General features: G+C 59.8%; 50 protein-coding genes. 27 read left to right on the forward strand and 23 right to left on the reverse strand.

Annotation, left to right across the window (positions count from 1 at the left end; genetic code table 11):
* From KDL09_RS01655 to KDL09_RS01685, 7 genes are all read right to left on the reverse strand, one after another.
* Positions 1-1297, reverse strand: a 1297-nt coding sequence (locus tag KDL09_RS01655) for a helix-hairpin-helix domain-containing protein (RefSeq protein WP_294380675.1), incomplete at its 3' end; no start/stop codon positions are given.
* A gap of 45 nt (positions 1298-1342) precedes the next feature.
* On the reverse strand, positions 1343-2362 hold the full coding sequence (gene lpxD, locus KDL09_RS01660) for a UDP-3-O-(3-hydroxymyristoyl)glucosamine N-acyltransferase (protein ID WP_294380677.1): 1020 nt from the start codon (positions 2360-2362) through the stop codon (positions 1343-1345).
* 25 nt (positions 2363-2387) lie between these two features.
* A complete protein-coding gene (locus KDL09_RS01665) occupies positions 2388-3416 on the reverse strand; it encodes a fatty acid desaturase (RefSeq protein ID WP_294380678.1) in 1029 nt (342 codons plus the stop codon).
* Between the two features lie 84 nt (positions 3417-3500).
* Complete coding sequence (locus KDL09_RS01670; RefSeq protein ID WP_294380680.1) at positions 3501-4280, reverse strand: YdcF family protein; 780 nt, start codon at positions 4278-4280, stop codon at positions 3501-3503.
* Complete coding sequence (locus tag KDL09_RS01675; RefSeq protein ID WP_294380683.1) at positions 4277-5047, reverse strand: ABC transporter permease subunit; 771 nt, start codon at positions 5045-5047, stop codon at positions 4277-4279. Before KDL09_RS01675 ends, KDL09_RS01670 begins: the two co-directional genes overlap by 4 nt.
* Positions 5044-5901 carry an ABC transporter permease gene (locus KDL09_RS01680; RefSeq protein WP_294380685.1) on the reverse strand — a complete coding sequence of 286 codons (858 nt, stop codon included), beginning with the start codon at positions 5899-5901 and terminating at the stop codon, positions 5044-5046. The genes KDL09_RS01675 and KDL09_RS01680 overlap by 4 nt, the downstream gene beginning before the upstream one ends.
* A complete protein-coding gene (locus tag KDL09_RS01685; RefSeq protein ID WP_294380687.1) occupies positions 5898-7004 on the reverse strand; it encodes an ABC transporter ATP-binding protein in 1107 nt (368 codons plus the stop codon). Before KDL09_RS01685 ends, KDL09_RS01680 begins: the two co-directional genes overlap by 4 nt.
* Positions 7005-7092: 88 nt before the next feature.
* On the opposite strand from KDL09_RS01685, the gene KDL09_RS01690 reads away from it, so the two are divergent.
* Positions 7093-8286, forward strand: coding sequence for a protein kinase (locus tag KDL09_RS01690; RefSeq protein WP_294380688.1), 1194 nt, complete (start codon positions 7093-7095; stop codon positions 8284-8286).
* A gap of 89 nt (positions 8287-8375) precedes the next feature.
* Here KDL09_RS01690 and KDL09_RS01695 read toward each other — a convergent pair whose 3' ends face one another.
* Entirely contained in the window at positions 8376-9707 is a 1332-nt protein-coding gene (locus tag KDL09_RS01695) for a di-heme oxidoredictase family protein (protein WP_294380689.1), read from the reverse strand.
* Positions 9708-9809: 102 nt separating this feature from the next.
* On the opposite strand from KDL09_RS01695, the gene KDL09_RS01700 reads away from it, so the two are divergent.
* On the forward strand, positions 9810-10169 hold the full coding sequence (locus KDL09_RS01700) for a DUF3147 family protein (RefSeq protein ID WP_294380690.1): 360 nt from the start codon (positions 9810-9812) through the stop codon (positions 10167-10169).
* Between the two features lie 56 nt (positions 10170-10225).
* On the forward strand, positions 10226-11329 hold the full coding sequence (locus tag KDL09_RS01705) for a Gfo/Idh/MocA family oxidoreductase (RefSeq protein WP_294380691.1): 1104 nt from the start codon (positions 10226-10228) through the stop codon (positions 11327-11329).
* On the opposite strand, the gene KDL09_RS01710 is transcribed toward KDL09_RS01705, so the two are convergent.
* The 5 genes from KDL09_RS01710 to KDL09_RS01730 all read right to left on the reverse strand — a co-directional run bounded on the left by KDL09_RS01710 (position 11330) and on the right by KDL09_RS01730 (position 18394).
* Positions 11330-12184, reverse strand: a complete 855-nt coding sequence (locus KDL09_RS01710) for a sugar phosphate isomerase/epimerase family protein (RefSeq protein WP_294380692.1) — start codon at positions 12182-12184, stop codon at positions 11330-11332.
* Positions 12185-12231: 47 nt separating this feature from the next.
* Complete coding sequence (locus tag KDL09_RS01715) at positions 12232-13173, reverse strand: metallophosphoesterase (protein ID WP_294380693.1); 942 nt, start codon at positions 13171-13173, stop codon at positions 12232-12234.
* A gap of 33 nt (positions 13174-13206) precedes the next feature.
* Positions 13207-13767: a hypothetical protein gene (locus KDL09_RS01720; RefSeq protein WP_294380694.1), complete on the reverse strand. Its 561-nt coding sequence runs from the start codon at positions 13765-13767 to the stop codon at positions 13207-13209.
* Positions 13764-16019 (reverse strand): hypothetical protein, encoded by a 2256-nt coding sequence (locus KDL09_RS01725; RefSeq protein ID WP_294380695.1) that lies wholly within the window; start codon positions 16017-16019, stop codon positions 13764-13766. Before KDL09_RS01725 ends, KDL09_RS01720 begins: the two co-directional genes overlap by 4 nt.
* 92 nt (positions 16020-16111) lie before the next feature.
* Positions 16112-18394, reverse strand: a complete 2283-nt coding sequence (locus tag KDL09_RS01730; protein ID WP_294380696.1) for a M48 family metallopeptidase — start codon at positions 18392-18394, stop codon at positions 16112-16114.
* A gap of 144 nt (positions 18395-18538) precedes the next feature.
* On the opposite strand from KDL09_RS01730, the gene KDL09_RS01735 reads away from it, so the two are divergent.
* Positions 18539-19951 carry a sulfatase-like hydrolase/transferase gene (locus KDL09_RS01735; protein WP_294380697.1) on the forward strand — a complete coding sequence of 471 codons (1413 nt, stop codon included), beginning with the start codon at positions 18539-18541 and terminating at the stop codon, positions 19949-19951.
* Between the two features lie 779 nt (positions 19952-20730).
* Here the strand turns inward: KDL09_RS01735 and KDL09_RS01740 are convergent.
* The 3 genes from KDL09_RS01740 to KDL09_RS01750 form a co-directional block, all read right to left on the reverse strand.
* Positions 20731-21171 (reverse strand): hypothetical protein, encoded by a 441-nt coding sequence (locus tag KDL09_RS01740; RefSeq protein WP_294380698.1) that lies wholly within the window; start codon positions 21169-21171, stop codon positions 20731-20733.
* A 98-nt stretch (positions 21172-21269) separates the two neighbouring features.
* Complete coding sequence (locus KDL09_RS01745) at positions 21270-21872, reverse strand: hypothetical protein (RefSeq protein WP_294380699.1); 603 nt, start codon at positions 21870-21872, stop codon at positions 21270-21272.
* Between the two features lie 83 nt (positions 21873-21955).
* Complete coding sequence (locus tag KDL09_RS01750; RefSeq protein WP_294380700.1) at positions 21956-22432, reverse strand: hypothetical protein; 477 nt, start codon at positions 22430-22432, stop codon at positions 21956-21958.
* A gap of 216 nt (positions 22433-22648) precedes the next feature.
* On the opposite strand from KDL09_RS01750, the gene KDL09_RS01755 reads away from it, so the two are divergent.
* Both KDL09_RS01755 and KDL09_RS01760 read left to right on the forward strand, forming a co-directional pair.
* Positions 22649-24742 (forward strand): DUF1549 domain-containing protein, encoded by a 2094-nt coding sequence (locus tag KDL09_RS01755; RefSeq protein ID WP_294380701.1) that lies wholly within the window; start codon positions 22649-22651, stop codon positions 24740-24742.
* A gap of 24 nt (positions 24743-24766) precedes the next feature.
* Positions 24767-26056 carry a DUF1501 domain-containing protein gene (locus KDL09_RS01760; RefSeq protein ID WP_294380702.1) on the forward strand — a complete coding sequence of 430 codons (1290 nt, stop codon included), beginning with the start codon at positions 24767-24769 and terminating at the stop codon, positions 26054-26056.
* Positions 26057-26091: 35 nt separating this feature from the next.
* Here KDL09_RS01760 and KDL09_RS01765 read toward each other — a convergent pair whose 3' ends face one another.
* Positions 26092-27282, reverse strand: a complete 1191-nt coding sequence (locus KDL09_RS01765) for an acyltransferase family protein (RefSeq protein ID WP_294380703.1) — start codon at positions 27280-27282, stop codon at positions 26092-26094.
* A 188-nt stretch (positions 27283-27470) separates the two neighbouring features.
* Between KDL09_RS01765 and KDL09_RS01770 the strand changes: the two genes are divergently transcribed.
* The 5 genes from KDL09_RS01770 to KDL09_RS01790 all read left to right on the forward strand — a co-directional run bounded on the left by KDL09_RS01770 (position 27471) and on the right by KDL09_RS01790 (position 32660).
* Complete coding sequence (locus KDL09_RS01770) at positions 27471-28781, forward strand: Gfo/Idh/MocA family oxidoreductase (protein WP_294380704.1); 1311 nt, start codon at positions 27471-27473, stop codon at positions 28779-28781.
* Positions 28782-28918: 137 nt separating this feature from the next.
* A complete protein-coding gene (locus tag KDL09_RS01775) occupies positions 28919-30940 on the forward strand; it encodes an ATP-dependent helicase (protein WP_294380705.1) in 2022 nt (673 codons plus the stop codon).
* A gap of 10 nt (positions 30941-30950) precedes the next feature.
* Complete coding sequence (locus KDL09_RS01780) at positions 30951-31457, forward strand: hypothetical protein (protein ID WP_294380707.1); 507 nt, start codon at positions 30951-30953, stop codon at positions 31455-31457.
* Positions 31450-31962, forward strand: coding sequence for a DUF6714 family protein (locus KDL09_RS01785; RefSeq protein WP_294380709.1), 513 nt, complete (start codon positions 31450-31452; stop codon positions 31960-31962). The genes KDL09_RS01780 and KDL09_RS01785 overlap by 8 nt, the downstream gene beginning before the upstream one ends.
* Positions 31962-32660 carry an alpha/beta hydrolase-fold protein gene (locus KDL09_RS01790; RefSeq protein WP_294380711.1) on the forward strand — a complete coding sequence of 233 codons (699 nt, stop codon included), beginning with the start codon at positions 31962-31964 and terminating at the stop codon, positions 32658-32660. The genes KDL09_RS01785 and KDL09_RS01790 overlap by 1 nt, the downstream gene beginning before the upstream one ends.
* Before the next feature lie 1249 nt (positions 32661-33909).
* On the opposite strand, the gene KDL09_RS01795 is transcribed toward KDL09_RS01790, so the two are convergent.
* Both KDL09_RS01795 and KDL09_RS01800 read right to left on the reverse strand, forming a co-directional pair.
* The gene (locus KDL09_RS01795; RefSeq protein WP_294380713.1) at positions 33910-34743 is read right to left on the reverse strand and encodes a class I SAM-dependent methyltransferase; all 834 of its coding nucleotides are present in this window, start codon (positions 34741-34743) and stop codon (positions 33910-33912) included.
* Complete coding sequence (locus tag KDL09_RS01800; protein ID WP_294380715.1) at positions 34736-35878, reverse strand: glycosyltransferase family 4 protein; 1143 nt, start codon at positions 35876-35878, stop codon at positions 34736-34738. Before KDL09_RS01800 ends, KDL09_RS01795 begins: the two co-directional genes overlap by 8 nt.
* Positions 35879-36049: 171 nt before the next feature.
* On the opposite strand from KDL09_RS01800, the gene cysC reads away from it, so the two are divergent.
* The 4 genes from cysC to KDL09_RS01820 are packed head-to-tail and all read left to right on the forward strand — an operon-like array spanning position 36050 to position 39509.
* Positions 36050-36673 (forward strand): adenylyl-sulfate kinase, encoded by a 624-nt coding sequence (gene cysC / locus KDL09_RS01805; RefSeq protein ID WP_294380717.1) that lies wholly within the window; start codon positions 36050-36052, stop codon positions 36671-36673.
* A gap of 33 nt (positions 36674-36706) precedes the next feature.
* Positions 36707-37861, forward strand: coding sequence for a UDP-N-acetylglucosamine 2-epimerase (gene neuC, locus KDL09_RS01810; RefSeq protein ID WP_294380719.1), 1155 nt, complete (start codon positions 36707-36709; stop codon positions 37859-37861).
* A 9-nt stretch (positions 37862-37870) separates the two neighbouring features.
* Positions 37871-38806, forward strand: coding sequence for a class I SAM-dependent methyltransferase (locus KDL09_RS01815; RefSeq protein WP_294380721.1), 936 nt, complete (start codon positions 37871-37873; stop codon positions 38804-38806).
* Positions 38799-39509 (forward strand): acylneuraminate cytidylyltransferase family protein, encoded by a 711-nt coding sequence (locus tag KDL09_RS01820; protein ID WP_294380723.1) that lies wholly within the window; start codon positions 38799-38801, stop codon positions 39507-39509. The genes KDL09_RS01815 and KDL09_RS01820 overlap by 8 nt, the downstream gene beginning before the upstream one ends.
* Here KDL09_RS01820 and asnB read toward each other — a convergent pair whose 3' ends face one another.
* Positions 39510-41339, reverse strand: a complete 1830-nt coding sequence (gene asnB, locus KDL09_RS01825; RefSeq protein WP_294380725.1) for an asparagine synthase (glutamine-hydrolyzing) — start codon at positions 41337-41339, stop codon at positions 39510-39512.
* A 164-nt stretch (positions 41340-41503) separates the two neighbouring features.
* On the reverse strand, positions 41504-43465 hold the full coding sequence (locus tag KDL09_RS01830) for an acyltransferase family protein (protein ID WP_294380729.1): 1962 nt from the start codon (positions 43463-43465) through the stop codon (positions 41504-41506).
* Positions 43466-43730: 265 nt separating this feature from the next.
* On the opposite strand from KDL09_RS01830, the gene KDL09_RS01835 reads away from it, so the two are divergent.
* The 11 genes from KDL09_RS01835 to KDL09_RS01885 all read left to right on the forward strand — a co-directional run bounded on the left by KDL09_RS01835 (position 43731) and on the right by KDL09_RS01885 (position 55496).
* Positions 43731-45197, forward strand: coding sequence for a surface carbohydrate biosynthesis protein (locus KDL09_RS01835; protein ID WP_294380731.1), 1467 nt, complete (start codon positions 43731-43733; stop codon positions 45195-45197).
* Positions 45198-45217: 20 nt separating this feature from the next.
* The gene (locus KDL09_RS01840; RefSeq protein ID WP_294380733.1) at positions 45218-46321 is read left to right on the forward strand and encodes a Gfo/Idh/MocA family oxidoreductase; all 1104 of its coding nucleotides are present in this window, start codon (positions 45218-45220) and stop codon (positions 46319-46321) included.
* 20 nt (positions 46322-46341) lie between these two features.
* Positions 46342-47868: an N-acetylneuraminate synthase family protein gene (locus KDL09_RS01845; RefSeq protein ID WP_294380735.1), complete on the forward strand. Its 1527-nt coding sequence runs from the start codon at positions 46342-46344 to the stop codon at positions 47866-47868.
* A 2-nt stretch (positions 47869-47870) separates the two neighbouring features.
* Positions 47871-48524 carry an HAD hydrolase-like protein gene (locus KDL09_RS01850; RefSeq protein WP_294380737.1) on the forward strand — a complete coding sequence of 218 codons (654 nt, stop codon included), beginning with the start codon at positions 47871-47873 and terminating at the stop codon, positions 48522-48524.
* A 34-nt stretch (positions 48525-48558) separates the two neighbouring features.
* Positions 48559-49230: a hypothetical protein gene (locus tag KDL09_RS01855; RefSeq protein ID WP_294380738.1), complete on the forward strand. Its 672-nt coding sequence runs from the start codon at positions 48559-48561 to the stop codon at positions 49228-49230.
* A gap of 9 nt (positions 49231-49239) precedes the next feature.
* The gene (locus KDL09_RS01860) at positions 49240-50865 is read left to right on the forward strand and encodes a class I adenylate-forming enzyme family protein (protein ID WP_294380740.1); all 1626 of its coding nucleotides are present in this window, start codon (positions 49240-49242) and stop codon (positions 50863-50865) included.
* Positions 50865-51077, forward strand: a complete 213-nt coding sequence (locus KDL09_RS01865; protein ID WP_294380741.1) for an acyl carrier protein — start codon at positions 50865-50867, stop codon at positions 51075-51077. Before KDL09_RS01860 ends, KDL09_RS01865 begins: the two co-directional genes overlap by 1 nt.
* Positions 51064-52131, forward strand: coding sequence for a hypothetical protein (locus tag KDL09_RS01870; RefSeq protein ID WP_294380743.1), 1068 nt, complete (start codon positions 51064-51066; stop codon positions 52129-52131). Before KDL09_RS01865 ends, KDL09_RS01870 begins: the two co-directional genes overlap by 14 nt.
* A 23-nt stretch (positions 52132-52154) precedes the next feature.
* Complete coding sequence (locus tag KDL09_RS01875) at positions 52155-52979, forward strand: sulfotransferase domain-containing protein (protein WP_294380746.1); 825 nt, start codon at positions 52155-52157, stop codon at positions 52977-52979.
* Between the two features lie 160 nt (positions 52980-53139).
* The gene (locus tag KDL09_RS01880) at positions 53140-54540 is read left to right on the forward strand and encodes a hypothetical protein (RefSeq protein WP_294380748.1); all 1401 of its coding nucleotides are present in this window, start codon (positions 53140-53142) and stop codon (positions 54538-54540) included.
* Between the two features lie 2 nt (positions 54541-54542).
* Positions 54543-55496 carry a polysaccharide deacetylase family protein gene (locus KDL09_RS01885; RefSeq protein ID WP_294380751.1) on the forward strand — a complete coding sequence of 318 codons (954 nt, stop codon included), beginning with the start codon at positions 54543-54545 and terminating at the stop codon, positions 55494-55496.
* Between the two features lie 35 nt (positions 55497-55531).
* On the opposite strand, the gene KDL09_RS01890 is transcribed toward KDL09_RS01885, so the two are convergent.
* A complete protein-coding gene (locus tag KDL09_RS01890) occupies positions 55532-55927 on the reverse strand; it encodes a hypothetical protein (protein WP_294380753.1) in 396 nt (131 codons plus the stop codon).
* Between the two features lie 8 nt (positions 55928-55935).
* Between KDL09_RS01890 and KDL09_RS01895 the strand changes: the two genes are divergently transcribed.
* A complete protein-coding gene (locus tag KDL09_RS01895) occupies positions 55936-56853 on the forward strand; it encodes a hypothetical protein (RefSeq protein ID WP_294380755.1) in 918 nt (305 codons plus the stop codon).
* Between the two features lie 19 nt (positions 56854-56872).
* Here the strand turns inward: KDL09_RS01895 and KDL09_RS01900 are convergent, their stop codons facing one another.
* A complete protein-coding gene (locus KDL09_RS01900) occupies positions 56873-57547 on the reverse strand; it encodes a TylF/MycF/NovP-related O-methyltransferase (protein ID WP_294380758.1) in 675 nt (224 codons plus the stop codon).
* Positions 57548-57671: the final 124 nt, after the last annotated feature.

Genomic DNA, 57671 nt, shown 5'->3' on the forward strand with positions numbered 1-57671 from the left:
CGTCGCTGAAGTCGAGGCTGCCATCCTTGAGGATGTCCACCTCGCTGCCGGCAAAGAGGCGGAAGCCTTCCTCGGCGAGCTCTTCGTTCAGTTCTTTGATCTCCTTGATCTGCGCCAGCAGTCGTTTCTCATCGAGACCGTTGGCCTGGAAGGAGGACTTGCTGTGATCGGCGATGCCGAGGTACTGAAAGCCCAGATCATGCGCAGTGTCCGCCATCTCGCGCAGCGTGGCGCCGCCGTCACTCGCCGTGGTGTGGTTGTGGAAGACTCCGCGCAGGTTTTCGAGCTGAACCAGCCGGGGAAGTCCGCCGTGCTCCGCCGCGTCGATCTCGCCCAGGTTCTCGCGCAGTTCCGGATCGATGAAGTCGAGATCCAGTGCGCGATACAAATCGGCTTCGTCATGGACCGGAGGAATGACGGCCGCATCGGCATGATCCGGCACCTGGGTGAAGGCATACTCATTCAGCGACCAGCCGCGGGCGAGCGCCCGCTGGCGAATGGCGACGTTGTGCTCCTTGCTGCCGGTGAAATACATCAGCGCAAAGGGAAACTCCTTGCTGGAAACAGCGCGCAGATCGCACTGCACTCCATGGGTGACATGCACGCTGGCCTTCGTCGGCCCCTTGGCGATCACATCGACGACGATGGGCAGTTGCACGAAGGTCTCGATGACCTTCTCCGGCTGCCGGGTGGAGACGAGGAAGTCGAGATCATGCACGGTCTCCTTGCCGCGACGGAAACTGCCACAGACCTCGGCATGCGACACGTTCGGATGCCCGCGCAAGGCCTCGAGAATTTCCTGCACAAGTGCATAGACCTGGTCCTGACGAAACTCGGACGCGTGCTGTTCGCGAAAGGCGATGCTTTCGAGGATCTTCTCGACCGTCTTGCCACCAAAGCCGGAGAGCTTGGCCGCCTCGCCGCTCTCGCAGGCGCGTTTGAGCTCGGCAATCGACGACACGCCTAGCTCGGCATGCAGCGCGGCCACTTTCTTCGGTCCGAGTCCCTGAACATCGAACAGCTCGAACAGAGTTTCCGGAAACTCGGCCTTCAGCTTCTCGTAGAACTCGAGTTTCCCGGTAGTGGCCATCTCATGCAGCTTGTCACGCAGCGCTTCGCCGAGCCCCTTGATGCCGGTGAGCTGGTTCTCGGCGGCGAGCTTCATGATGTCACCGCTGAAGCTCTCGACGATCTCCGCTCCGGTGCGGTAGGCGCGGACCTTGAAGGTGTTCTCCCCCTTCAATTCCAGCAGGATGGCGATGCGTTCAAAGATGGTGGCGGCGTCTTCGCGGGTCATGCGCGAATCATGGCGTGAGATCGCGGCAGGTGAAGCGCGAATTGATCAATCTGCTGTCGTCCCGTTCATCCGCTTCTCCAGCGCCTTCAATCGACGCAGGGCATCGGGAAGCTGTGACATGGCGATCCACTGGCGCTTTGCCTGCTTGTCAGGAGCGGCAGGATAGCCGAGCACGGTTTCTCCCGCGGGAATGTCGCGCATGACGCCGGACTTGGCGCCGATGGTGGCCTGCGTTCCCAGCTTGAGATGACCGGCAATGCCGGACTGCGAGGCAATGACGACGTAATCCGACAGCACGGTGCTGCCCGCAAATCCGACCTGCCCCATGATGAGGCAATGGCGGCCCATGACGACGTTGTGTGCGACGTGAACGAGATTGTCGATCTTGGTCCCCTGCCCAATCACGGTGGAACCGAGCGCACCACGGTCGATGGACGCATTGGAACCGATTTCGACATCGTCGTGAATGACGACATTGCCGACTTGGAGCATCTTGCGGTGGTGGCCTTGATCAAAGACGTAACCGTAACCATCGGAGCCGATGGTGGTGCCTGCATGAATGATGACGCGGTTTCCGAGCTGCGTTTTCGGATACAACACCACGTTTGGGTACAGGCAGACATCGTCGCCGATGTGGCTGTCACGCCCGATGTGGTTGCTGCCCATCAAGACAGAACGTGCGCCCACGCGAACTCCGGCAGCGATGATGCAATGCGGCCCGACCGTTGCAGTGGGGTCAATTTGCGCAGCCGGATCGACCACAGCACCGGGATGAATGCCTGCTGCATGCGATTCAGGCGGGAAGAAGAGCGGCAGAACCTTCGCCATGGCAACACGTGGGTCTTTGACACGGATGAGCACTTTCGCGGCAGATTCGAAACCGGCGGGAACCAGCACAGCGGTGGCCTGGCTGGCTTCGGCGGCGGCCAGATAGCTCTCCTTCTCCGCAAAAGTCAGATCGCCCTCGCGCGCGCTGTCAGCGGGCGCGATGCCGGTGATTGCGACATTTCCATCACCGATGACTTCGCCACCGATCTGCTTTGCAAGGTATGAGACGGTGAACATAAGAATAGCTGTTGAAAACGGACCCTTAGCTTGAGGCGACGGGAAGCGGAACCATGCGCTGCAGTTCCACATCCCAGACCTTCAGTCGAAGACAGCGCAGGATGTCCCGCGGATGCAGGCTTGTGATCTTGGGCTTTTGCAATTCGGGCATCGCCTTGAGCACCTCGGGCAGCCGATAGAACGGAATGCGTGCGTTCAGATGATGGATGTGGTGATAGCCGATGTTCGCGGAAAACCAGGCCATGATCGGGCTGGTTTTCATGTAGCTGGATGACTCAAGCGCGGCGCGCTCATAGGTCCAGCCCGCCTTGTCATAGAACGACACATCCGGAAAATTGTGCTGCGCATAGAACAGATAGGAACCGATCGCGTAGGTGATGAAGTGCGGAATGACCTGGACGAACAACCAGGCCTGCCAGCCGAAGAAATGGATCAGCGCACCGGCGATGCCCGCATGAACGAGCAGGGCAAGGAGGCAGTCCCAATGCTGCCGCGGCTTCATCACAAACGGGCGCAGGCACATGCCATGCAGGAAGACAAAGAGATAACCAAAGAGAATGGTCAGCGGATGACGCATGAAGAGGTAGATCCATCGCGCCGACTTGGACGCCTTGAGAAAGTGGTCCTTCGTCATGATCGGGAAGGAACCGATGTGGGATCCTTTGATCTTCGAATTGTGGTTGTGATGATGGTTGTGCGAACTGCGCCAGATGCTGCTCGGACTCAGAGCGATGATTCCAAAGACACGCATGAACCACTCGGCCAATCGTGAGGTGGGAAGGATGGCATTGTGCTGCTGGTCATGATAAATGACGAACAAACGCAGCAGCAGCAGACCGGAGAGGATGCTGAAAACCAGCATGAACACCGGATGAGAAACATACAGTGTACCTGCGATCACTCCGAGCCAGAGTGCTAAGGTGGAAAGGATGCACCACCAGCTTTTGGCCGTGCGGTCGACGGCATAACGTTTCGTCGCCAGGATAAGCTCCGGGCCCGTCCTGCTTTCTCCGCCAAGAATGATGGAATCGGCTAAAGCCAGGCCACTAGTCATGTAAGGGCACCCAACCCTCGCAGGAGTTAAAGCGCAAGCTCTGTTTACCCGGTTGTTGCACCGCCCCCATTTGACAGAAACACCTCAAATCCAGCCGCGCAACTTGTAGACCCACCAGCCGATGACCTCGTGCATCCATGTTTCAAAGAGAGTGAGGTGCGAAGCGTTCGGAACATTGATCCATTTCAGAGAACGGCCGCGCATGAGAGCGCTTTCGTAATTGCACGGCACCGGGACGACAGGCACGCCCGCCTTGGCGAACACGGCCTGCGTGCGACGCATGTGGTAGGCAGATGTCACGAGCGCAATGCGCTTCCAATCGTTCTCCCTCGCCAGAGCCGCCACTTTGACCGCCTCGTCATGCGTGTCCAGACAGCCACCGAGACTCTGTATCGGGATCGAGGTCAACTGCCAGGACCGGATCCAGTCTCTCGCGCTGTCACCCTCAGAAACAAAGCGGCCGTCGGTGGTCTTGAACGCCCCTCCTCCAATGATGAGTTTTTTGCCCTTCCCCATCCTTGCGAGAGTCACCGCAGTGAACAGACGGTCGGATCCGCCAAAAAAGTGAATCCCTGCAGGTTCCTTCACGGATGGCTCGACCGTGCCACCGAGAACCATGATCGCATCACATTCCGGCAGGCTGGCAAGATCCACCGGCGGCCATTCTTTTTCCAACGAGGCCACGAGCAACTGCGACACCGGCAGCGCCGCGGTGACCGTGAGCAGCAGCCAGGCCGAGCCTGTGAGCCAGAGCGAACGCCAGCGACGGCGGCGAATGTGAAGAACACACATGATGGACAGTGCCAGCCAGATCAGGCCCGGCGGTTCCATGAAATCGACACAGGATTTGAGGAAGGACGTCATGCGCGACGTTGGAGGCGGGAGCTGAGAACGGCGAGCACGAAGGTGCTGGCGATGAGCAGCGTGCTGAGCGCGTTGATCATGGGCAGGCTGCGGCTGGTTCTCATCATGCTGGCGACGCGGAGCGGCAGCGTCGTGGTGCCAGGACCTGAAACAAAGAAGGTGATGACGTAATCGTCGATCGACAGCGTGAAGGCCAGTAGTCCTCCGGCGAGGACACCGGGAAGCAGGAGCGGCAACAGTACCTTTTTCACCGCCATCGCCCGCGTGGCGCCAAGATCGCGCGCGGCATCGATCAAGGTGAAGTCAAAGTCCTGCAAACGCCCGAGCACAACCATCGTGACGAAACTCAGGCAGAACGTGACATGGGCGATCCAGATTGTCAGCAGTCCGGTCTCGATGCCGGTGAGAACAAACAGAGCCAGCAGCGAAATGCCCATGAGAATGTCCGGCATGACCAGAGGCAGCGTGATGAGCGTGTGGTGCACGTTCTGCAGCCACGACCGAAAGCGATGCAGTGCATATGCGGCCAGCGTTCCCAGAACCATCGCGGCCAGCGAAGCAGAAACGGCGATCTTCAGCGTGATCCAGAGCGATTCCCAAACCTCGCCTGCCGCCCAGAGTTTCTCATACCAGTTCAAAGTAAAACCCTCCCACTCACCGCCAAAGCGCGAGGCATTGAAGGAATTGGCAACCAGAACGACCAACGGCGCAAACAGAAAGAGCACCACGCCGAGAGTGATCAGTGAAGGGATCCACGAACGCTTCATGACGCCTCCTTTCGGCCAAATCGCTGCCAGATGGAAACCACCAGCATCGGAACCAGCACGGCCAGCATCAGTCCGCCCGCGAGTGCGCTGGCATGGGGCAGGTTGCGATCAGAAAATACTCGCTGGGCGATCTTGTTACCGAGCATTTCATCCGACGCTCCTCCCACCATCTGCGGAATCACATACTGCCCGACCGAGCAGACGAAGACCATGACCGCCGCGGAAACAAGCCCGCGACGCACCCCAGGCACAAACACCTTGGAGAACGAACGCCACGGCCCCGCGCCGAGATCACGCGCGGCATCGAGCAGAGCAAAATCAAACTTCTCGGCGGCGGCGTAGAGCGGCAGGATGGCAAAAGGCAACTGCGTGTAGATGAGCACCAGAAGCACGGCGCCGACGTTGTTAAGCAGCATGGCATCTTCGGAAATGAAGTGCAGCCACACCAGCAGGCGTGTCAGCGGTCCCTCGGGATGCAGCAGGGATTTCCAGGCAAAGATCCGAATCAGGAAATTGGAGAGAAACGGAATAATCACGAGCAACAGCAGCCACTGCCGCATGCGTGGTCCGACACGCGCCATTTGAAAGGTCATGGGAACCGCCAGCACCAGACAGACCAATGTGGTCACTCCGCTGAGCCACACCGTGCGCCAGAGGATGGGCAGGTAGGCCGGATCACGAAGCTCATGAATCGTGGCCATCGTCCACCCCGCACCGACACCTCCATGCAGATCCGCCGGTCGAAAGGCGGTAAGGACCACCAGAATGGACGGAATCACAAAGAACACCCCGAGCCAGGCCAGCGAAGGCAGGGTGAGAAGCCACTGCTTGGAGCCTCGAGAACCTGAAATCACGCGGCGTCCTCCAGCCGTACGATGCGGCCCTCATCCGGATGGAAGCTCATCCACACCGACGTGCCATGCGCCGGAGATATTTCCCCGCCGCTGAAGCGGCTGCGCTGCAGCTGGGCGGTGATCAGATGTTCTCCGGCACGGATGCGATAACGAGTGTGCGAGCCGAAGTAGGAGGAGTCTTCCACAACGCCGGGAAAGGCATTCACCCGTTCGCCGCTGAGAGGACGCTTGAGCGTGAGACTGATCTTTTCCGGCCGCACCATGAGCCGCAGCATTTGATTCGACGAAACCACGCCGTTGCTGAGCACGAGCGGACTGCCCAGCCCTTCAATCATGACGCGCACATAGCCCTCATGCTGCATTTCGACAGCCTTGCCGGTGAAGAAATTGGCATCACCGATGAAGGTGGCGACGAAGCTGCTGCGTGGTGTCTCATACAGATGTTCTGGGGAGTCGATCTGCTCCACCTTGCCTGCGTTCATCACGGCGATGCGATTGCTAAGGCTCATGGCCTCGCCCTGATCATGCGTGACATAGATGAATGTGGTGCCGACCTGCTCGTGTATGGTGTTCAGTTCCATGAGCATGTGCTGACGCAGCTTCAAATCGAGCGCGGCGAGCGGTTCATCGAGCAGGAGCACCTGCGGACGATTGACCAGTGCGCGGGCGATGGCCACACGCTGACGCTGGCCGCCGCTGAGCTGGGCGGGACGTTTGCGGGCATGTTCGGCCAGACGCACGAGTTCGAGCATGCGATCCACCCCGCTGCGGATCTCCTCACGCGGCCGGCGTCCCATGCGCAGACCAAAGGCCACGTTTTCCCACACGTTGAGATGCGGAAAGAGCGCATAATTTTGAAACACCGTGTTCACAGGACGCTGCTCCGGCGGCAGCTCGGTGATGTCCTGGCCTGCCACGAGAATCCGGCCGCGGTCAGGCCGCTCGAATCCGGCGATCATTCGCAACAGTGTGGTCTTGCCGCAGCCGCTGGGGCCCAGCAGGGAGAAGGCCTCCCCTGGTGAGACGGCCAACGAAACATCGTCCACGGCACGCTGGGCGCCGAAGGTTTTGGTCACGTGGTCGATAACAAGAAAATCGTCCATGAAGAGGGTTGAGCAGGTACAGTAGCCCTCAAACAATGGATGTGGCAAGAAGCTTGCGGGATTCGCCGGAACAGACGAGCTTTATTGAATGTCATCTCGTTTTGAAATTCTTCACCTGCTGGAGGAAGACACCGCCAGCAAGCTGTCCCTCGTCCGCGACCACAAGCGTGGGGCTGAACTCCGCCTGCGGCGGTTCAAAACGACCAAACCGGACGAAATCGAAGGACTGCAGGAGTTGTTCCGGCAGCTCTCCACGGTGGAAAGCCCCCACCTGGACCGGTTGATCGATTTCGGCGCCGACAAGGACGGCTTCTATTCCATCGTCTCCGGTCCCCTTCCGGGAGAGACTTTGACCACGATGCTCGAGCGCGGCCCCCTCACGGAGAAGGAGTTTGAGGTTGTGGCAACTCAGCTTCTGGAGGTGTTGGACGCCCTGCATGAGCAGACCATCGTGCATGGCAGCATCAGACCAGACTTCGTGCGCATCTCAGGCAGTTCCCCTGCCGAGTGGAATGTGACACTGCACGGCTTTGGCCAGGGATTCGCGGCCTTGGATGACAGCAAAGAGGAGCAAATCCGTGCCTACCGGTGCACCGCCCCGGAACAGTGGCAGGACGGAACGACCCGCCGCCGAACCGATGTTTATGCCCTCGGATGTGTGTTGTATGAGGCGCTGACAGCCAGGCCACCTTTTGACGGACGCGCCTTGAAAGAGCTGCGCCTGAAGCACCTCGGCCACGATCTGCCGCCGTTGGTGAAGCTGGCGTCGCATGTGCCCAGTTGGATGTGTGCCTGGGTGATGCACCTGCTGGCTGCCGATCCTGAACAACGTCCGCGCAAGGCAGGAGCCGCCCGGGTCCTGTTTGAACGCCGCGAGGCACCGAATCTGCCCGAACTGCCATCGTCGCGCGCTGAAGCACCTCCTGAAGTCGCCCCCACGCCGCCGGCGAGTCCGGTCCATCAACCGCCTTCGGCTCCGGTCATTCTGCCCAACCCACAACAAGGTGTCCGGCATGCAACGTCGAGCACCATCCCCATCGCAGCAGGCCCTCATGTGGCGGCCAACAAATCGAAACGCCCGACCACGGTGGTGCAGTCTCCGCGCAGGAACTACGGGACTCCGGCACGCAAACCGAAGTCGCCCCTGGCCGCGAACCTCAAGCCCATCCTGATCGCGGCTGCGGCCATCGTTCTGATGCTCGCCATTTTTGTTCTGCCACGCTGCGGTCAGACTCCCACCCCGCCTCCGGCAAAAGGAAAACCGGCAGCGAAGAAGAAGTGATCCAACGCCTCCGAATCAATCCGGTTGGGATCAATGAATGAAGCAGGCATCGCTGCCTGCTTCACTCTCCCACTCCAATCACACCAAACTCAGATGGACATCAGGTAGTCGAGCAGCTGCTGCACCTGCTGCTCGTTGAGCTTCATGTAGCGATCCCTCGCGGCCTTGGCCTCGCCATCATGCGCCTTGATGGCGTCATCGACCGTCGCAGCACGACCATCATGCAGATACGGAGCGCTGGCGCGCAGTCCCCAAAGCGGCGCCGTCTTCATGTCACGCACATCCGCGGGTCCCTGGGCGATGCCGTCTCCCAATGAACCCATGTCGTGCAGCAGCAGGTCAGAGAACAGCCAGACCTCTTTGTTTCGCAGCGCTGCCGCCCGGTTTGGCCCGGTGAACATGACCGGCACATGGCAGATCGCACAGCCGGTGCTTTGAAACAATCCACGGCCGCGGGCGGCGGAGTTCGAGAGCGGCAGACGCGGCGGCGCACCCAGCCAGCGCATGAAATCGGCCACGCGATCAATGTCTCCCCTGCCCGTCGCGGGATCGACCACATCTTCCGGATCGGCCACCGTGTCGTACTGGGCCAGCAGCTGGTCATCGCCGTTCGGAGCATTCTCCACCGGAAAGAGCCGGTTGGTGATGCCCATCTCGTTCAGATAGGCGTCACCGGAGAAACTCAGCAGCGTGGCCTGCTGCGCCTTCCAGCCGAACCGTCCGATCATCATCCGCCCTGTCGCGGCATCTGCCACCCGGGCCGCTCTGCCCAGCACACCATCCACCGGACGTCGTCTCTCATTGCGCAGAATCTGCGAATCTGGAATCGCCTCGATCAAACCGAGGCCAAACAACGGCGTGGAATTGCGCTGGGCCACCACATTCGCCTCCGGCGGGACCACTTCATGCAGCACCGCGTTGATCTCCATCTCCTGTTGAAGAGATCCCCCCAGACCGGCCAGCGGATCAAACACACCGTTCTCAATGCGACCAAAACGAGTCACGTTGATGGGGCCCGCACCACCTGTCGCGGGTGAGGCGTGGCAGGTCACACAGGAACTCCGGTTGAAGATGGGCCCCAGTCCGCTTGCCTCGTTCTCCGCATCTTCGAAGTCCTCTTTGCCATCGACAAACTCTGCCAGTTGCTGCCGTGTCAGACCCGGCAGCGGATCACCAAACTGCGGACGATGCTGGTCCGGATGCGGCAGCGGCGGGTTGTCCGGAGGCTGCGGACGCTGCGCCGGCTGCTTTCTCGGAAGCTGTTCCGGCGGAACTCCCTGTGGTGGTGACCCCGGATCCGGTGCGGAGGGCGCATTGGGTGGTGGCGGCGGCGGTTGCTTCGGCGGTTTCGCTTCTGCATGGGTCCCGAAAGACCATGCCAGTGCGACTGCGAGGATGGGCTGGATGCGGATCGCTTTCATAACAGGTGGTGTTGGGTTGCGACCACGCCCGTGCGCATGATCTTGTTGTGCCGGAAAAGCCCGTCCGTCGCGAATCGTTACCGCTTTTTCCAATTCATCCTCATGACCCTCAAACTCATCCTCAAATACCTGCTCAGCGCCGGCGTCATCACCCTGGTCAGTGAAATGGTGAAACGCAGCGACAAACTCGGCGCCCTGCTCGCGGCGCTTCCATTCGTCAGCATCATCACGCTTTTCTGGGTGCACTACGAAAGCGCCCCCGAGATCCGCGCACAGAAGACGGCGGACCACATGTATTACATCTTCTGGTACGTTTTGCCGACGCTGCCAATGTTTCTGCTCTTCCCATGGTTTCAACGCTGGTGGGGATTTTACGGAGCTCTTGGCGGAAGCGCCGTGCTCACCCTTCTGTTGTTCGCGCTGCTGCGCAGTGTCGGCGCCCGTTTTGGGCTGATGCTTTGAGAACGCTTTCATGCGTGGGGCCTTGACGGCGCGCCGCGCAACAGGCTTCATCCGTCATGAACACCAACCACTGTCGCTGGGGCATCCTGGGTGCCGCATTCATCGCACGCAAAAACTGGCAGGCCATTCGCGATGCCGGAAATGCAATGCTGATCGCCGTGGCCAGTCGCGACGTGGCACGTGCATCGGCCTTTATCGACGAATGCCAGGCCTGCGCTCCTCACGCAGTTGTGCCGGAGGCGATGGCAAGCTACGAAGCACTGCTGGCGAGGCCGGACATCGACGCCGTTTACATCCCGCTGCCTACAGGTCTGCGCAAAGAATGGGTGATTCGCGCGGCACAGGCAGGCAAGCACGTGCTGGTGGAGAAACCCGTGGGCGCTCACGCTGCGGATGTCGCCGAAATCATCGCAGCATGCGAGAAGCACGGCGTGCAGTTCATGGACGGCGTGATGTTCATGCACGGCAGACGCTTGAAGCAGCTTCGCGGCGTGGTGGACGATGAAGTCGGTCAGGTGCGTCACATTGCTTCGCAGTTCAGCTTCATGAGCGATGCTGAGTTCCGGCGCAGCAACATCCGTGCACATGGAGCCCTCGAACCGCTGGGCTGCCTGGGTGATCTGGGCTGGTACTGCCTGCGGTTCACGCTCTGGGCCATGAACTACGCCGTCCCCACCCATGTGACCGGTCGCATTCATGCCGAGACGCAGCAAACGGCGGATGCACCACCCGTGCCTCTCGAGTTTTCCGGAACGCTGAGTTTTGCCAACGGAGCGTCTGCCTCCTACTACTGCTCCTTCACCACCACGAACGCTGAATGGGCCATCGTCAGCGGAGGCAAAGGACTGCTGCAGGTCTCCGACTTCGTGCTGCCTTTCTCAGGCGCTCAAACCAAATACAGCCTCACCCGTTCCGACTTTGTGCAGAACTGCTGCCAGTTCGACATGCATGAAGGACGCATTGTCGAGGCTCTCGATGAACCCAGCAGCAATGCGCCGGGTTCCCAGGAGGCAGGAATGTTTCACACCTTCTCCGATCTCGTGCTCTCGGGGAGAATCGACGGTCACTGGCCCAGGATCAGCCTGCTGACACAACAAGTGCTGGATGCATGTCTGCTTTCGGCCAGAGACGGATCGAAAGTGATCGACTTGAAACTTTGATCAGATGTCGAGCACACGGTCCATGCGCTTCGCCACATCGGCGAGGTAGTCCCAGTCACCTGCCTTCACTTCCGCGGCGGCCCAGCCGGTGTATTGGATCTGGGCAAGCGCCTCGCGAACCGCAGGCCAGTTGATGCTGCCCTCACCGAGAGGCGTGTCGAATCCTTTGCGCATGCCTTCGCTCATGGCTTTGGCGAGATCGTATTCCTTCACGTCGAGTTTCTGGCTGCGTTTCCCCAACACCTGCGCCCAATGCTCGGCGACCCCCCAGCGCATCATGTTGCCGATGTCGAAATGCACCTGCACCCATGGGCTGCCTACTTCATCGATGAAACGCGCCATGTCATAGGCGCTGATGAGAAAGGTATTCCAGACGTTTTCGATCAGCACCTTGATCCCCTGCTTCTCCGCATGCGGAGCGACACTCTTCATGCGCGCCACAGACTCGTTCCAGGTCCGCTGGATCGGCTGCTCCTGCGGATAGGCCAGAACGACAAGCATCGAATCACCGCCAAGCTTCTTGGTGAGATCGATGCCGGCCTCCAAAGTTTCGCTGCGTCCGCCAACGGTGCCGTCAATGATCAGACCGCTTTCCCGGCTCGCAGCCGTCCATTCATCAGCGTTCTGCATCGTGACATGACCGAGAAGACTTGGCTCGATGCCATCATAACCACAGGCTCGCAGTTTCTTGAAGGCTTCCGCGAGCGACATGTCCTTCGCTGCTTTCTGCGCCATGCTCCATTTGAGAGATTTGCGAATCCTGCCGGTGAACTGGCCTGCGTGAGCACTCGTGACGGGAGAAAGAGCGACCGCACCCAAGGCAGCGGTGGATTGAAGAAAGCGGCGGCGGTTCATGTTGAGATTCGAGCGTTGTTTAAAATCAAAGGCGTTTCAGGCAGACTTCACGCCCGCGCTTTCCAGCCATAGCTGATGTAGCGATCTTGAAAGCTGCCATCAGGATGGCAGTCGATCTGCACGAAGCCTTCAGGATTGCCATGCACGGGACCTTTCCACCACATGCCGCACACGGCGCCGCCCTGGAGATATACGACTTTGTCGAACTGGATGCGCTCGGAGATGTGACCGTGACCGCTGAGAACGAGCTTGATGTTGTAGAGCGCGAGCAGCTTGCGGAACTCGAAGACGTTGCCGACGAGAGCCTTCCCATCCAAGGGGAAGGCCGGGCCTTTGAGCACCTGATGCCAGACGGAATAGAAAGGAATGTGTGTGACGAGGATGACAGGTGTCTGCGTGCCGGTTTTCTCAAGATCCGCCTTGAGCCAGGCAAGCTGGTCGTCATCGATCCAGCCTTTGTAGTCGAGCGTGACCGGATCCTGCCCGATGGAATCGAGGATGACAAAGTGCCAGCCGCCATGATCGAAACTGCGATAGGTTTTGCCCTGCCCGTAGCGCTCCGAGAAGATCGCCTTGCCATAGCCGCTGTCTCCAGGTTTGACGATGGCCTTGGAAGACCAGCCTGTGACATCGTGATTGCCAACGGTGTGATGGATCGGCACCTCAAGCGTCTTCTGGCACTCGTCCCAGAGATCCCACTGCAGTTGCACGCGGTCCATGCCGACATTGAGCGCGTCCATGATCAAATCCCCGCCGGTGATGACGAAGTCAGGTCGTTGCTCCAGCGCATTGACCTTGGCAAAGGCCTGCTTCACGCCCTCGGTGGCTCCCTTCTCCGGCTGCACGTGAGGATCGGTGAAGAAGACGAAGGAGAAAGGCTTGGGCTCGGCTGCATCAGAAGCGGTCCCGCTCAACCATCCGGCCGCACCGCTGAAGGCGGCGGCGCTGGCAAGAAAATGACGACGGGAGAAAGCGGAACGCGAGTACATCGGCTGCATGCATTCACATACAGCCCGAAGGACTCATTTCTTCGCACGCTTCAGGCACATCGGTTCGGACCAGTTCCAGAACTGCGGTTCCAGCAGCTTGACGTAGTTGGCGGGGTCGGAGTCGAGGTGGCTGTGCGCTCCGTCCTTGTCGGGTTTCACGGTTCCTTTGAGCTGACCGGACTGAATGGCGGCTGCAACCGCGTCGTGATTGATGCTCCAGGTGAACAACACATCTTTCTCGGGCTCGCGCATGAGGAAGAGCGAGGCTCCGCCCTTCTTCTCTTTGCGTTCACGAACGACTGCGAAAAACAGCTCCACCTTGTCATCCGCGGAGGCGCGACGCAGTTTGAACTCCACAGGTTCGGCGTTCTTCTTGCCGGGTTCGGTCATCAGGATGAGCCCCTGCGCGGCATCCGTGACGGCAAACTGCACGGCATCGTCGTCATCGACGGGTGTCCATGAACCACTCCAGTTGCCCGCTTTGAGACCAACGGGCTTGAGGCCGAAATCATCCTCCACCGTGGTCTCAGGACAGGACGTCAGACTGCAGGCGAGCAGCGCGCAGGCGAAGATGCGAAGGATGTCTTTTTTCATGGCGGTGATGTGGGTGCAAGCTGCTCACGCAAACTGCCGGCACCCGGCGGCAGTGTCAGAGAAACACCGCGTCCGCGTTTCGTTCCGTCATCCGGAGGAGCGACGACGACCGGCGGTTCGACGACGGGAACGGCCTTCGGCACAGCGGGTGCGGGCACCACTACAGGCGCAGGCATGACGGCGGACGAGTCACCGCTTTTCGAAGCTTCCACCGGCTCGGCTCCGTGCTTTTTCTGCCAGAGTGCTCCGCCGGACAGATGCGCGCACATGGCGCCGATCACCATCGATCCACCGAGGAACACCGCGGCTTTCAGCCACATGGGTACGTCGTCGCCAGGCATGAGATGTTCGGCCAGCGTGGGCGGAGCGCTGGCGGCGGCACGCGCCCAATCGGGAGCATCGGGCGGCGAGGGTTCGCTGTCAGCGTTGCGGAACAGCAGTTCGGCAAAACCGATCGTCGGCTCCTCGCCCTGCGTCGCACCGCCGGAAGTGAGGGCGACCGGAGTCCGCAGCGACTCGGAGGCGAGCGGCACCGACGTCTCACGCTTCACAGCAGGCTTGGTGACAGGAACAGTTTTTGGACGTGGCTTCAGGCCATAGTCCACCGCAGGTTCCGTGCCGCCGGCACGCGCAGGCTCGTTGGGTTTGACGAGGTCGTAATGCTGGATGATGCGCGCGTAACGGGCCAGAAAATCATTGCGCTGAGCGGGTTTCGACTCCGCCACCTTGGCGATTTCATCATCGAGCAGACGGGCGACTGTTTCGCGCTCGCGAGCCCCGCCTTCGGGCGCAGCAAGAACGCCAACGGGAGATTCAATTCCCAGCAGAAACTTGCACAACGCGGCCAGCCATCCGGCATGCCACACCGTGGTGGTGGTGCCGCGCGCCGGTGGCAGCAACGTGGCGGGATCGGTGCCACGTCCGGACATGGAGGCGAGCGTGGGATGAGCACGCACGATGATGTTGAAGGCAGGCCACTCATTCAACTTCGAGACGAGCAGCTTGGTGCTGCGGGAGTCCTCACGTGCGAAACCGGTGAGCAGGAAGATGTCATCCAGACGCAGCTTGCTGGCAGAGAGTGTGGAGTTGTCGAGCTGCGTGAGCGCGGTGTCGAGTCCGGCTAGCACGAGATAGGCCTCCTGCACGTCCAGACTGCGGCGTTCGCGCATGAGCTCGGCAAGGCTGATGCCTTCGACGATCTCCTCGGCAATGCAGGTGATGTCTTCCGCCTCGTTGACGAGCGCGAGAGTGACGAGGCTCGAATTGCCGCGCTGCTTCGTGATCTTGAAGGCTGAGTTGTCCACCTCCCTGACCTTGGCGCAGGAAATGCGTGAGGACGGCATCTGCTCGATGAGCACGGAGCGCCCCGTCTTCGTGAGCGTGCCCCGCATGCTATACGGATTCGCCATGTCGAGACGCTGGCTTTGCACACGCACGAGATTGGCGAGACCTCGGGCGACCTCCTGATAGCTCGCCAGCAGCGGCGCGAGCAGCGCTCGTGGTTTCTGCGCAGCGGGAATCTCACCTGACAACTGCTCAGGCGCGAGCTTCTGCAGATTGGTGCGCAGTTCGCGCATGGCGGCTATGACACCGACGCCTGCGCTGGACAGGCATGCGTCGAGCAACTCACCAAAGTCCGTGGCGGGCAGAAGATGATCTGGCAGCGTCGGTCCGGCGCCCCCTTGCTCGGATAGGAAGGTGCGGAGGAATCTTGCCTGCTTTTCGAAGTTGGGCTTCAACGCCCGCTTTTTTCCTCCGCTGCCATCAAGCACCCGAAAATCTGCCGCCAGCACCTGCACGGCCTGCGGGGCGGTCTGCACCACGCGGAAGCTGTCGAGCGGCGACTCGGTGAGAAACTCCCCGCGCTCACACACCGCCACGGCAGTCTCCAGAGAACGGCAGGCGATCATGATCGCAAGCCAGCCCGGAATCTCCTGCTGGCGGGCGAGGTATCCGCGCAGCGCCTCGCCATCGATGTTGCTGGTGATGTAAAACGGATTGCCCTCGTCCTCGCCAAACTCAATCATCCGCGCCAGTGCCGGATGGCCGCGCTTTTGCAGCGCCTTGCAGGCCTCATCGAAAGCGGCACGATTGGACAAAGGCTCCAGAAGCACATGACAGTGCACGTACTCGAGCCTCTGCATGTCAAAGGCCAGCACCGCCACCTGCTCGGCGTTACGGACCAGCTCGACGTTGTTGCCGTCGGCGTCCTGAACGATTTGATATTGCCTGAATTGACTCGGCTCCGACATGGGGGCGCTTGGGAAAGAGATGGAGGGACTATCCTTCCATGCGCCGGATGTTCAAGCCAGCGTTTCCACTGTGGCTGAGAGAATTCCATTCGTCATCCAGCCGGGGGTTTCCATGCAGCGATGGAGTCGGGTGATTTGGCCTTCATGCCGAGGCGCTGGGTGGTGAATTCATCCGGTAGCAGGATCTCCGTGGCGGAACCAAACGTGAGAGCCCCCATGAAGTGCATCTCAGTGCGTTCGGCGGATTCTGCCAGCCAGGCAAAGGCGCGATGATAGAGCCCCAGAAACGCATCGACATAGGGAGCGACGCACTCCGACGCCTGCGACGCCATTTTTAATCCGATCGCACGCATGCTCGCCGCGTCCAGCAGCGTCATCGACACACCCGGCATCTCCGGCAGAGGCGCAGGCAGCAGATGATCGTTCAAGGAGATGGTTTTGCCGTTGTCCGCAAAAGGATAGGGCGCCCCGTCCATGGTGGAGACGATCTGCCGCACCAGATTGAGCATTTTGGGCACCACGGATTGCAGCGCGGTGAGGAATGCGCTGGGATCATCGACGTTGGCAAACTTCGCGCCGAGTGTCTGGAACGCGAAGAACGTGGTGAGCAGTTCGCGAAAGGATGGCAGCGCCCCGGCCATCGCCTCATAGATGGTAACCCACGCCGTCAGGTCGCGCCGCCGTCCACGCAGCCACTCGCTGAGTTCAGACGGCTCGCTCCACCACAGCATGCCGAGCGCGGAGGCGAACCGGCATTCCAAAATACGCTCGCGCTCCTGAAGCGGTCCCTCCATGTGCTCCATGACCATGCGCTGCCGAGCCGCCTCGGTGCGCAGCGCACCCGGGCTCGAATCCTCGGTGCCAAACTGCATGCGTGAAACGGTGAATCCCGCGAGGCTGAGCGTGGCGGCAGCCTCCAGATCACGCCGGCGCTGCCAGGCCTGGTTCCACTCCTGCAAGGCCACCTTGAACTGCGGCCCCCATGCCACGACTTCGTCGCGCACGCGCCGGATCTCGCGCTGCAGTTCGTCGCGGTCGGTGGAGGTCGTCGGCGTGCTGCCCAGGCCGCACAATGCACGCTCCGGGTGCGCCAGTCCGCCGAAATAACGACGAATGACCAGCAGCGCCTCCTCCTCGCGCCGGTTTTGATGAATGACCTCCTCATCCGCCACCATGCGGTGCTCGTGCAGGTTCAGCCCCAGATCATGCTGATAGTAGAAATAGGTGACCTGGCGCGCGATGTCGACGAACTGACGCATCACCGAGGCCGCAGGCTGCATCAGGGAGAGATAGGCCACCAGCGCCTCCCCCTTGATCGGTTTGCCCGCGGCTTTGGCTTCCGTGGGCGCCTCGCCCGCTTCGGCACGTTGGGAGGCGTTGGCCTTGGCCGATGCCGCCACATGGCGCGCCATCAGCAGCGAGAGATTTTCCGGCAGACGGTGTTGAATGACTCCGCGCTGAATCTCCTGCTCTGCGGCCTTCCATGCACCGCCCAGCAGCGCAAGCTTTCGCTGCATCCGGTCATAGAGATCCTCGCCGATGACGTTGGCACCGGTGCGCTCCGCCGAACGCTGGATGAGCCACAGCGTGACCGAGCTCACCAGACGTGAGGCGAGCGCCAGAATCATGAAGGGAATCTTGGCCGCCCACATCCAACCACGGACAACTCTGCGTCCCTGCTTGTGCCACTCGGATTCCCGTTTCGGCTTCTCCCTCAGATGCATCTCCCAGGAATCACGTTCCATCACCGCGCGGAAGAACCACGCGTTCATCTCACGCACCGCATGCACAAAGATCGTGCTGATGCCTCCGGCGTTGTGGCTGAGTTCGTGTGCCAGCAGTCCGCTTAGCTCGCGGGCCGTGATCACCGAGATCACCGGCAGCCCCAGGTGCAGCGTCGTCTGGCCCGTGAGGATGCCAAACAGTCCTCCGAACATCGAACTGCGCACGGAGATCGTTGTGTCGAGCCACACCTGCACGGGCGGGTTGGCGCGCAGATGGATGCAGAGCATGTGGATGAGTTCAAAGAGCTGAGGCTGGGTGGCGGCGGTGATTTGGATCGCCACCTTGGCGTGCTTCGGTCTCGGACGAAGCGGGCGCAGCATGAACACCCAGGTCACTCCCATGAACGCGAACTTCAGCAGCTCCAAAACCGTGCGCCACTGGATCAATCCTTCGCGCGCCATGCTGCCGGTGATCAAATAGACCTGCCAGCACATCCACAGGAACAATCCCAATACTAGGAGGAGGTAGGTGAACTGCAGCGTCAGTGAAGCCAGAGCCGAAACCACCAGAAGCCCGAAATGCAACGGCCCTCGCCACGGTGCGATGCGCACTGGCTTGACCGGTTTCTCGGGGACGTTGGAGGAGGGCATGGAAGATCGAGACCGTCAGAAGTCGGCCCGCAGGCACATAATTAACCTCGTTTAATATGGTAATTCTAGTTAATTGTTATGATTTGCCAGACATTGGCGACTTGTGCAGGGCAAGTTCGGCCTCCGCCGTCCCGTTCTGCTACCATGAAGGTCACTCGCTTCCTCGCTCTGCTGCTGGTCTGCTTCACCTGCGCCAACGCTGCTAGGAAGCCCACGAACCTCGTCTTCATCCTCACCGACAACCAAGGCGCCTGGACCCTCGGCTGCTACGGGAATCCGGACATCCGCACGCCGAACCTCGACAAGATGGCTGCGGAAGGCATCCGCTTCACCCGCGCCCTCAGCAGCAATCCCGTCTGCTCCCCCACCCGCGCCACCTTCCTCACCGGGCTCATCCCCTCGCAGCACGGCCTGCATTCCTTCCTCGATCCCAAGTACATGATCGGCCCCGAGGCCTACAACACGCTCCAGGAATTCACCTCCCTTGGCGAGATCCTCCGCGATGCCGGCTACACCTGCGGCCTCAGCGGCAAATGGCACCTTGGCGCGAACATGACGCCCAGCGAGGGCTTCACTTCCTGGATTACCAAGCCTGACGGCAGCACGCAGGAGTTCTACGACCAGAAGATCATCGAGAATGGCGAGATCCGCGTCGAAGCCGGCTACACCACCGACCTCTGGACCCGCAAGGGCGTCGAATTCATCCAGCAGAACAAGGACCGGCCCTTCTTCCTCTACCTCGCCTACAACGGCCCTTACAACCTCGGCAAGCTCATGAGCAACCCGCCGCAGAACCGCCACGCCGCCTACTACAAGGGCAAGCCGTTCACCAGCTTCCCCCGCGACGCCATGCATCCCTGGCAGTGGGCCAACAAACAGTTCCACAACACCCAGACCGCCATGGAACGCTGCGCCGCCGAAACCTCCGGCGTGGACGACGGCGTGGGCGAAATCCTCGCCGCGCTCAAAGCCAACGGCCTCGATGAAAACACCCTCGTCGTCTATGCCGCCGACCAGGGCTGGATGGGCGGCCAGAACGGCATGTGGGGCATGGGCGACCACTTCCGCCCCACCGGCGCCCACGAGCTCATGATGCAGATCCCGCTCCTCTTCCGCCAGCCCGGCAAAATCCCCGCCGCCCAGACCTGCGACGCCCTCGTCAGCAACTACGACTTCCTCCCCAGCGTCCTCGGTCACCTCGGTCTCGCCGACAAAATGCCGCAGCAGCCCCCGTCCCCCGGCCGCGACTTCTCCCCCGCCCTGCGCGGCGAAAAACTCGCCGTCTGGGACAACACCGTCTTCTACGAAATGGAAACCACCCGCGCCATCCGCGCCGAGCGCTGGAAATACGTCGCCCGCTACCCCGACGGCCCCTACGAACTCTACGACATGGAGACCGACCCGCAGGAGCGCTTCAACCTCTTCGGCCAGCCCGGCACCGAAGCCACCCGCGCCGACATGGCGAAACGCCTCAACGCCTTCTTCGATCAATACGCCGATCCCAAGTACAACATCTGGAAAGGCGGCGGCTCCAAGGCCAAGCGGCACACGGAGTAGGTCGGCCTAACATCTAAGCTGTGGCGACGACGGGCGCAAGACTCCGGTGACACGACACACGGCTGCGAGCCGTTGCCACCAGCGCTTCGTTCACCCTCTTATTGTCTGCGTGTTTCATATCGTGGCGTCGTCAATCCTTTTGCAAGTGCGGAGGGTCTCGATCCCTCATGGCGCAGGTCAGAACAAGCCTCGACCTGCTGCCCAGCCAGCGCTGAGGAGTGGGCAGGGCCAAGTCCTGCCGCAAGGTCGAAGGAGCCTTGGACTCGAATTCGGCCTTCGTGCCTCGGAGATACACAGCACATGCCTCTCCCGAGGTCACTCGCAACATATCAGGCATGCCATGCCCCTCAAGGAAGTAAGGGAAAGGCGCTACACCTGGTGATCCGACATAAGTGATCCAAAACCACTGTCGAAAGGGGCCGAAGGCATAGCTGCCGTCGCTCTTGGAATGGGTGTGCCCTACATGGTGAAGTCCACGAAAGATATAATCAATCTTGGCTCCGGACACTGGCTCGCCTCTCTCATTCACAACGCTTCCAACAACCTTCTCGGCGAGGCGGTCCGAGTGCGGAAATACCACGCACGAACTGAGCATCAAAGTGAAAGCTGCTGACAGACTGCGGACAAACTTCATGGTCTCGCGATGGATTCAGTTGTTGGGCGAACGGACGTTGCTGTGACGACGGCGAGCGCAAGACTCCAATCATGCGACAGACAGCTACGAGCCGTTGCCGCCAGCGTTTTGTTCGCCCTCGCACGTTCCTTGTTGGGTTTTCGCGTTAGTCCCATGTGGGTTCGATAATCTCCGGGGTAGATTCAATGAGTGACTTCAAGGCATCGACTGTCCGCTGAACCGCCGGAGCAGTATCAACCCGCTTGAAGACGCGCTGAAAAAATCCGGGCTCCGCTGTAACAAAGATGGCAAACTCAATCAGGCCATCGGGCGACTGGCCGGGCTGGATGTCTGGTCCATTCTCCGTATCAACGACCTCATCGAGTGGACCACAGCCAATCCAAACAGGGAAGTCTTTGTGATCGGTGTTCACGAGCCATCCCCAGTCCTCGCAAAGGATGTCAGTCGTGCCAACTCCATGCTTCGGAAGATTGTCTCGCACAAACTCGGCGAGACGTTTGCCCCATCTGCCGGGGTTTACTGTCTCTGCATCTTCATCAGCATACTTCGGAAACGCGGCAGACTTGAACTCGACTCTTGTGTGCATAGGCGATGGACTTGGTTGCTTGGCCAAACGGACGTTGCTGTGGCGACGGCGAGCGCAAGACTCCGCTAACACAATAGGCCGTTGCCACCAGCCTCAGATTACTTTTTCGTCGGCTCCCGGGAGATGATCTTGCCCGACGTCACATCAAACGTGTAGGTCCATCCGTCGATGGTGTGAATTTGGAACTCGTTGTCGTAGCCGAGGTGCAGCCGGAGCCTGAGCCGCTCGGCGGCGGTCACCGAGTCGTCCAGCGGAGACGGTGCCTGCCAGAAGTAGTGACTAACGGTTGCGACGACCTTGCTTTTGTCACGAACGAGTTCCGCCGTGGAATACTCCTTCAACAGCTTGCCGTCTTTGTAGAAGGCGACCGCGAGGTCATCCTGGGCAGGCTCTCTCCCGACCGACCACGGTCCCATCCGCACCAGGTATTGACCGTCTCTGGAGATGAACACCGAGAAGGAATACCAGCCTTCCGTCCGATACAGCTCTTTGAATTTGCCTTCGTCATCCATCTTGTAGGCGACGCCGAACGCTTCCCGCTCGACTTTGAAGTCTTTGCCATGTCTGGCGGGAACCATGGTGAAGAAAACACCTGATCCGCTTTCGCTGGTGAACACCCGGGGCACCGGAGGTGCAGGACTGTCAGCAAAAGCGGAAGCAAACGTGATCCAGCAGGAAAGGGCGAGCAGGGTTCTGTTCATGATGGTTTGGGAACAACGATGGATTCATCCAAGATTCATCAAACCGGATGCGCTGTTCAATTGGGGACACCCAAATGCCGGCCTTACAATGCCTCCGGCGTTGCGGGCGCAGGGCGCCGCAGCAGACCATAAAGCGTCATCAGCAGCGCCACCATGATGGTGACACCACACAGCTTCAGCGAGCCAGACACCAGCGGATGCTCCGTGCCATGCGGAGGCGGGAACTTCTCATTGAGCGTCGGCATCAGTTTCGACGAGGCGCCGATGATGGCCGCGGCCACGCCCGCCGCGCCGTTGCACCAGGTGCCGAGTTGCAACGTCCCAAACCACACCTTCAAACCTGTGGCGCCAAGACGAAGTTCGTTCACCAGAAAGCCAAACACGACCATCAGGACGCCGTTGGCGGTGAATTCAATGTGCGCCATCACGATGCCGCGGAACCACGCGACCGCAGGCGGCGGGGTGAATCCGATCAGGCACCCGACCGTGATCTGCAGAACTCCGAGAATGAGAGTCCACCGCCGGATGTTCGCCTTCAAGCTGTCAATGTTCGTGCTCATGAATGGAAGAGGTTGTTTTTCCCAACGGCGGCATGGATCACCGCTCCGAACGCTTTGCGACTCTGCTTTTACCCTGCCTTCACGTGGCGGGTCAATGCCAGGATGATTGAATTCCACGCGGCGACAGCCCCGCCGCCTCCGCTCCGCACCTCCATTCTTTTGCCAGTTACAAAAAAAGAACCGAAACTTGCGAAGGACTCAATCGTTTGAGCGCGCATGAAGACGCGCCTCCTCCTCCCGCTCGCCTGTGCCCTCCTTGTTACCGGGCTCCAGGCTGACAATGAAGTCTATCGCACCTGGACGGACACCCAGGGGCGCAAGCTGGAGGCCACCTTCCGCGGAATCGAAAACGGGCAGATCTTCCTCCAGATCCGCAACGGTTACGTCTATCGCATTCCGCTCGACAAGCTCTCCGCCGAAGACCAGCAGGCCGCCAAAACCCTGAAGCCCGAAGGCCTCGGTATTCCCGCCGACCCCAATCTCGCCCAGGCCGCCGCGCGCATCGACATGCTGGTCGAGGCTGGGTTGAAGAAGGCCGAGTTGAAACCCAATCCCCTCGCCTCCGACGAGCAGTTCGTGCGCCGCGTATTTCTGGATCTGGCGGGCCGTATTCCGACCCGGGAGGAAACACTCGAGTTCATCAACGACCCCAGCGTCTCCAAGCGCGCCAAGGTCATCGACCGCCTGCTGAACTCCCCCGGCTACAACAGCCATTTGTTCAACTACTTCGCCGACATGCTGCGCATGGCCGACAGCGCCAACAAGGTCCGCTACTACACCTATCAGGACTGGCTGAAGGGCCAGATCGCCGACAACGTCCCCTGGGACAAGGTGGTGTACTCCATGATGACAGCGGACGGCAAGCTGCTGGAAAACGGCGCCACCGGCTACCTCCTGCGTGATGCCGGCATGCGGCTCGACAACCTGAGCCTGACGCTCAGCACCTTTCTCGGCGCGAACGTCTCCTGCGCCCAGTGCCACGATCATCCTTTCGCCGACTGGACGCAGCGTCAGTTCTATGAAATGGCCGCTTTCTTCGGCGCCACGGAAACCTTCGGTGCCAAGAGAAGCGGCAAGAGCGAAACCGCCGCGATGATGCGCAAAGCAGTCGCATCCTTGGATGACCGCAGGCTTCAGCAGCAGGCGAAAAACCTCCTGCGTGTCAACGGCATGGCCATCGAAGAAACCGGAGAGAACGACATGAAGCTTCCGGATGACTACAAGTATCCGGACGCCAAGCCCGGCGACCACGTGGCGCCCAAACTCATCGTCTGGAGCGACGACAAGACGAAGAAGGCCTACCAGGGCATCCAGACAAAGAACGACGAAGAACTGCGCACCCAGTTCGCGAAGTGGATGACCTCCCCCGACAATCCACGCTTTGCCATGACCATCGCCAACCGCATGTGGAAACACATCTTCGGCATCGGCGTGAAGGAGCCCGTGACCGACCTTGATGATCCCAACGCCAGCGTGAATCCGGAACTGCTCCGTCATCTCGCCGCGGAAATGGTGCGCCTCAAATTCGACCTCAAGCAGTTCCTGCGTGTGCTCTGCAACACGCAGACCTATCAGCGCGAGGCCACCAGCCACGAACTGGCGGACAACACGCCCTACCTCTTCCCCGGACCGATCCTCCGCCGCATGACCGCCGAACAGGCCTGGGACTCCTGCGCCACGCTCGTCGTCGGCGCCGACGTGGACAAATTCAAGGCACACCGCGGCGAACAGTATGCCAAGGCCCTGAACATCGAGTTTGGAAAGGGCGCCACCCCTGACGCACTCAAAACGCAGATCGAAAACGCCCTTGCCAGCATGCGCCAGTTCGGCGGCAACAAGGCCGCCCCCAAGAACAACGCCAAGAGAAAACGCAAGATGCAGCAGGCGGCAGCGCAGGGCGACGAAGAAGACCTCGCCGTCAATCCGCCGGTGCGCAACGGCCTCGTGCTCGCCCGCGCTTCCGAACTTCCGCAGCCTGAGCGTGACCAGCATTTCCTCCGCATGTTCGGCCAGAGCGACCGCCAGATCGCCGACAGCGAAAGCGAAGAAGGCAGCATCCCTCAGGTGCTGATGCTCATGAACGGCGAGGCGCAGCGCGTCATCGGACAGGACGACTCCCTCGTGGTTGAAACCGCCGCCGCTCAAAAGACACCCGAGCACCAAGTGGAAAGCCTCTACCTCTCCTTCTTCAGCCGCAAACCCCAGGCCAACGAACTTGGCGACGCCGTCGCCGCCCTCGGCAATGGCCTGACGATGCGCGACCTCACCTGGGTACTCTTCAACACCCGCGAATTTGTCTTTGTGGAATAGTCCAACCTCCAACCGACCACCTTCATGAGCCTTCCCAACAAACTCGATCCCCTCAGCCGCCGCGCTTTCTGTGAACGCTGGGCCCAGGCCGCGCTCGGCGTCACCGTCTTGAACGGCGTCGGCGGTCGTTCCTTCGCGGCTGAAACCGCCACGATCAATCCCGCCACAGGCCCCGGCTTTGGCAAGGCGAAGAACGTCATCTTCCTCCAGATGGTCGGCGGCATGACGCACATCGACACGCTGGATCCGAAGGACGGCCCCACCCAGGGCCCCAAGGCGCCCATCAGCACGAAGGCCGGCTTCCAGCTCGGCGGCACGATGGAGAATCTCGCGAAGCAGGCGGACAAGATCAGCATCATCCGCAGCATGAGTTCCAAGACGGGTGTGCACGCCAGCGGCCAGTACCTGATCCGCTGCGGTTATGAGCAACGCGGCACCATCAAGCACCCGAACATCGGCGCATGGGCGCAGCATTTCAAAGGCTCAAGCCACAAGACGCTTCCTTCCAGCGTCTGCGTGAATCGCCAGCCGCAGAACGGCAACGGCTTCTTCCCTTCCAGCTTCGCACCGCTGCCGATCCTCGATCCTGACTCCGGCCTGCAATATGCGCAGAGCGACGCCAGCCCCGAACAGCTCATCAAGCGCCTTGTCCTGCTCGATCAGATCGACGCACGCTTCCGTGAACGCTTCCAGACCGCCGAGGTGAAGAGCTACACGCAGTTCTATGACAAGACCGTCAGCATCATGTCCAGCACGGACCTCGAGGCGTTTCAGCTCACGGACGAACCGGAAGCGCTGAAGGAAAAGTACGGTCGCAACAAGTTCGGCCAGGGCTGCCTGCTCGCACGTCGTCTCGTTGAGAAAGGCATTCGCTACATCGAAGTCGCCAAAGGCGGATGGGACATGCACAACAACATCGACGAAGGCCTCGAAGAACATGGCGCCGAACTCGACGTCGCCCTTTCCGCACTGCTCGATGATCTGAAGGAGCGCGGGCTTCTCGAAAGCACGCTGGTCGTTCTCTGCTCGGAATTCGGCCGTGGTCCGAAGATCAACGGCAACGCCGGACGTGACCACCACCCGAAAGTCTTCTCCACCCTGCTCGCAGGCGGCGGCATCAAAGGCGGCTTCGTTTACGGTGCCAGCGACAAGGAAGGCATGGCCGTGGCCGACAAGCAGACGAGTCCGCAGGACTTCCTCAGCACCATCGGCTGGAGCCTCGGCCTGCCCATCGACGAAGTCGTCATGTCCCCGAGCAACCGCCCCTTCACGGTCGGAGACAAGGGCAAGGCCGTGATGGAATTGTTCGCGTAAACAAAGCTGCGGCAGTTGTCCTCAACGTCCGCCCTTTAAAAGACCTGCCGCAGGAAGGGAGCTTTGCGCAAAATCAGGGCGCTCGCCGCCCACGAAAGAAAAAACCCAAGACTGGTGACGATGGTGAATTTCACCATGAGCGGCATCTGGACGTCGAGAAAGAGGTAACCGATCGGATAAAGCACCGCTGCATGGATGAAGTAGATGCCGAAGGAATTGGCCGCGAGACTGCGCTGTATCGGACCGGTCGAGTTGAAATGACGTTTGAACAACGCGCAGCTAGCGAGCAACGCGGACAAGCTCATGGCATTGAACAAAGAAACGTTCATCAGCTTGATGAGGACGGACATCCGCGCCGTCGCATGCAGCGCCGTGGACCCTTCGTTGAGATGCAGTACCCGCGCCAGCACTTCCAAAGAACGTGCATCGGTGCTCAAAGCGCGGCTGGCAGAATAAAGCGCCATCGAAACCACCAGCACCGCCACCCAGGGAATGAGCCGTGGGTTGTAGCCTGCGGAACTAAACCAGCGGTTGCGCCAGGCCACCAGTCCCATGATGAAGTAGCCTGAGTAGAGATGGATTCGGGAAGGCATGACGGCCACCACGTTTCCAAAGATGTGAAAAGGTGTCTTCGGCACCCAAAGAAGCTGTACCGCGAACATGCCGAGCGTCATGAGCGCCCAAAAGGCGGCGAGTTGTTTCCTAGACGGGATGGAGATGCGCTCAGGTGGCGTCCGCAGCCAGTGCGAGCCCTGCCAGACAAGGCTGAACACCAAAAAGAAGACCAGCAGCACCCCGAGGAACCAGTACGGACCTTGATGGTAATGCAGCCGCCAGTATTCACTCGTGCAAAACTCAAACCAGCCCGTCGGGCTCTTTGCTGCCAGAAGAATCAGGTAATCCACCGGCGGGGTCACCAGCACCACCCCCAGCACCCAGGGCACTCCGATTCTGAGCAGCTTGCTCTTCAAAAACGCCCTGCTTCCTCTGGCAGCGATGGACGGCAGGGCAAAATACGCGGCGATGAAAAACATCGCGGTCATCAAGGTCGGCTCGACCAGCATGATCAGGATGGAGAAAAACAGGCTGCGCTGCTGGTCCACCACCGGATACCAATCCACGCCATACTCCATGTAAATGATCGCCCCGTGCAGCACCACGACCCAAATCGTGATGAATGACCTGATGTTGTCCAAAAAATAGAGGCGTTCCGTCCTGGATGTCATGCTGTGTCCGCCTGCAAACCCCATGGATGGGTCCAGAAACAGGCTTTCGGCCTCCTCGCATACTAAGCTGATCATCGCAAAAAAAATCCATCCCCGCAGGAAAGACCGTCCTTGAGGCGGTGTCATTTCGCGCAAACCAATCGAACATCCGGCGTTCTTTGCCTCGCATGCTTTCATCATCGCCACCCATGACCTCCCGCCGCCATTTCATCTCCGCCAGCACCGCCGCGTTTGCCGCTTCGTCGTTTCACATCTTCGGTGCGGATCCGGCGAAGAAGTATCGCACGGCGTTGATCGGATCCGGCTGGTGGGGCATGAACATCCTGCGCGAGGCCATCGCCTCCGGTCGCATCAAGGTCTGTGCGTTGTGCGATGTGCATGAGGACGTCGCCTCCAATGCGGGCGACGACGTGAACGGCATCAACGGCGACGATCCGAAGCTCTACAAGGACTACCGCGAACTGCTGGACAAGGAGAAGCCGGAGATCGTGATCATCGCCACGCCGGACCACTGGCACGCGCTGCAATCCATCGCCGCGTGCAAGGCGGGCGCGCATGTGTTTGTCGAAAAGCCCACCGGGCACACGATCAATGAGAGCAAGGCGATGGTGAAGGCCGCGCAGGAGGCGGGCGTCGTCGTGCAGGTCGGCCTGCACCGCCGCATCGGCCCGCATCACGTCGAGGCGATGAACTTCCTCAAGTCCGGTGCCGTCGGCAAAGTCGGCATGGTGCGCGCATTCGCGATCGGCAAGGGCGGACCCGAACAGCCGAAGCCGAACAGCGAGATCCCCGAAGGCATGGACTGGGACATGTGGTGCGGACCCGCGCCGATGCGCCCGTTCAACACGAAGCTGCATCCCGGCGGCTGGCGCAACTTCCTCGACTACGCCAACGGCACCATGGGCGACTGGGGTGTGCATTGGCTCGACCAGATCCTCTGGTGGAGCGGCGAGAAGGGGCCGAAGAAAATTTTCTGCACCGGCGGCCGTCCCATCGCCGGTCCTGCCGTGCTCAACGACCAGGAGCAGACCACCGACGCGCCGGATCATCAGATGGCCACGTTCGAGTTCGAGAACTTCACCGCCACCTGGGAGCACCGCAAGTTTGGCGACAACAACAACGAGAAGCACAAGATCGGCACCTACTTCTACGGCGAGAAAGGCGTGCTCCACATCGGCTGGCGCGACGGCTGGACCTTCTATCCCGTGAACACGAAGGACGGCGAGAAGCACGGCAACCATCAGCTTCAGGAACCCGACGGCCACAACATCGCCCTGCTCTGGGCCGACTTCATCGATGCCATCGAGAAGAAGAGAAAGCCCGTCGCCGACATCGAAAGCGCCCATCGTTCCTCCTGCCTTCCCCTGCTCGGCATGATCAGCTACAAAGCCGGCCGCAGCATCCAGTGGGATGCCGAGAAGGAGCTCATCATCGGCGATGCCGAAGCCAGCAAGCTCATGCAGCGCGAGTATCGCAAGCCGTGGGCGTATCCGGTGTAAAATGACGAAACCAGAATGGAGAATTAGGAATGAATGACGAAGCCCGAAATTGAGGCATTCGGATTTCATTCGGCATTCCTCATTCTGGTTTCGTCATTCATTCTTGCCCACCTCTCGGCAACGCTCTATTTCCCCCGATGCCCCGCGAATACACGCTGCACAGCTCGCACGAACCCTCCCACCGCATCGACTACAAGGCGGAGCTCAATGAGCAGCAGCATGCGGCGGTCACGAGTCCGCCGGGGCAGGCGCTGGTGATTGCGGGCGCGGGATCGGGGAAGACGCGCACGCTGACCTACCGCGTCGCGTGGCTGTTGGACAACGGCATCCAGCCGGAGTCGATCCTGCTGCTCACCTTCACCAACAAGGCCGCGCGTGAGATGCAGGAGCGGGTGCAGGCGCTCGTCAGCCTCGACGCCAGCCGCATCTGGGGCGGCACCTTCCATTCCATTGGAAACCGCCTGCTGCGCTACAACGCCGAACGGCTCGGCTACCGCAAAGGCTTCTCCATCATGGACCGCGAGGACCAGAAGGACCTCATGGAGACCGTGCTCGGCGGCAGCGGCATCGACACCACCACCTACCGCTTCCCGAAGGCCGAGGTGCTGGGCGACATCTTCTCGCTCGCCGACAACACGCTCTGCGGACTCAAGGAGATCATCCACACGCGCTATCCCTACTTCGAGGAAGTCGTCTCCGGCATCCTCAAGATGCGCAAGCTCTACCAGGACAAGAAGCGCGAGACGAACTGCATGGACTTCGACGACCTGCTCTCGCTCACCGTGCAGCTGCTGGAGGAAAACGAAGACCTGCTGGAGCGCTACCGCCGCCAGTTCGAGTTCGTCCTCGTCGATGAGTATCAGGACACGAACAGCCTCCAGTGCCGCCTCGTCGAGCTGCTCACCGGCCCGCAGGGCAATCTCATGGTCGTGGGCGATGACGCGCAGTCCATCTACTCCTGGCGCGGCGCGGATGTCTCGAACATCCTCGAATTCGACCAGCACTGGCCGCGCGCCCGCGTGCACAAGATCGAGGTGAACTACCGCAGCGTTCCCGAGGTGCTGAACCTCGCCAATGCCGCCATCGCCATGAACCGCGGGCAGATTCCGAAGAACTTGCAGCCGGCACGCGAATCGAAGGGTGTGCTGCCCGCGCTCGTCGCGCTCGACAACTCCTCCGCGCAGGCCGCTTTCGTCGCGCAGCGCATCCTCGAGCTTCAGGACGAAGGCGTGGACCTCAACGACATCGCCATCCTCTACCGCGCGCATTTCCACAGCATGGAGATCCAGATGGAGCTCACGCAGCGCGGCATCCCGTTCCAGATCACCAGCGGCCTGCGCTTCTTCGAGCAGGCGCATGTGAAGGACGTCGCCGCATTCATGAAGTTCGCCGTGAACCGCCAGGACGAGGTCAGCTTCATGCGCATGGTGCGTCTGTGCGAAGGCATCGGCAATGTCAGCGCGTCGAAGCTCTGGCAGGACTGGCTCAAATCCGACGCCGCCACCGCCGAGACGATGCCCGCCAGCTTCTCCGACATCCTCCTGCCGCTCAAGGTGCCGAAGAAGGCCAGGCAGACCTGGGAACAGTTCGCCTACACGCTCGACGAACTCATCGACAAAGACGGCAAGGCCGTCGCACCGGCGCAGATGATCCGTAGCATCACCGAGGGCGTGTATGAGGACTACATGAAGTCCAAGTTCAAAAACTACGAGCAGCGCCAGCAGGACCTCGAACAGCTCAGCAACTTCAGCGACCGCTTCACCGATCCCCTCGAATTCCTCAGCCAGCTCTCCCTGCTCAGCGGTGTCGACACCGACAACAACCCCGCGCAGCAACCGCAGCAGGACCGCGACGCCGTCACCCTCACCACCGGCCATCAGGCCAAGGGCTTGGAATGGAACGTCGTCTTTGCCGTCTGGCTCGCCGACGGCATGTTCCCCCACAAACGCGCCATCGACGAAGGCGGCGACACCGCCCTCGAAGAAGAACGCCGCCTCTTCTACGTCACCGTCACCCGCGCCAAGGACGAACTCTACCTCACCTACCCCGTCATCAACCATCAAGCCCGCGACGGCGACATCATGATGCGCCCCTCACGCTTCATCACCGACCTGCCGAAGGATCTGGTCGAGGTGTGGAATGTGAAGAGCGGGTGGTGAACCTACCACAATGTCCGTTCTCACTCTCAATGAAGCTCAGAAGCAGGCAATTCGCCAGGCGCGTTCGACCGAAGTGGCCTGCCACATCGTTTGTGAAGCCACTGACAACGCATTTTACTTCGGCAATGCAGATGACATCACAGGCTGGATTCGCGACGTTTTGTGTGTCGAGACGTTCTTTGGCGCCATGTGTGATGGCGGGATCACTACTTGGTTCGACTGGGATCACGGAAGACTCGCCCACCTAGTTCCTAGCGCTCTCCATGCTGTTTGTCTCCCCGAGTTCGAGGAGTTGGCACACAAAGCATTGGCAGTTCACACGGCACCACCGTTTCCACCGACCATTCAAGGCTGGAGTTCGATGATTGAGAAGGTTCGGGACACCCAGCTTAAGGATGACTTCAATGATGAGGTTTATGACCCGATCGAGAAAGAATTCTTTACCCTTTATCACGCCAGCCCAACCCACTTCCGAACGAAACTGCATGAATACGTTCTAGCTCACCTTGATGACTGAGCACCCGATTCCCCTTCCTCCCTTCCCCAGCCGCGAGGAGCTTCGCAAGGCGGGAACGCGCCAGGAGGCCATCGACGAGCTTTACGAGGTGTGGCTCGCCGCCCATGCCGAGGCCGTGAAACTGGCGGAGCGACTGCCCGCCGTGTTTGGCTATCCTCCCCGGCCCAAAATCACGCTGCATGTCGCCCGCGGTTACGATGATGAATGGATCCTGACCGAGGAACGCATCGCCGAACTCGCCGCGCTCGATCCAGAGCAGCACTGGACGGAGGTGAGCGCCGAAAGCACCCATCAGTTCCAGGAATACTTCACCTTCTCTGACGCTGAGGGCTGGCGCTTCTACCTGCCAGCCTTCCTGCATCACTACCTGGCTGAGTTTCCGCTTTCCGGATGGGATGCGGTGTATTGGGCCTGCACGGAACGAAAGCATTTCGACCTCGTCACGCCCGAGCAGGCGGCCTTCATCGACGAGTTTCTGAGTCTGTGCCACGCATGGGAGGACTGATGACCGAACACGCCATCCCCAGCGCCCACCTCCCCGCGCCGCGCGAGGCGTGGGTTCACCGCTCGACTGACGGCGGGGCAAAGGACTGCCTGCTGTTTCTCGACGGGGAACTGTTCACGGAGCGGGTGAAGGCGCCGTACTTGGTGCGCGGGGCGGAGGCGGCTGGCACACTGCCTCCGGTGACCTGCGTCTATCTGCCAAATGCCAGTGCGGCCGGACGGCATGCGGACTACACCTGCAACGAAGCCTTTGCATCTTTCGCGGCAGAGGAGATGCCGGCATGGATCGAGCTGGAGGCGGGGCGGTTTGAGCGGCTGTTTCTCTGCGGGCTGAGCCTGAGCGCCCTGCAGGCGGTGTTCACCGCGCTGCGGCATCCGGGCGTCTTTGCCGGAGTGCTGGCACAGTCGCCCTCGGCCTGGTGGCAGGAGGAATGGCTGACGCAATCCCTGCCCGCCATGCCAGCGCGTCCAAACCGCTTCTGGCTGAGCGTGGGCACCCAGGAACTCCAAACCAACGTCTCCCATCCGCCGACGCCGCTGGTCCAAACGACCAGCCAGCTCGATTCCGTGCACCGGCTCGCCGCCGCGCTGACCGCCGCCGGTCACCCCGTCCATCTCCACGAATACGACGGCGGCCACGATCCCGCCTGCTGGGCTGCGGAACTGCCGGAAGCCCTGGCGTGGCTGATTCAGGGCTAGTCCCCGCCCCCCGCCGGGTCCCAATTCCCGCCCCACCTGCAAATGACATGCCCGGCCCGTTCGGTCGTCCGACCAGCTCGTCGAGTTCCTTGCCGCGCTCATCCAGTTCCGCGACTGGCACGTTCAGTCGTCCGACCGGCCCGTCAAGTTCCTTGCCTCGCTCATCCAGTTCCGCGACTGGCTCGTCCAGTCGCCCGACCGGCCCATCGAGTTCTTTGCCTCGCTCATCCAGTTCCGCGACTGGCTCGTCCAGTCGCCCGACCGGCTCGTCCAGTTCCTTGCCGCGCTCATCCAGTTCCGCGACTGCCCCGTTCAGTCGTCCGACCGGCTCGTCGAGTTCCTTGCCTCGCTCATCCAGTTCCGCGACTGGCTCGTCCAGTCGTCCGAGCGGCCCATCGAGTTCTTTGCCTCGGTCATCCAGTTCCGTGACTGGCCCGTTCAGTCGTTCGGCAGGTCGGCCGCACCCAATCACTCAGATCCCCGGAAGCCATCCGCGCCAAAGAACTGAGCCAAGCGTTACATTTAGACTGTGCACAAGCTCGGTGAACAACTTGATCACCCTCCGCCAGATCTGGTTTCGCCTCCACGGCAGCCTGGAATGGCCTCTTGTTTATCCTCCCACTGCAACCGCCCGACCTCCTGCCACGCTCACCCCCACGACAGGCGCTTAAACGTCTTTCAATCAAAGCTTGTTTACCATTGCCAACCTTCTCGTCATTAATGAATTGAAACTCATTATTCACACTCAGTCAGGCCGACTTTTAGCAACGCTTGCCGCGTGCCCAGCAGCACCTCCCGGCATTTCGTTCATCACTGTTTAACCGTTACTTTTTACCATGGAATGCACCCAACGAGCTCGTCCACAGAACCGACAGCCGCCGCGAACAACTCTGCCGAGGCCCACCAAACCTCCCAGCTCTCAAAGACTTTGTCCTTGGAGCCCAGGCGCTTCTATTTCGCCTTCAATACAACGCATGAATCGTTACTTAATCATGACTCCAGGGGTATACCCGATGGCTTTTGACCTGACAGGAACACGCCTCCCCTTCCGTCCAAGCGGGCGCCCCGACGGTCTTTTCACGCGCTCTCGATGACCGCCCAAGAGCCCTCCGGCAGGCTCTCCCAGGCCTCCTTGGCCACCATCGGATGACGACGAAAGCGTTACATTAAAACCGGTCGCAAAGACGGTAAGAGCGGGAGATCCCCCCGGGGCGCCGAAGGTAGACAACCGGTCGGCGGACCGCCCGGTTCAGGCGGTTTTGAGCCAGCGGGCGGTGGCCCCGCACGGGACGGCGGGAACGCTTTCGGCTCCGGTGAGGAGGATCTCCTCCGCCACCACGGTGCCGCCAAAGACGCTGAACTCCTGCCGCATGAGGTGCTCCAGGGTGGTGGGCGAGACGAACCCCTGACGGCAGGTGACGAGGACGCCGATGGGCTTGTCCGAGAGCAGGCCGCTGGCGACGCCGAGCAGCGCGCCGAGGTCGCGTTCGATGTCAAACCCGCGCTTCCCGTCCTTCGGGACCTGAGGATCGATGACGATGAGGTCGTAGCGCACGGCCTGCGTGCGCTCCCGCTGGGCGAACTTCACGGGGTCGTCCACGACCCAGCGGATGTCCCGGTTGGTGAGGGTGTTGATGGCGGCGTGGTCGCGGGCGCGCTTGATGGCGTCCGCCGAGGCGTCCACATGGGCCACCGCCGCGCCGGCCTGCGCCGCGGCAAGGGTGAAGCCGCCGGCGCCGCCGAAGAGGTTCAGCACCCGGGCGGGCCGCCGCTGCTGATCGAGAAAGGACGCGCACCACGCCTCCGTGCGCTCCCAGAGTTCTTCCAGTTCGGGAGCAAGGGGGCGCAGGCCGCCTAGCGGGGAAAGCCAGAACCGCAGCGGGCCGATGCGGAGCTTGAGCGGCTCCTTGAGGTCGCGTTTGAGCTCCACCGCCCTGCGCCATTCCGCGCCGGGGAGCTTGCGCCGCCACCAGGCTGCATGGCAGGCACGGGAGGAGACGAGAGGGCCGAGCTTTTCGAGCACGCGCCCGCCGCCGCTGTCGAGCAGCTCATAGGAGTCGTTGTCCGCTTCGTGTTCAGTCATGAGGGGCTCCAAGGTAACGCCGATACAGCCCGTCCAGCCGGTCGAGCATGTGTTCGAGGCTGTGCTCCTGCTCGACCATCACACGCCCGTCCTGGCGCATGTGGCGGGTTTCCTCCGCCTGATCGACCGCTTCGGCGATGCGGCTGGCGAGAGCCTGGGCGTCGCCAGCGGGAAAGATACGGCCCGTCCGGCCTTCCTGAATGATCTCGGGAATGCCGCCGCAGTCGCTGCCGACAACGGCGGTGCCGCAGGCCAGGGCCTGCAGGCCGATCTGCGGCACGCCCTCGTGCTTGAGCGAGGGAATGCAGAGCACATCCAGCGCACGCAGGATGTCCGGCACGTCCTCGCGGTGGCCGGTGAACGCCACCTGCCCCTCGACGCCGGCCCGCCTCGCCATGCCGATGTAATTCTCCGTGGGCGCTCCGCCCCCGACGACGACGAACTGAAAGTCGCGCCCGGCCTCCCGCAGCAGGCGGACGGCTTCAAAAAAGGTGGGATGGCCCTTCCAGGAGCGCAGCACGGAGACCATGCCGATGACGGGAGGCGCGCCCGCCTCCTGCCGCACCGGCAGCTCCGCACGGGGACCGTCCGGATGAAACCGCGCCACGTCGATGCCCGTGGGCAGCGTGGTGATGTGATCGTCCGTAAGCGGGAAGATCTGCCGAAAATGATCGGTGATCTTCTGGCTGGTGGTCAGCACATGGTCGGCAAAGGTCGTGAAGGCATGCTTGCTGACGGACGGATTGGGATAGCTCACGTCGATGTGTCGGCTGCGGATGAGCAGCGGTGTGCGCGCCAGCCGTGCGGCGATGCCGAGAAGCCAGCCGTCCCGGGAGCTGTGGGTGTTGACGACCTGGATGCGCTCCCGGCGCAGCCAGAGCGCCAGCCTGACCGAGTCTATCGGCAGCAACCTGCGGTCAAACGCACACGCACGCACGCCCATGCCCGCCGCCGTCGCGCGCTTGAGGATCTGGCTCTTCGGGTGCGCCACCAGCCACACCGGGCAGCCTCGCTGCTGAAAGCCGGAAAGCTCCGCCATGACCCGGTGCTCCTGCCCGCCCCAGCCACGTGAGGCCTCGGAATGCAGGATGCGCCAGCGGGCGCGCGGTTGGGCGGATGAGGCGGGTGAGTTCAAGGGGGTTCTTCATGTCCTCGCCTGATCAAAAAGAAAGCGGAAAAAACACCGCCCGTCCCGGCTCACAAAGAACTGTCTTTCTTCGTTGCACGCGGCAGCGGCAAATTCCAAGGTGGCGCCTGACGCTCTTCGATGCTTTCGCCCCGCAGAACGCCTGCCAGAAACGACGATATGTCTTCGCAAGCCGCCACCAACATCACCCAGACCCACTACCTCATCGCGACCTCCGAACGCGAGATTCTGACCGGGCACCATGGCGTGGTGGTTTGGATGACCGGCCTCTCGGGCGCGGGCAAATCGAGCATCGCGGTAGGCCTCGACCACTATCTGAACCGGCAGCGCCAGCACTCCTTCATTCTCGACGGCGACAACCTGCGTTCCGGACTCTGTGCGGACCTTTCCTTCAGCGACAAGGACCGTCATGAAAACATCCGCCGCGCGGGCGAGGTGGCCAAGCTGATGGCCGAGGCAGGTCTGATCGTGATCTGCGCGCTGATCTCCCCCTTTGCCGCCGACCGCCAGGTGGTGAGGGCGAGCTGCGAGAAGTCCTCCATCCCGTTCATGGAGGTGTTCATCAACGCTCCGCTGGAAGTCTGCGAACAACGCGATCCGAAACGTCTCTACCAGCGCGCCCGCGCCGGCGCCATCCCGGGCTTCACCGGCATCGACTCCCCGTATGAGGCGCCGGAGAATCCCGAAGTCGAGCTGCGCACCGACCTGAACACGCTGGAGGAATGCATCCAGCAGCTCGCAGAGCGCATCCTCGAAAAAACCGTGCTGGATGCCGCCGCCTGATTTCCCCCTCCCTTTCCGAGACCCGTTTCCCTCATGAGTCGAAAAGTCTGCATCGTCGTCACCGCCCGCCCAAGCTACTCCCGCATCCGCAGCACCATGCTCGCCCTGCGTGAGCTGCCCGGGGTGGAACTGCAGGTCGTGCTCGCGGCATCCTCGTTGCTCGATGTGTATGGCAACGTGGCCGAGTTCATCATGAAAGACGGCTTTCAGGTGAACGCCCGCGTTTACAGCGTGGTGGACGGCCAGAGCCGGCTGACCTCCGCCAAGACCACCGGCCTGGGCCTGATCGAACTGGCCACGGTCTTTGACAATCTGAAGCCCGACCTCGTGGTGACGATCGCCGACCGCTTCGAAACGATGTCCACCGCCGTGGCGGCCGCCTACATGCACATCCCGCTCGCCCACATCCAGGGCGGCGAAATCACCGGCTCCATCGACGAGAAGGTGCGCCACTCCATCACCAAGCTGGCGGACACGCATTACGTCTCCACCGATCAGGCGCGCGACTATGTGATCCGCATGGGAGAACCTTCCGAGCGCGTCTTCAAAACAGGCTGCCCGTCCATCGACATCGCCGCAGATGTGCTGAAGTCGCCTGAACTGACCGTGGACGTGTTTGAGAAATACGGTGGCGTCGGCCACATTCTCGACATTGCCTCGGGCTTCGTCGTGCTGATGCAGCACCCGGTGACCAACGAGTCTGACACCGCGCGCAAGCAGATGGACGCCTCGCTCGAAGCCGTGCGCCGTCTCGGCATCCCGGTGCTCTGCTTCTGGCCGAATCTCGACGCCGGCTCCGACGGCATCTCGCGTGCGATCCGCATCTTCCGTGAGAAGGGACTCGACGAAAACTTCCACTTCTTCAAGAACATCGCCGGCAACGACTTCCTGCGCCTGCTGCTCAAGTCGCGCTGCATCGTCGGCAACTCCAGCGTGGCGATCCGCGAATGTTCCTTCCTCGGCGTGCCCGCCGTCAATGTCGGCACCCGCCAGCAGGGCCGCGAACACGGGCCCAACGTGCTGCATGCGGACTACTACGCCGACGAAATCCACGCGGCTGTGTCGAAGCAGCTCGCGCACGGTCATTACGAATCCTGCCATCTGTATGGCGACGGGCATGCAGGGCCGCGCATTGCGAAGCTGCTGGGCGAAGTCCCGCTCGAAACCGCCAAGAAACTCAACTACTGACCTCACCGCATGTATCCCTCCCCTTTGAGCCGGCCCGAGCGCATCCAGCAGCTGGCATATGACTTCGACGCGCAGCCGAAGAAGCGCATCAGCCGCTGCAACCTCTCCGGCGCAACCGATCTCATCACCATCACGCACGTAGACCGCTACGGCTACAAGGCCCGCGCCGATCTCTGCCGCACCTCGGGTCTTGTGTTCCTCAATCCGGTGATGACGCAGGAGGCCTACACCGAGTTTTACATCCACACCTACCGCCCGCTGGTCAGCGCGTTTCACAACCGCCTCATCGATCCCAAGTCGATCCAGGACGAGCAGCGCACCTATGCCGCGGAGGTGATCCAGTTTGTCGCACCTGAATTCGCCGACCGCCCGATGAAGCAGCTGCTCGACATCGGCGGCTCCACCGGCGTGGTGGCGGAGGAGTTCATCAAGGCCTTTGGCTGCAAGGCCACCGTGGTCGATCCGGCGCCGGACGAGCTCACCTTTGCCGGTGAGATGGGCATGCGCGCGATTCCGGGCTTCATCGAGGACGTGGATGTCGGCAGCGGCACCTATGATTTCGTGATGATCTGTCAGAGCATCGACCATCTGCTCGACGTGGACCTCGCCATCCAGCGCATGCGCGACGCGATGACCGACGACGGCGTGTTCTTCATCGACATCGTGGACTTCCGCGCCGCCTACCTGCGCAATCAGCGCGTCGAGGACGCGATCAAGATCGACCATCCGTATTACTTCACCCGCCAGACCATCGAGGCCTACCTGCGCAAGCACGGTCTGCGCGTCGAGCGCATGAACTTCGCCGCCGACCATCTGCACGTCGGCTTCCTCTGCCGCAAATGTGAGCCGGTGAAGGACTTCCTGCCGGACGCTGCATGGATCGAGTCGTTCATCGACGAAATCCGGCAGATTCAAAACGCGCCGCTGGCTCTGCGACATGGCTAAGCCGCGCATCTTCGGCCTGATCCCCGCACGCGGCGGCTCCAAGGGCATTCCTGGCAAGAACCTGCGCTCGCTGGGCGGCAAGCCCTTGCTGCAATGGGCCTTCGAAGCCGCGAAAAACTCCGGCGTGGTCGAACGCGTCCTGCTCTCCACCGACTCCGAGGAGATCGCCGCGCTCGGACGCCAGCTCGGCATTGAGGTCCCCTTCCTCCGCCCCCCCGAGTTCGCGCAGGATGACACGCCGATGATCGCCGTGTTGAAGCATCTCATCGAACACCTGCGTGCCAGCGGCGATGTGCCGGATGCCATCATGCTGCTCCAGCCCACCGCACCGCTGCGCCGTGCCGAGCATTTGAAAAAAGCAGGCGAACTGCTCGTCCCCGAGGACGTGGACTCCGTGGTCGGTGTGACCGAAATCCCGCAGCACTACGCGCCGCACTATGCGATGAAGATCACACCGGAAGGCCAGCTCACGCATTACCTGCCAGACAGCGCCGCGATCAAACGTCGCCAGGATGTGCCGAAGGCGTATTCACGCGACGGAACGGTGTATCTCTTCCGCCTTTCGACGCTGGAGAAATACAACGACATCTACGGCGCCAACTGCATTCCGCTGCTCATTCCATCCGACGAGACGCTCAATCTCGACACGATGGAGGACTGGGAGCATGCCGAACGGGTCTTTGCAAAAACGACGCCCGCTTGATCAGTCGAGAAACTGGCGCGCCCAGATTTCCAGATTGAGCCATTGCCAGATGAAGAAGGAGTTCTGGTTGTCGCCGGCGAGGTAACGCGCATAGCGCTCCTTCGCACGATCAGGACAGATCCATCCGCGCTGCCGAAACGAGTCGCTGTTCAGCACATCTTCCACAAACGGACGCCACTCATGTCCCAGCCACTCGCGCTGCGGACTCTGCACGGTGCGCTTCGGCGCCTCGGCGACGGCAGGATCGATCTTGCGGCGCAGCAGTTCGCGCACCGGCGCCTTCGTGCCGCGGCGATTCATCAGATTCTCGGCCGGCAGGGCCAGCCCCCACTCGACGAGTTCATGATCCATGAAGGGCACGCGGAGTTCCTTCGCATACATCATCGAGATGCGGTCGTTGAAGCGAAGCGCTCGCGGAATCTTGGTGGCCACCAGATCGCTCATCGCCAGATCACGCGCCGCACTGCCGGTGGAAGAAGGCAGCACGGGCATGCGAACCTCCGCGCCCTGCAAAGCCGCGCCGATCGCCTCGGCATGAAACGGAATCGTGCCATCGATCGCCGCACCGCCGCCAACGCGGTTGTGTGCGAGGCTTTTCTCAATGCTCGCACGCGGTTCCTGCCAGAACGCCATGTATTCGGCGAGCGCCGTTTCATACGCGGGAGTGCCGAGTTTCTGCGCAAGGTCGGCGAGGTGGTATTTCTTGTAGCCGAGGAAGATTTCATCCACTCCGTTGCCGTCGAGCAGCACGGTCACGCCGAGGGAGCCCGCGCATTCATACAACGGCGCGAAACCGATCACCGGCACACCGCCAAACGGCTCGCCTTGATGTCGCATCACATCCTCGAAGCGCGACAGGCAGTCGGCGGCATCCTGCACGATGTAGTGGCAGTTCACACCGGTGCCGCGCGTGGCGCGCTCCACCCATTCGCGTTCGCTGTAGGGATCTGCGTAGTCCTGGGTGAAGCCGTGAATCTGCGGATGAAATTTCGTGACGTAATGAATCAGCGCGGAGGAATCCACGCCACCGGACACATTCACGCCGACGGGCACGTCGCTGATCAGATGACGCTTCACCACCTCGGCCAGCAGATAATCGAGTTCGTCGAGCAGATCATCGTCATCACGCCTCGCACGCCCCGCCACTCGCGCAGCCACATCATACCAGCGGCTGATCCGGAAGGACGCGGGATCGTCCAGACGCGCATGTACGCAGCAGCCAGCCTCGAGGCGGCTCACGCCCTGAAAGAACGTCGCTGTACCGATCTCATACGAACCGGTGGCGAGGTAGGTTTTGATGGTGGCATGATCAGGCGCGGCGCTTCCCAGCAGGCGAAGCAGCGGCGGAATCTCGCTCGCAAAGAACCACTGACCGTCCTGACAGACGTGGTAGAAAGGCTTGATGCCAAACCGGTCACGTGCCGCGAAGAGCGTACGTTCTTTGCGGTCATAAACCGCGAAGGCGAACATGCCGTTGAGGTGGTCCAGCATCTTCTCGCCCATGGCGGCGAACAGCTCGACCAGCACCTCGGTGTCGCCATCCGTGCGCCAGACGTGTCCGGGCAACAGCGCACGCAGTTCGCGGTAGTTGAAGACCTCGCCGTTGAAGATGATCAAATAGCGGCCGCAGGCGGAGGCCATCGGCTGGTTGGCGCGGTCATTGAGGTCGAGAATCTTCAGGCGCTTGTGCCCGAGAACGCAGCGGTTGCCCTCCAAAAACTCGAGACGCCCGGCGTCCGGCCCACGGTGGTTCATGAGGTCGAGCGCACGACGGCAGAGGTCTTGGTCCAAGGTTTTTTGCAGGCTCAGCCCGCCTAGAATGCCACACATGCTCGAGATCGTTAAGGGTCTGCGAGAATGGCGGAAGTGGCCCGTGTTCGCAACACAAACCCTGCCAACCAGCCAGGTGTCAAAGTGAGGGAAGGCAGGTCCAGCTCGGACGCATTGGAAGGCAACCTATGCGTTCCGGTGCCGATTCCCGCCTTCGTGTCCGTTTACTTGGACTTCGTAATGGCGGTCATCCACTCAGTTCCTGACGCTTTCTTCGCCAGATATTCGGCCCCCTGCGGCGTAAGATGACAGGTGTCAAAAGTGATCAGATGATTGTCTTCAGTGAACCTTCGACACCCTTTCGAATCGCTGAACAACTCAAGGATGTCGATATAGCGAAAATCGCTGTGGAAGGCTTTGATCATCTCATTCACCTCGACCGTCAGCGGATCCACAGGAGTTCTGATCTGCTGTGCCTTGAGGTGCAGCATCAGTGCGGTGTTCTTGTTGAGCAGATGGAGCCCCGGGACGGTTACATCTTTTCTACCCACCACGGCAACATGACGAACACCGCGGTCTTTGAGATACTGAATTGTTTTCTCAAGATACGGGACGTGCCAGAGCTGCCAGCGGGAGGCCAGGACCACAGTATCGGCCTCACCCAGCATATGGCTCTTCAATAGGTTTTTCTGCTGTTCCTTGCACAGCCGGCTCTCCACCGGGAGGCGCTCGTCATAAACACTTTCGGGAATGGGAAAAACGGCTGCGGCGTTGTGCCGAATGGGAAATGTTCGCAGATCGATGGAATCAACAGAATCTGAACTGACCAGAACGTTCACGAAATCTGCGGCCATGCTGTCCCCGACTACCAGAACCTTTGGCAACCCCTGATTCGCAAAGTCTTTTTCAAGCTGATTGTATTTTTCCCAAACATAGCTTTCGAGGTCCTTTTTGTTCGGGCTCAGTTGCGCCGACAACCCGGTTGAAAACCTCCACCCCCATCCGTTGGATGCCCATGCGCTTGCAGCTGGCAGCATCAGCAGCAAAGCCATGAGCACGCTTGCAAACCCAACCTGAGCAGGTGGCCACGCTTGTATCCAAGCTCCCCGCCTGAACGGCTTTTCCACAAATCGGTACATCAATACCGCCAGGCAGACGGCAACCAAGATGAGAGCCCACATCTCGTGAACAACGATCTGCGAACCATTGGCAGTCTTCTGGAACCTGTAGAAAACAATCAACGGCCAATGAACGAGATACAGCGAATAACTGATGAGGCCCATGCCAACGATGAGGCGATTTTCAAGCAACCTGCCAACATAACGAGAACCGCCCGTGTAGATCAGGAGGGCAGCCCCAATACAGGGCAGAAGAGCATTGTAGGACGGAAAAGGAATGTGGGTATCATACCCGATCGCAGGCCAAATGATCATTCCAAGACCGGCGAAGATCATGACCTCCTTCAGAATCCGGCTGGATGTCGACAGATTTCCAAGCCAAACAACGCCGGCTCCAATCGCAAACTCAAAAGCGCGAAAAGGCGTGAGGTAGAAAATGGTGCTTCTTGGATCCAAAGTGACACTGAAAGCATTGTTTGATTCCGTGAGTGCCAAATTGCCGATGAAGCTGAATGTGGCGGTTAGTCCAAGCAGAACCAGAGGCGCCCACTTCCATTTTGCTTTCAATGAAAGCACCAGCAGCCCTGGCCAGACCAAATAAAACTGCTCCTCGACACTGAGCGACCATGTGTGGAGCAACGGTTTGAGGTCGGATGCCACGTCAAAGTAACCGCCCTCGGACCAAAAATAAAAATTACCGAGGCTGGCTACCGAGTAGACCAGCGCGCCGCCAACCCGTGCCAGGTATTGCGGGGGGAACAAGATGCAGGCGACAGCGAAGGCCACCACAAGAGTAACAAAGAGGGCGGGAAACAAACGCCGAGCCCGGCGGGCGAAAAAGTTCGAGAAACGGAACCGGCCGGTCGCCTGAACCTCATCCCTGATGATCCTTGTGATAAGAAATCCACTGATCACAAAGAAAACATCCACACCAATAAACCCCCCTTTGAAGGCTGTGAATCCGAGATGGTGCAACAGCACAAATCCAACGGCCCAGCCCCGCATCCCGTCAATGTCGCGCCTGTAATTCCCTTCGTTTCGAGGATGTTGGTCTATTGACTGTGGCATGTCTGGGTATTCCGCTCTTCAGCCGTGGACGCGATTCATCATACGCCCGACCTTGGAAGCCGGAGGAGTCGATGCTTAGCGTTTAGGCAAACCTGCGCAAGGTTTTACTCCACCGAAGACCTCCCGATTCTTGGGGCACTAGGCGAGTTCCAAGCCAAACAAAACAGTCCTCTTCAAGCCACCTTAGGATTGAACCTTGAAATGGGCACACAGATGAACGTTAGTGCCAGTTCAGGCAAAACTTGCTCTCAGCCGCTCTCCTGATTTGGAACGAACGCCACCATTTCAACCGCCTCATCCGACCTCGGGCCCCATCGCCCGCTTTTTCCATGCAAACATTCTGGAGGCCGGGAAAAAGGCGTTGCTCTTCCCAGTCGAGACCATCAGCCGCGAGCTCGATTTCAAACTGGTTCTTGCCGGCTACTGCGCCCGGCCCGGCAATCAGATTTTCCTGGGCAACCACACCGACATCTACACGCTGGGCAAGCGACTGAGCCACGGCCTCTACGTCGGCAAGAACGTCCTCAATGTTTCTCCCACTCGCCTGCGTGAGTGCTACGACGACCTGAAGAAAAATCAGTTCCGTGTCATCTATCTTGATGAAGAGGGCGCCATCTTTGCCGGCGGTCCCGAGGAATGGAAAAAGGAGATGGTGCGCAAGTTCGACCCGCGCTGGCTCAACGCCGAAGATCACGCCTGCGCATGGGGCACCTTTCAGGAGCAGCTCTACCATGATCTGAAGCCCGCCTGTGAGAAGAACATCGTTCTCACCGGACATCCGCGTTTCAGCCTGTGCCACGACCGCTTCCTGCCGCTTTACCAGAAGGAGATCGACGGACTGAAGCAACGCCACGGCAAGTTCATCCTCATCAGCACCAACTTCACCCGCGGCAATTTTGGCACGGGAGCGGATTACTTTTTCAAGCGCTACCACGTCAAGCCGGAGTCGCCGATGCGGGCCTCGCTGGTGGAAGAGTTCGCCTATCACCATCAGAAGCTCGGGCTTTTCATCCGCCTCGTCAGCCGCCTCAGCGACTCGTTCCCTGATCACAAAATCATCCTGCGCCCGCATCCGAGCGAAGGACATGAAATTTACCAGTCCATCCTGAACTACATCCCTCGGGCTGAAATTCACGTGCATGGCTCTCTCACCGCCTGGCTGCGTGCGGCAGACGCTCTGATTCATTGCGGCTGCACCACCGGCATCGAAGGCTGGCTCTGCGGCACCTACGTGCTCAACTACCAGCCGCTGCATGCAGACGTGTTTGAGCGTCGAATTCCGAACCTTGTGGGCGAGCGCTGCGAAGCCGAAGACGAGGTTGTCTCCAAACTGCAAAACGCCTTCTCGTTTGACCGGCCGCCGCACACTACGCTGCCCCCCGAGTCGCTGGCGCTGATGAAGAGCCTTATCGACAACGTGGAGCAGTCCACGGAAAGCTTCGAAAAGCTCGCCGCACTGGTCGAATCCGTCGAGAACGAACTGCCTGCCGCCACGGCGCTCGGATCGCTGACCGCCTATTCACGCCGCGGCGTGCAGGAGAAGATGAAGAAGTTTGTGCGCTCGCGCTTCATCAAATCGTGGAAACCGCGCAACGCCTACCAGCATCAGCGCTTTCCCGGCCTCGACCCGGCGGTGATCGAACCCAAGCTGGACTTCGTCCGCCAGCTTACTGGACGCCGCCTCGTGACGAAATATTGGAGTTCCAAGTTGATGAGCGTCACCTGCGAGTAAAGTCACCCCTTCCCTTTTTCATGAATCTCTCCAGAATCAAAATTTACGGCGCCGGCTCCATCGGCAATCATCTCGCCAACGCAGCCCGTACCCTTGGCATGAGCGTCTGCGTGGTGGACCGTGATCGTGAGGCCCTGCGCCGCATGCGCGAGGAGATCTATCCCGCACGCTACGGCCGCTGGGACGAAAGCATCGAACAATTTGATGGCGACAATGATCCTGAAGGCGGTTTCGACCTCATCTGCGTGGGAACACCGCCTGCAGCCCACGTTCCGCTGGCGTTGAAGGCGCTGCGGGAAAAGCCCAAGGCCATCCAGGTGGAAAAGCCGCTCTGCATGCCGGACATGGCCTCTGCTTCTGAACTGCGCCAGCTTGCGCAGCAGAACGGCGTGAAGGTTTTCGTCGGCTACGACCACGTGGTTGGCAAATCCGCGCGCCAGGCCGTGGAAATGGTGAAATCCGGCGTGATTGGCGATGTGCTGACCTTGGATGTCGAGTTCCGTGAGTTCTGGGGTGGCATCTTTGCCGCTCATCCATGGCTGGAAGGTCCGCATGACAGCTACCTCGGCTTCTGGAAGCAGGGCGGCGGCGCGAGCGGCGAACATTCGCACGCCTTGAATCTCTGGCAGCACCTCGCCCGCGAATTTGGCTTCGGTCGAGTTTCCAAAGTGGACGCGCTGATGCGCTACGTAACGAATGATCGCGTGGACTACGACGAGTTGTGCTCCCTGCACGTCACGACGGACACCGGCTTCTGCGGCCGCGTGATTCAGGACGTGGTGACCCAGCCCGTGCGCAAGGTCGCCATCATTCAGGGCAGCAAGGGCACGCTGACCATTCACGTGAGCCACAGCAAGACGGGCGACGCGCTCATCCTGCATCTCACCGGACAGGAACCTGTCATCACCCCCGTGGCCAAGACACGCCCGGACGATTTCATCGAGGAGATGAAGCACATCGACGCCTCCCTGAACCCCGGAGCGCCGGTCAGCCCACTCGATCTCGACTACGGCCTCGACACCATGATGGTCGTCGCCGCCGCTCACCGCTCCCATGCCGAAGGCCGCCGCATGGTGCTGCCCACACCGCCTAACTACAGCCTCGACGCGCTGCAGTTTGCTTGATTCACCAGAAACCTTTCGACATGCAGAACCGATTCGACTTTCGCGGCCTCTACGTCCTGGACCTGGCCAACAACCACCAAGGCCAGCTGGACCATGCCCTGCGCATCATCAAGGAGCACGGCCAGGCCGTCGCCAAACACGGCGTCAAAGCCGCGCTGAAGTTTCAGTTCCGCCACTTCGACACCTTCATTCATCCGGCGCACAAAACCGGCTCAACCAACAAGCACATCCCGCGCTTTCTTGCGAACGCGCTGAGCGATGACGACTTCGCCCGCCTGACGGAAGCTGTTCGTGAGGCCGGCATGCTGACGATGGCGACGCCGTTCGACGAGGAGTCCATCGATCTCATCGAGAAGCTCGACATCTCCCTCATCAAGATCGCGAGCTGCTCCGCCCGTGACTGGCCGCTGCTGGAAAAGGCCGCGCGCTTCAATCGTCCGGTCGTCGTTTCCACCGGCGGCCTCACGCTTTCGGAGATCGACGACGTGGTCAGCTTCCTCGAACATCGCAGCGTGGACTTCGCGCTCATGCACTGCGTCTCGGTCTATCCGACGCCGCCGGAGCATCTGCAGCTCAACCAAGTGGCCACGCTCAAACACCGCCACCCGCGCATCACGGTAGGCTTTTCCACGCACGAAGATCCCGCAGACACACGCCCGGTCATGGTCGCCGTGGCCAAGGGCGCTGAAATGCTGGAGCGACATGTCGGCGTCGTCACGGACAAGATCCAGCTCAACGCCTACTCCTCCACGCCGGAGCAGACGGACGCATGGATTCGTGAAGCGGAAAACGCACGCGTCATGTGCGGAGCCACGATCCGTCCGGTGTCGATTCCGTCGGAGCAGGAGTCCCTGAAGTCGCTCAAGCGCGGCGTCTTCGCCGCACGCGATCTGCAAAAAGGCGAAGCCCTCGAACGGGATGCCGTTTACTTCGCCATGCCGATGACGGAAGGCCAGCTCACCAGCGACATCTGGAAGCCGGGCATCACACTGCAGAACCACATCGCCCAGGACGGCGCCATCATGGTGGACAAGATCCAGTTCCCGCCTGCTCCGCCGAAACGTCAGCTCATTCATGCCATTCACGAGGTGAAGAGCATGCTCAACGAAGCGCGCATCTTCCTGCCGGTGGATTTCAATCTGGAGTTCTCCCATCACTACGGCGTCGAAAACTTCACCGAGACCGGCGCCGTGCTGATCGACTGCATCAACCGCGAGTACTGCAAGAAGCTGGTCATCCAGCTTCCCGGTCAGGCACATCCGAATCACTTCCACAAGCGCAAGGAGGAGACCTTCATGATCCTCGCCGGCGAACTCGAACTCGTGCTCGAAGGACGACTGCGCGTGCTTTACCCCGGCGACCTGCATCTCATCCCACAGGGTGCCTGGCACAGCTTCTCCACCAAGACCGGCGTCATTTTTGAGGAAGTCTCGACGACCCATCACAACGACGACTCATTCTACGAGGACAAGATCATCAACGAACGTGGCCGCGACTACCGCAAGACCGTGGTCAAGCAGTGGGGGCGCTACCAGCTCGACTCTTAGTCATGCCGGTCTCCGTCATCGCCTTCGACCTGGACGGCACGCTGATCGATTCCAACCCGGTGAAGCGCCGGGGCTTTGACCATGTCTTCGAAGACTTCAAGGACGGCGCGGCAATCGTGGCACGCGTACTGGAAACCCACCGTAAGGCGTTCCGCACCGTGGTGATCCGGCTGGTTCTGGAACAGCTGCATGCCTCAGGTGAGCCTGGCTGCGAACCCAGCGATGAACGTGTGGCGGAACTCGCCGCACGCTACAACCGCTTCTGCATCGACGGCGCCGTCGCCTGCGATGAAATCGCCGGGGCCGGAGCGACCCTTGAAAAGCTGTCCGCCGGTTACAAGCTCTTCATCAACACTGCCACCGCGACCGAAGCTGCTTTGGAAATCATCGAGCGCCGCGGTTGGAGCGGGCTTTTTGCTGGTGTTCTTGGCTTTCCTCCCGACAAGGCGGGAAATCTACAAGCGATAGCGGCCCAAACCGGGGCCTCCAAAGACCCGATTCTGATGGTGGGTGACGACGACCATGACCGCAGTGGGGCAACGACTTTCGGGTGCCTGTTCATCGGCCTCCAAGGACCAACTTCACACTTTACCCACCCTCCGGACATGCTTATAAGCCGTTTGGAAGAGTTGCCGCACCGTCTAGCCCTCCTATAAGAACCAAACGGATCAAAGACCTCCTGATTCAGTCATGAAGTATCCCAAATACGAACGCTTCGGCCGCCTGCGCAAATATCTTCAGGAGGTGTTTGGCATGCGCCGGTTGAAGGCAGACAAGGAACTCTGGGCGGTGCTTGATCCGATCTGCCGAGCTAGCTCCTCAACGGGCTGTACCTTCCACGAGCTGAATGTTCTCTATTCCCACATTTTGAAGCACCGCCCCAGCCGTGTGTTGGAACTCGGCCCAGGCGTGAGCACGATTGTCATGGGCTATGCGGCAAAAAAAGTCCGTGCCTCGGGCGGCGAATGCCAGATTGTGGCGATGGAGGACATTCCTTTCTACCACGACGACCTCAAGAACCTGCTGCCAGCCGCACTGAACGATTGCGTCCAACTGATCTTGTCCCCTACCGAAGACCGTGAAATCAATGGCTTCATCGCCAGGCGCTACATCAACACCCCCCACCATGAATACGGCCTAGTATTCATCGACGGTCCGCAGATTCCCAGCCAGAAGGAGGATCCCCGCTATCTCGACGGCGACATCCTCGATGTGGCCGAATGGAACAAAAAGCCCTTCACTGCCTACCTCGACTGCCGCATCGGCACGCGTGATGCGCTCAAGGCACTGATGCCCCGTGCCACGATTCACTGGGACAAGCAGCACAAGTTCTCTCGCATCGAGTTTTCCTCCGCAACCTGACGTTCGGCCATGAATTCCACTGACAAGCTCCTACTCCATCAGCGCCTTCCAAGCTCCTTCCACATTGATTATCCCAATGTCGGCGCCTTGCTTGCCGCCCAAGCCAAGGCCGCGCCCACCAAGACCTTCCTCATCTGCCCTGGTTCCACCCGGGAAGAATACACGTATGCCGAGTTCCTTGAATTGATGACGAAGACCGCGCGCTATCTGCAAAGCCGCGGCCTGAAGAAGGGCGATCGCATCAACCTGATCATTCCCAACTGCGCCGAGTTCCTGCTGCTCTATTTCGCCGCCCTGTCGCTCGGCATCACCGTCGTGCCGATCAATGAAGACCTCGCGCCGAAGGAGATGAGCTTCATCATCAATGACTCGGGCTCCAAGATCGTGTTCTACGATCCCGGCTACCAGCACAAGGTCACCGAGTTCACCAGCCTGATTCCGTCCACGACGGAAGTGTGCGATGTCGGACGTTATCCGGACTTCCTGCCACTGACGCAGGCTCCGGACGCCGAACTCGTACCTGCAGACGTCGAGTGGACGGACATCGGCATCATCATCTACACCTCCGGCACCACCGGCAATCCCAAGGGCGTCGTGCTGACTCATATGAGCATGCTTGCCGATGCCAAGGCATTGTCCGAGCGTCTCAGCTTCAGTGCGAAGACGCGCACCATGACGATCCTGCCGATGTTTCATAACAACGGCCAGATCGTGACGCTGATGACGCCGCTTTACGCGGGTGGATCGGTGGTGCTCACGAAGGGCAAGGTGTCCCTGATGTCGTTCTGGGGCCTCATCCAAAAATACGAAGTCTCCTGGACCAGCGTGATGCCCGCCATTCTGTCCATTCTTCTCAGCCTGAAAGCCGAGCGAAAAGACCAGTCGCTCGAAGGCATCATCTGCGGCGGACAGCCGCTGACCAAGGCGGTCCAGCAGTCCTTCGAAGATCGATTCAAGGTTCCTGTGTTTGAAGGCTATGGCCTCACCGAATCCACCGCCTATGCGTCGTTCAGTGATCATCCGGCGGAGAAACGGAAGACCGGCTCCATCGGCAGGGCGCTGCCATGCAATCACATGGCCGTGCTCGATGAAAACGGCAATGAAGTTCCCCACGGCACCGAAGGGGAGATCTGCATGCGCGGCTTGAACGTCGCCAACGAGTATCTCGGCCTCCCTGAACGCAACCGCACCTCCTTTGCCAACGGCTGGTTCCACAGCGGCGACTTTGGTCACATGGACGCGGACGGGTACTTCTACTTCGGTTCGCGCAAAGACCATATGATCATCCGGGGTGGTGAGAACATCTATCCGGCCGAACTGGAGAACGTCATCTTCGAGCATCCCGCCGTCGCTGAGGTGGCCGTCATCGGTGTGCCCGATAAGTTGCTGGGCGAGGCCATCGTGGCCTTTGTGAAACTCCATGACGATGCGCAGACCACGCCCCAGGAACTCGCGTCTTTCTGCACCGGTAAAATCGCCTTGTTCAAGCAGGCGCGTGAGATTTACATCATCGATCATCTGCCGAACATCGACGCCCTGCCAAAGGGTCCGACCAAGAAGGTCTTGTACCGCGAACTGAAGGATTATTATCAGACCAAGCTGCCACCCGAATGCAACCATCCCTCCAAGCCGTAATGGCGGAGACCTTCAAGGTCCCCGTTGAATCCATCACCGAAAACTCGTCCGCTGAAAACATCGAGCGATGGGATTCATTCGGCTTTCTCCAGTTGGTGACTGATCTTGAAGAGACTTACAACGTCAGTTTTGATGAGACCGAGTTGCTACGAATGAGCTCTTATCAGTCCATCAAGGCCATTCTGGAGGGGAAAGGCATTGAAGTACGATAAATACCTGCGCCACTACGAGGACAAAGACTGGCGGGCCTTCAAGCAGATGGTCCAGCGCATGTATGGGCCTCGCTACATCTTCACCAACAAGCGTTTTGTTGACTGGCAGCACCGCCACAATGGCAGCCCGTCATCGCTGTGCCTGATCGACTTCGCGGGCGAACTGAAGGGCGTGCTGGGATCCATCCCTCTCAATCTCAACTTCCTCGGACGCGACCTGTCCGCGTGGTGCTACGCCAACATCCGTGTCGATCCTGAACTGCGCCGCGTCGGTCTCGGCGTGGCTCTCATCGAATTTGGAAGGACTCCGGGCAAACTCGTTTATGGCATGGGCCACAGCGACGAAATGACTTCGGTGTACCGCAATCTGGGCTGGCGAAGCGACATCCGGCTCAACCGATACCTGAAGGTGCTCAATACCGCCAATGTCGAGCGATTGAAGACCGTGGATGCGCCTCTCACGGCCGAACGCAAGCCGGTGGAAAACGGCTTTTCACAGAACTCGTGCACGCAGGTTCACGCGTTCGATGAAGACATGGACGACTTCTGGCTCGCCGTGAGGGACAAGTATCCCATCACGATCAACCGTTACAGCACCTACCTGAACTGGCGCTATGCGGATCATCCGATGATCCCGTACAAGATCTTCGTCCACCGCGCTCCGGATGGCAGCATCCAAGGATACGTGGTCGTACGCATCGAGGATTCCTCAGGCTATCGCATAGCCCGTATCATTGACTTTGTATCCAGCGACGACTCCGAACTCCCCTTGCTTCAGCACGTGACCGCCTACGGTGAACGCAACGATGTCGATCTGGTGGACTTCTTCTTTTCGGGTGATTTCCACGTTTCCTCCCTTCTCTCGGCCGGCTTTGTAAAGAATGACGCCGCAGGGCACGAGACGATCCCGATGCTGTTCAACCCGATTGACCGCACCCGCAAAACGGTCAATTTCGCCTACTCCCTGCCGACCGAGGAGCTTCGCCTCCAGGGAGACGCCCCCTACAAGTGGTATGTCACCAAGGGGGATGGCGACATCGACCGGCCCTACTAACATCCTCTGCAACCGCACTCATCATGATCAAGCGCCAGATCCGAAAACTCCTCCTTGAGGATTCCCTGTCCGGCAGGCTGACACGAACGCTGTGCGGCCACAAGAAACCCGACGTCCTCGCCAATCGCTGCATTTTTCTGGCCTGCTTCCCGAAGTCCGGCTCCACCTACATGGCACGCCTGTTGGAGGAGGCTACGCATCGCATCGGACTCAAGGCGGCCTATGAGATGGGACACAACGAACAGAACATTGACGAAGAAGCTCTGAGGCGGTGCGTTCGCAAGCTCTCCGTGGTGCAGCAACACACCCAGGGTGGCGAAAACAACGTGGCCCTGCTCGCCAAATACCGCATGCAACCCATCGTGCTGACGCGGAACCTTCCAGACATCGTGGTCTCGCTGCTGGACCACATGCATCTTCACCAGCACACTCGCAACCCGATGGCCTTTGCCCCCGGGCAGTTCTTCGAATGGCCGCAGGACGAACAACTCCGTTGGATCACTTGGGCCTACATGCCGTGGTACTTCAGCTTTTACCAATCATGGAAGACCAACGGTGACAAAGTAAACGCGCAGTGGGTCGAGTTTGACGACCTGACCACCCGCCCGGTCGAAACCGTCACGCAACTGCTGGCACGCATGAACCTGCCATGTGACGCAGCTGCGCTCGAGCGCGCCTCTAATCCGCACACCAGTGGAAAAAACTCCCGTATCAACAAAGGATTGGCTGGACGTGGTGCCCAGCTTCCAGCGGAGGTTAAGGACCACTTACGTCATCTGGCGGAAGTCTGGAAGCTCACCACCGAAGACTGTCACCGGCTGGGATTAGAAACCTCCTCCAATTCCTGAGCCCATTCGACAAACGGTCTGAGCCGTTCCCGGACAGCGAAATGCCCCCACCCCGGTTTAACCCGGTGCGGTGCTCCCTCCATGATGTGTTCATGGCTGAGCACAGTGTCCGCCCAAATTGAACTTTGCCCTTCAAAACATTCAGTTCTAGTCTCCCTCAATGCCCGATCGTCCGCTCAAACTCCTGTTTTTCGTCGAGAATCCGACTTCGTTCCAGCACCTTGTCCGGTCCAAACTGCTACAACTTCTGTCCGAACAGCAGAACTACTCATGCACGGTCGTTCTGCCCCCCAGTCTGAAACCGCCTGAGGTGGATGTCCAACGCCTCCCAGGCGTCGTTTTTCGGTGCTTGGACTTTCACTCGTTCCGTCCAAAGGATCTGATCGGCAGAGTTATCAACAAACCGCTGCATATCATTTCGCGTGACCTCCTCACGGTCTACGCTCCCCATGCCACACTCTCGCAAGACCGCCTGTTTCAACAAAAAGGCATCAGTCTTCGCACCCGCCTTGCTTACGCAAGCCTTCTCAAGCGCATGGGCCTAGGCTGGTGGCATCTCAGCCGCCTGGCCCAGAAATTTGGTCACTATCCCGAGATCGCCGCTCTCCTTGATGAGGAGCAGCCCGATTGCGTGGTCTACTTCAATATCCTCATCGGGCAGATGGACTTCCTGAGGGAAGTCAAACGTCGAGGCATACCGCTGATCCTAGACATTCCGAACTGGGATCAGGCGACCTCCAAAGGCCCGCTCACCGTCCTTCCAGACCATGTGTTTGTCTGGTCGGACACCATCAAAAAGGATTTCTGTGAGATTCATCACTTTCCGCCCGAACGCGTTCATTCCATCGGCGTACTACAGTTTGACTGGTATTTTCAAGGCAACGCGACGCTCTCTCGGGAGGAGTTTTGCAGACTTCACAAGATCAATCCGGCCTCCAAGATTATTCTATATGCCTATGGCATCGCATCGGGAGTCGACACCCGTGTGCCGGTTATCAACGAGATCCTCGATATCGTGAGGGACAACAGGCTTGGTTTCCCCTGTCACTTAATATTTCGCGCCAGTCCGCGCGTCCCCTTTCCCGACGAACTGCGTCATCATCCGATGGTCACATTCCAGCACCCGCTCGGCGAACACTCACCAGACAGGCTCGGCTGGATCCTCGCCCCCGGGGAAGACATGATGCGCATGTCCACGCTGGCCCACAGCGACGTGGTGGTTAATGTGTTCTCCACCATGTGCCTGGACGCGCTGTGCATGCACAAACCGGTGATCAATCTCGGTTACGCCTGTGGTGCGGATGAAAAACTCCCAAACCAGATGGAGCGCTTTTTCAAATATTCCCATGTAGCTCCTGTTGCAGAAAACGACGGCACATGGATTCCAAAAAAGAGAAGCGAGTTCGAACAGGCGCTTCGGGAGACATTGGCTGCACCACAGAGCAAAAAGGATTCCGCCGAAGCTCTCCTGGAGAGAATCTGTGGGCCAGCCGACGGAAACTCATATCGACGCTGGCTGGCGGCCTTTCATACGTCGATGCTCGATCGGAAACAGGTGTGATCATGAGTCCGCAGACCCTTGTCATTTCGTATCACTACATCCGTGAGACGACCGGACTGCCTCATCCGGGCATTCATCCTGTAAAACCCGATGTGTTCGTGGAGCAACTGGCTCGACTCCAACGCTTTCATCCCATCATCTCGCCGGCTGCATTCTCGGCATGGCTCGACGGTGGGCAGATCAACTCGTCGTCCGTTCTGCTGACTTTTGACGACGGGTTGCGGGATCATCTTCTTGCGGCCGCCATCCTCGAAAAACAAAACCTGCGCGGTGCTTTTTTTGTCTGTTCACGTCCGGCTCTAGATGGCAAAGGCCTTCCAGTTCATAAGATTCACTGGCTGCGCGCCAACACGCCGCCCAATGACTTCCTCGAAAGCTTCTCTTCCCTGCTACCGTCGGAGTGGCTGGCGGTGCTTCAGCAACCGTCTGCGGAGATTCAGAAAGCCGCCACTGAGACCTACCAATTCGACTCTCCAGAGCATCGGGTTCTCAAATATTTGATCAATTTCGTTCTACCATACGAGTGTGTCGACCAGATCACCAGCACCATGCTTTCGGAACACGGGTTGGATGAGGAAGCTTTTTGCCAGATGACATATTTGTCCCCAAGGGAAATGGCGGAGATGGCGCAAAGAGGCCACTTCATCGGTTGCCATGGCCATCTCCATCAGCCGTTCTCACGTTTTCGGCCACAAGAACTGCTCAATGACATTTCGATCAACAAGTCGTTCCTGAACAGCATCCCCGATGCTGAGGCCTCTTGGCTTGCCTATCCCTATGGCAGCGCTTGGTCTCTCCCAGACGACCCTGATCAATTTGCGCAGGATGCGCAAATTCGTGCTGCCTTCACGTATGAACGCGGTTGGAACTCGCAGGAAACCAAACCCAGCCTGCTCAGACGCATCGACTGCAACGAAATTGACGCCCATGTCTCCCCGGATGCGGCCCCCCCTTGATCCCACCGCTTCCCTCAAACCAGTTTTGAGCGACCTCACCCCCACACCTTGTCCTTGATCTCTTCCATGGTGAGGGAAGACCGGATCACGCGCGCTGGATTACCGACCGCGATGGAGTTGGCAGGCACTGATTTGGTAACCACGCTGCCAGCCCCGATAATGACATTGTCGCCAATGTTGACATTTCCAATGACACAGGCATTGCTTAAGATATAAACGTGGTTACCGATCTTCGGGTATTCCCCTTGAACCCCACCAATCGTGACATTTTGCCAGATGTGCGCCTCTCCGGTAAACACTGCCTTCACCGAGACCACAATTCCCACACAATGATGGAAATGCAGGCTCTTGTTTATCCGATGTTTCCGTGGAATGTCGCAAGAGAACCAGAACCTGATCTTGGCAAAAAGCGCTTTTTTAAACTTTCTCATATTCCCAAATGACAAAAGAACCCGTACTTTCGAAACCCATCCGCACCATTTCGCGCTGGTATGGCAAACTGGTCAAGGATGAAATGCGCGGCGAGGCATTGCGCACAAAATTGAGAATGGCCACCGAGGGCGACCGGACCAAGGAGCGCTACGCTCTGGCAAAGCCTTTCCTGTCCAACGACTTCGATGATTTCAGGAGGGACGGCTGCTTGAGAATGCCACTGCCTGGCTACGAGAAAATTGCCCCCATTTTTCACCAAATCGTCAGAGAGTACGAACAAAGCGAAGACAAGAGCTTTGGTTCCAAGAAGAACCTTGTCAATCTGCTCGCCATCGAACACCTGAACGAGCACCCGGAAATCGTGGATGCGGTCTTTGACGAGACATTCCTCCGGCCAGTCTTCAACTACTACGGATACATTCCTGAACTTGCCTCCTTGGCGCTGTTTTACACTCCACAGAACAACGACTCTGAGAAATCCCAACTATGGCACATCGATGCCTATGACCCGCACCATCTCAAGCATATCACCTTGGTTGAAGACGTGGCGCTTGAAAACGGCCCGTTCACGTTCCTCAAGATTCCAGCCACCAGAAACATCCGCCGCCAATCGGGCAACTTCAAGAGAGGCGACGATTTCGAATCGCGCTTCAGCAATGAACTGAGCGAGAATATTCCCCACATTGGCAGGCACGATGAGGGAATGTTTGTCGACGTGTCCAACTGCCTGCACCAAGGAGGCCGTACCCGACTTGGAAAACGGGTGCTCTTCTTCATTCATTTCGCTTCATTTGCAGACTACCTGATAGTCGAAAAGAACTACAAGACCGGCATCTATATACAGCACGAACCGGCTTTGGTGAAAAAATTTGCCACCACACGAATCCGTCAGTTGATGCTGCGTGCCAGATCTGACTTGGGCTAGTCGTCTGGCCGAGGGGCCCTTACTTCACAATGAAGTGTCGGTTGGCGGCCTTGTTGTACTGAATGTCCTTCGCGCGTTCGCCCAGCACTTCATCGATCGCTTTCACGGCCCCCGGCCATTTGTCCATGAACTGATTGTACTCATCAAAGAGCACAACGCCTCCCTTGACGATCATCGGCCAAAACGTGGTCAGTGTAGTCTTGTAGGACTCGTACAGGTCCACATCCAAATGCAGAAACGCCACCGGTCGCTCCTTCACCAACGGCATCGTGTTCTCGAAAAAACCGGGGACAAACGTCACAAGGGAGTCCACCTCAGCAGCATCCAACTTACCCTCCTCCAAGATCAGCTGTCTGATCGTGACCGAAGTTGCGACCTTCCACTGGCCTTTTTTCGCCGTCTTGGCGCACTGATCCTCAGCCGCCGGCTCTGGAAAGCCCTCAAAAGAGTCAAAGGCCGTGATCTTCCGCCCCTTACCCTCATAGGTCGAAAGCATGCACAACTTATAGAGGCTGTGTCCGTGTCCCACGCCACATTCCACGATCTCGCCGTCCTTGTCGCGAATGAGGTCGTAGACTTCTTTGAAGTACAGCAGATGATGCAGCCATGTCTTGTCATGAAAGGGCCTTTTGTAAGGCTTCTTGGGCATCGGAATGTGACCCAGACACTTGATTATTTCTGTGGCGACTGACATGCCGCTCTCTCTCTGACGCCATGTTATTGGCAACCTTTTTTTGTCACAACCTTGCGATTTTTGGTTCCGTCCAGGACGTGCTTTACGGGTTGACTCACAGGCAATCCTCCGTCAGGACAACCGA

The organism is Prosthecobacter sp., assembly GCF_020439865.1.
GTDB lineage: Bacteria > Verrucomicrobiota > Verrucomicrobiia > Verrucomicrobiales > Verrucomicrobiaceae > Prosthecobacter.

Excerpts from the sequence above, each read along its gene's own strand:
- lpxD (WP_294380677.1), bottom strand. The coding sequence starts at position 2,362 with ATGTTCACCGTCTCATACCTTGCAAAGCAGATCGGTGGCGAAGTCATC.
- KDL09_RS01665 (WP_294380678.1), bottom strand. The coding sequence starts at position 3,416 with ATGACTAGTGGCCTGGCTTTAGCCGATTCCATCATTCTTGGCGGAGAA.
- KDL09_RS01670 (WP_294380680.1), bottom strand. The coding sequence starts at position 4,280 with ATGACGTCCTTCCTCAAATCCTGTGTCGATTTCATGGAACCGCCGGGC.
- KDL09_RS01675 (WP_294380683.1), bottom strand. The coding sequence starts at position 5,047 with ATGAAGCGTTCGTGGATCCCTTCACTGATCACTCTCGGCGTGGTGCTC.
- KDL09_RS01685 (WP_294380687.1), bottom strand. The coding sequence starts at position 7,004 with ATGGACGATTTTCTTGTTATCGACCACGTGACCAAAACCTTCGGCGCC.
- KDL09_RS01690 (WP_294380688.1), top strand. The coding sequence starts at position 7,093 with ATGTCATCTCGTTTTGAAATTCTTCACCTGCTGGAGGAAGACACCGCC.
- KDL09_RS01695 (WP_294380689.1), bottom strand. The coding sequence starts at position 9,707 with ATGAAAGCGATCCGCATCCAGCCCATCCTCGCAGTCGCACTGGCATGG.
- KDL09_RS01700 (WP_294380690.1), top strand. The coding sequence starts at position 9,810 with ATGACCCTCAAACTCATCCTCAAATACCTGCTCAGCGCCGGCGTCATC.
- KDL09_RS01705 (WP_294380691.1), top strand. The coding sequence starts at position 10,226 with ATGAACACCAACCACTGTCGCTGGGGCATCCTGGGTGCCGCATTCATC.
- KDL09_RS01710 (WP_294380692.1), bottom strand. The coding sequence starts at position 12,184 with ATGAACCGCCGCCGCTTTCTTCAATCCACCGCTGCCTTGGGTGCGGTC.
- KDL09_RS01715 (WP_294380693.1), bottom strand. The coding sequence starts at position 13,173 with ATGTACTCGCGTTCCGCTTTCTCCCGTCGTCATTTTCTTGCCAGCGCC.
- KDL09_RS01720 (WP_294380694.1), bottom strand. The coding sequence starts at position 13,767 with ATGAAAAAAGACATCCTTCGCATCTTCGCCTGCGCGCTGCTCGCCTGC.
- KDL09_RS01725 (WP_294380695.1), bottom strand. The coding sequence starts at position 16,019 with ATGTCGGAGCCGAGTCAATTCAGGCAATATCAAATCGTTCAGGACGCC.
- KDL09_RS01730 (WP_294380696.1), bottom strand. The coding sequence starts at position 18,394 with ATGCCCTCCTCCAACGTCCCCGAGAAACCGGTCAAGCCAGTGCGCATC.
- KDL09_RS01735 (WP_294380697.1), top strand. The coding sequence starts at position 18,539 with ATGAAGGTCACTCGCTTCCTCGCTCTGCTGCTGGTCTGCTTCACCTGC.
- KDL09_RS01740 (WP_294380698.1), bottom strand. The coding sequence starts at position 21,171 with ATGCACACAAGAGTCGAGTTCAAGTCTGCCGCGTTTCCGAAGTATGCT.
- KDL09_RS01745 (WP_294380699.1), bottom strand. The coding sequence starts at position 21,872 with ATGAACAGAACCCTGCTCGCCCTTTCCTGCTGGATCACGTTTGCTTCC.
- KDL09_RS01750 (WP_294380700.1), bottom strand. The coding sequence starts at position 22,432 with ATGAGCACGAACATTGACAGCTTGAAGGCGAACATCCGGCGGTGGACT.
- KDL09_RS01755 (WP_294380701.1), top strand. The coding sequence starts at position 22,649 with ATGAAGACGCGCCTCCTCCTCCCGCTCGCCTGTGCCCTCCTTGTTACC.
- KDL09_RS01760 (WP_294380702.1), top strand. The coding sequence starts at position 24,767 with ATGAGCCTTCCCAACAAACTCGATCCCCTCAGCCGCCGCGCTTTCTGT.
- KDL09_RS01765 (WP_294380703.1), bottom strand. The coding sequence starts at position 27,282 with ATGACATCCAGGACGGAACGCCTCTATTTTTTGGACAACATCAGGTCA.
- KDL09_RS01770 (WP_294380704.1), top strand. The coding sequence starts at position 27,471 with ATGACCTCCCGCCGCCATTTCATCTCCGCCAGCACCGCCGCGTTTGCC.
- KDL09_RS01775 (WP_294380705.1), top strand. The coding sequence starts at position 28,919 with ATGCCCCGCGAATACACGCTGCACAGCTCGCACGAACCCTCCCACCGC.
- KDL09_RS01780 (WP_294380707.1), top strand. The coding sequence starts at position 30,951 with ATGTCCGTTCTCACTCTCAATGAAGCTCAGAAGCAGGCAATTCGCCAG.
- KDL09_RS01785 (WP_294380709.1), top strand. The coding sequence starts at position 31,450 with ATGACTGAGCACCCGATTCCCCTTCCTCCCTTCCCCAGCCGCGAGGAG.
- KDL09_RS01790 (WP_294380711.1), top strand. The coding sequence starts at position 31,962 with ATGACCGAACACGCCATCCCCAGCGCCCACCTCCCCGCGCCGCGCGAG.
- KDL09_RS01795 (WP_294380713.1), bottom strand. The coding sequence starts at position 34,743 with ATGACTGAACACGAAGCGGACAACGACTCCTATGAGCTGCTCGACAGC.
- cysC (WP_294380717.1), top strand. The coding sequence starts at position 36,050 with ATGTCTTCGCAAGCCGCCACCAACATCACCCAGACCCACTACCTCATC.
- neuC (WP_294380719.1), top strand. The coding sequence starts at position 36,707 with ATGAGTCGAAAAGTCTGCATCGTCGTCACCGCCCGCCCAAGCTACTCC.
- KDL09_RS01815 (WP_294380721.1), top strand. The coding sequence starts at position 37,871 with ATGTATCCCTCCCCTTTGAGCCGGCCCGAGCGCATCCAGCAGCTGGCA.
- KDL09_RS01820 (WP_294380723.1), top strand. The coding sequence starts at position 38,799 with ATGGCTAAGCCGCGCATCTTCGGCCTGATCCCCGCACGCGGCGGCTCC.
- asnB (WP_294380725.1), bottom strand. The coding sequence starts at position 41,339 with ATGTGTGGCATTCTAGGCGGGCTGAGCCTGCAAAAAACCTTGGACCAA.
- KDL09_RS01830 (WP_294380729.1), bottom strand. The coding sequence starts at position 43,465 with ATGCCACAGTCAATAGACCAACATCCTCGAAACGAAGGGAATTACAGG.
- KDL09_RS01840 (WP_294380733.1), top strand. The coding sequence starts at position 45,218 with ATGAATCTCTCCAGAATCAAAATTTACGGCGCCGGCTCCATCGGCAAT.
- KDL09_RS01845 (WP_294380735.1), top strand. The coding sequence starts at position 46,342 with ATGCAGAACCGATTCGACTTTCGCGGCCTCTACGTCCTGGACCTGGCC.
- KDL09_RS01850 (WP_294380737.1), top strand. The coding sequence starts at position 47,871 with ATGCCGGTCTCCGTCATCGCCTTCGACCTGGACGGCACGCTGATCGAT.
- KDL09_RS01855 (WP_294380738.1), top strand. The coding sequence starts at position 48,559 with ATGAAGTATCCCAAATACGAACGCTTCGGCCGCCTGCGCAAATATCTT.
- KDL09_RS01860 (WP_294380740.1), top strand. The coding sequence starts at position 49,240 with ATGAATTCCACTGACAAGCTCCTACTCCATCAGCGCCTTCCAAGCTCC.
- KDL09_RS01865 (WP_294380741.1), top strand. The coding sequence starts at position 50,865 with ATGGCGGAGACCTTCAAGGTCCCCGTTGAATCCATCACCGAAAACTCG.
- KDL09_RS01875 (WP_294380746.1), top strand. The coding sequence starts at position 52,155 with ATGATCAAGCGCCAGATCCGAAAACTCCTCCTTGAGGATTCCCTGTCC.
- KDL09_RS01880 (WP_294380748.1), top strand. The coding sequence starts at position 53,140 with ATGCCCGATCGTCCGCTCAAACTCCTGTTTTTCGTCGAGAATCCGACT.
- KDL09_RS01885 (WP_294380751.1), top strand. The coding sequence starts at position 54,543 with ATGAGTCCGCAGACCCTTGTCATTTCGTATCACTACATCCGTGAGACG.
- KDL09_RS01890 (WP_294380753.1), bottom strand. The coding sequence starts at position 55,927 with ATGAGAAAGTTTAAAAAAGCGCTTTTTGCCAAGATCAGGTTCTGGTTC.
- KDL09_RS01895 (WP_294380755.1), top strand. The coding sequence starts at position 55,936 with ATGACAAAAGAACCCGTACTTTCGAAACCCATCCGCACCATTTCGCGC.
- KDL09_RS01900 (WP_294380758.1), bottom strand. The coding sequence starts at position 57,547 with ATGTCAGTCGCCACAGAAATAATCAAGTGTCTGGGTCACATTCCGATG.